Origin of the sequence: Paenibacillus sp. FSL R5-0341, assembly GCF_037975235.1 — a bacterium.
Taxonomy (GTDB): Bacteria; Bacillota; Bacilli; order Paenibacillales; family Paenibacillaceae; genus Paenibacillus; species Paenibacillus amylolyticus_A.
On the sequence record NZ_CP150241.1, the window covers coordinates 1268775 to 1326445 of the forward strand.

General features: G+C 47.7%; 47 protein-coding genes (2 of these 47 cut by a window edge). 23 read left to right on the plus strand and 24 right to left on the minus strand.

All coding sequences use genetic code 11. From position 1 onward, the window contains the following. Positions 1 to 786: the 5' portion of a Gfo/Idh/MocA family oxidoreductase gene (locus tag MKX75_RS05590; protein WP_339168817.1), read on the minus strand. 270 nt of this gene lie to the left of the window's left edge; 786 of the gene's 1056 nt are visible here — the first part of the coding sequence; the start codon lies at positions 784 to 786; its stop codon lies off the left edge, out of view. Between the two features lie 78 nt (positions 787 to 864). Further along, on the minus strand, positions 865 to 1752 hold the full coding sequence (locus MKX75_RS05595; protein ID WP_339168819.1) for a sugar phosphate isomerase/epimerase: 888 nt from the start codon (positions 1750 to 1752) through the stop codon (positions 865 to 867). Positions 1753 to 1879: 127 nt separating this feature from the next. Here MKX75_RS05595 and MKX75_RS05600 point away from each other — a divergent pair, with 127 nt between their 5' ends. Next, positions 1880 to 2791, plus strand: a complete 912-nt coding sequence (locus tag MKX75_RS05600) for an AraC family transcriptional regulator (protein ID WP_062832934.1) — start codon at positions 1880 to 1882, stop codon at positions 2789 to 2791. A 136-nt stretch (positions 2792 to 2927) separates the two neighbouring features. Here the strand turns inward: MKX75_RS05600 and MKX75_RS05605 are convergent, their stop codons facing one another. Further along, entirely contained in the window at positions 2928 to 3611 is a 684-nt protein-coding gene (locus MKX75_RS05605) for a serine/threonine protein kinase (protein ID WP_339168820.1), read from the minus strand. Between the two features lie 353 nt (positions 3612 to 3964). Here MKX75_RS05605 and MKX75_RS05610 point away from each other — a divergent pair, with 353 nt between their 5' ends. Further along, the gene (locus tag MKX75_RS05610; protein WP_339170358.1) at positions 3965 to 4882 is read left to right on the plus strand and encodes a PD-(D/E)XK nuclease family protein; all 918 of its coding nucleotides are present in this window, start codon (positions 3965 to 3967) and stop codon (positions 4880 to 4882) included. Between the two features lie 167 nt (positions 4883 to 5049). Here MKX75_RS05610 and ald read toward each other — a convergent pair whose 3' ends face one another. Further along, positions 5050 to 6183, minus strand: a complete 1134-nt coding sequence (gene ald / locus MKX75_RS05615; RefSeq protein ID WP_339168821.1) for an alanine dehydrogenase — start codon at positions 6181 to 6183, stop codon at positions 5050 to 5052. Positions 6184 to 6372: 189 nt separating this feature from the next. Here ald and MKX75_RS05620 point away from each other — a divergent pair, with 189 nt between their 5' ends. After that, positions 6373 to 8043: a PucR family transcriptional regulator ligand-binding domain-containing protein gene (locus MKX75_RS05620; protein ID WP_339168823.1), complete on the plus strand. Its 1671-nt coding sequence runs from the start codon at positions 6373 to 6375 to the stop codon at positions 8041 to 8043. 59 nt (positions 8044 to 8102) lie between these two features. Here MKX75_RS05620 and MKX75_RS05625 read toward each other — a convergent pair whose 3' ends face one another. Then, positions 8103 to 8393 (minus strand): hypothetical protein, encoded by a 291-nt coding sequence (locus MKX75_RS05625; RefSeq protein WP_339168824.1) that lies wholly within the window; start codon positions 8391 to 8393, stop codon positions 8103 to 8105. 317 nt (positions 8394 to 8710) lie between these two features. On the opposite strand from MKX75_RS05625, the gene MKX75_RS05630 reads away from it, so the two are divergent. After that, positions 8711 to 10780: an ATP-binding protein gene (locus tag MKX75_RS05630; RefSeq protein WP_339168825.1), complete on the plus strand. Its 2070-nt coding sequence runs from the start codon at positions 8711 to 8713 to the stop codon at positions 10778 to 10780. A 96-nt stretch (positions 10781 to 10876) separates the two neighbouring features. Here the strand turns inward: MKX75_RS05630 and MKX75_RS05635 are convergent, their stop codons facing one another. Next, positions 10877 to 12577: a sigma 54-interacting transcriptional regulator gene (locus MKX75_RS05635; protein ID WP_339168827.1), complete on the minus strand. Its 1701-nt coding sequence runs from the start codon at positions 12575 to 12577 to the stop codon at positions 10877 to 10879. A gap of 424 nt (positions 12578 to 13001) precedes the next feature. Between MKX75_RS05635 and MKX75_RS05640 the strand changes: the two genes are divergently transcribed. Further along, positions 13002 to 13790 carry a hypothetical protein gene (locus MKX75_RS05640; protein ID WP_339168828.1) on the plus strand — a complete coding sequence of 263 codons (789 nt, stop codon included), beginning with the start codon at positions 13002 to 13004 and terminating at the stop codon, positions 13788 to 13790. Positions 13791 to 14017: 227 nt separating this feature from the next. Here the strand turns inward: MKX75_RS05640 and MKX75_RS05645 are convergent, their stop codons facing one another. Beyond that, positions 14018 to 14941 carry a proline dehydrogenase family protein gene (locus MKX75_RS05645; protein WP_339168830.1) on the minus strand — a complete coding sequence of 308 codons (924 nt, stop codon included), beginning with the start codon at positions 14939 to 14941 and terminating at the stop codon, positions 14018 to 14020. A gap of 385 nt (positions 14942 to 15326) precedes the next feature. Here MKX75_RS05645 and pruA point away from each other — a divergent pair, with 385 nt between their 5' ends. Beyond that, positions 15327 to 16874, plus strand: coding sequence for an L-glutamate gamma-semialdehyde dehydrogenase (pruA, locus tag MKX75_RS05650; protein ID WP_339168832.1), 1548 nt, complete (start codon positions 15327 to 15329; stop codon positions 16872 to 16874). Positions 16875 to 16960: 86 nt separating this feature from the next. Continuing rightward, a complete protein-coding gene (gene rpoN / locus MKX75_RS05655) occupies positions 16961 to 18265 on the plus strand; it encodes an RNA polymerase factor sigma-54 (protein WP_339168834.1) in 1305 nt (434 codons plus the stop codon). Between the two features lie 88 nt (positions 18266 to 18353). On the opposite strand, the gene MKX75_RS05660 is transcribed toward rpoN, so the two are convergent. Next, positions 18354 to 19787, minus strand: a complete 1434-nt coding sequence (locus MKX75_RS05660; protein ID WP_145146329.1) for an aspartate ammonia-lyase — start codon at positions 19785 to 19787, stop codon at positions 18354 to 18356. Between the two features lie 324 nt (positions 19788 to 20111). Between MKX75_RS05660 and MKX75_RS05665 the strand changes: the two genes are divergently transcribed. From MKX75_RS05665 to MKX75_RS05675, 3 genes are all read left to right on the plus strand, one after another. Continuing rightward, complete coding sequence (locus MKX75_RS05665; protein ID WP_062832946.1) at positions 20112 to 21389, plus strand: methyl-accepting chemotaxis protein; 1278 nt, start codon at positions 20112 to 20114, stop codon at positions 21387 to 21389. Between the two features lie 197 nt (positions 21390 to 21586). Continuing rightward, positions 21587 to 22432: a hypothetical protein gene (locus tag MKX75_RS05670; RefSeq protein WP_339168835.1), complete on the plus strand. Its 846-nt coding sequence runs from the start codon at positions 21587 to 21589 to the stop codon at positions 22430 to 22432. A gap of 214 nt (positions 22433 to 22646) precedes the next feature. Further along, positions 22647 to 23354: a hypothetical protein gene (locus MKX75_RS05675; protein ID WP_339168836.1), complete on the plus strand. Its 708-nt coding sequence runs from the start codon at positions 22647 to 22649 to the stop codon at positions 23352 to 23354. A gap of 125 nt (positions 23355 to 23479) precedes the next feature. Here the strand turns inward: MKX75_RS05675 and MKX75_RS05680 are convergent, their stop codons facing one another. Further along, complete coding sequence (locus MKX75_RS05680; RefSeq protein ID WP_062832949.1) at positions 23480 to 24454, minus strand: ring-cleaving dioxygenase; 975 nt, start codon at positions 24452 to 24454, stop codon at positions 23480 to 23482. A gap of 417 nt (positions 24455 to 24871) precedes the next feature. Between MKX75_RS05680 and MKX75_RS05685 the strand changes: the two genes are divergently transcribed. Further along, entirely contained in the window at positions 24872 to 25633 is a 762-nt protein-coding gene (locus MKX75_RS05685) for a TIGR02206 family membrane protein (protein WP_339168837.1), read from the plus strand. Positions 25634 to 25772: 139 nt separating this feature from the next. Here MKX75_RS05685 and MKX75_RS05690 read toward each other — a convergent pair whose 3' ends face one another. The 3 genes from MKX75_RS05690 to MKX75_RS05700 all read right to left on the minus strand — a co-directional run bounded on the left by MKX75_RS05690 (position 25773) and on the right by MKX75_RS05700 (position 28176). Next, complete coding sequence (locus MKX75_RS05690; protein ID WP_036612094.1) at positions 25773 to 26567, minus strand: SDR family NAD(P)-dependent oxidoreductase; 795 nt, start codon at positions 26565 to 26567, stop codon at positions 25773 to 25775. A gap of 212 nt (positions 26568 to 26779) precedes the next feature. Beyond that, on the minus strand, positions 26780 to 27043 hold the full coding sequence (locus tag MKX75_RS05695) for a YqkE family protein (protein ID WP_211081827.1): 264 nt from the start codon (positions 27041 to 27043) through the stop codon (positions 26780 to 26782). A gap of 485 nt (positions 27044 to 27528) precedes the next feature. Further along, positions 27529 to 28176 (minus strand): peptidylprolyl isomerase, encoded by a 648-nt coding sequence (locus MKX75_RS05700; protein WP_145146333.1) that lies wholly within the window; start codon positions 28174 to 28176, stop codon positions 27529 to 27531. 255 nt (positions 28177 to 28431) lie between these two features. Between MKX75_RS05700 and MKX75_RS05705 the strand changes: the two genes are divergently transcribed. Next, positions 28432 to 29646 (plus strand): MFS transporter, encoded by a 1215-nt coding sequence (locus MKX75_RS05705; protein ID WP_339168839.1) that lies wholly within the window; start codon positions 28432 to 28434, stop codon positions 29644 to 29646. A 90-nt stretch (positions 29647 to 29736) separates the two neighbouring features. On the opposite strand, the gene MKX75_RS05710 is transcribed toward MKX75_RS05705, so the two are convergent. From MKX75_RS05710 to MKX75_RS05720, 3 genes are all read right to left on the minus strand, one after another. Then, on the minus strand, positions 29737 to 29937 hold the full coding sequence (locus tag MKX75_RS05710; protein ID WP_062832953.1) for a hypothetical protein: 201 nt from the start codon (positions 29935 to 29937) through the stop codon (positions 29737 to 29739). 39 nt (positions 29938 to 29976) lie between these two features. Continuing rightward, entirely contained in the window at positions 29977 to 30348 is a 372-nt protein-coding gene (locus MKX75_RS05715; protein ID WP_062832954.1) for a hypothetical protein, read from the minus strand. 121 nt (positions 30349 to 30469) lie between these two features. Beyond that, entirely contained in the window at positions 30470 to 30631 is a 162-nt protein-coding gene (locus MKX75_RS05720) for a hypothetical protein (RefSeq protein WP_017690239.1), read from the minus strand. 145 nt (positions 30632 to 30776) lie between these two features. On the opposite strand from MKX75_RS05720, the gene MKX75_RS05725 reads away from it, so the two are divergent. Beyond that, positions 30777 to 31058: a hypothetical protein gene (locus tag MKX75_RS05725; protein WP_017690238.1), complete on the plus strand. Its 282-nt coding sequence runs from the start codon at positions 30777 to 30779 to the stop codon at positions 31056 to 31058. A 153-nt stretch (positions 31059 to 31211) separates the two neighbouring features. After that, entirely contained in the window at positions 31212 to 33110 is a 1899-nt protein-coding gene (locus tag MKX75_RS05730; protein ID WP_339168841.1) for a HAMP domain-containing sensor histidine kinase, read from the plus strand. A gap of 74 nt (positions 33111 to 33184) precedes the next feature. Here MKX75_RS05730 and MKX75_RS05735 read toward each other — a convergent pair whose 3' ends face one another. After that, positions 33185 to 33445: an NHLP leader peptide family RiPP precursor gene (locus MKX75_RS05735; protein WP_235599343.1), complete on the minus strand. Its 261-nt coding sequence runs from the start codon at positions 33443 to 33445 to the stop codon at positions 33185 to 33187. 36 nt (positions 33446 to 33481) lie between these two features. Next, positions 33482 to 34429: a hypothetical protein gene (locus tag MKX75_RS05740; RefSeq protein WP_076331880.1), complete on the minus strand. Its 948-nt coding sequence runs from the start codon at positions 34427 to 34429 to the stop codon at positions 33482 to 33484. Between the two features lie 219 nt (positions 34430 to 34648). Here MKX75_RS05740 and MKX75_RS05745 point away from each other — a divergent pair, with 219 nt between their 5' ends. Then, positions 34649 to 35386 carry a hypothetical protein gene (locus MKX75_RS05745; protein ID WP_339168843.1) on the plus strand — a complete coding sequence of 246 codons (738 nt, stop codon included), beginning with the start codon at positions 34649 to 34651 and terminating at the stop codon, positions 35384 to 35386. 37 nt (positions 35387 to 35423) lie between these two features. Here the strand turns inward: MKX75_RS05745 and MKX75_RS05750 are convergent, their stop codons facing one another. Beyond that, positions 35424 to 36677, minus strand: a complete 1254-nt coding sequence (locus tag MKX75_RS05750) for an acyltransferase (RefSeq protein WP_339168844.1) — start codon at positions 36675 to 36677, stop codon at positions 35424 to 35426. Between the two features lie 138 nt (positions 36678 to 36815). Continuing rightward, positions 36816 to 37808 carry an LCP family protein gene (locus tag MKX75_RS05755; RefSeq protein ID WP_339168846.1) on the minus strand — a complete coding sequence of 331 codons (993 nt, stop codon included), beginning with the start codon at positions 37806 to 37808 and terminating at the stop codon, positions 36816 to 36818. Positions 37809 to 37992: 184 nt separating this feature from the next. Here MKX75_RS05755 and MKX75_RS05760 point away from each other — a divergent pair, with 184 nt between their 5' ends. From MKX75_RS05760 to MKX75_RS05785, 6 genes are all read left to right on the plus strand, one after another. Then, entirely contained in the window at positions 37993 to 38544 is a 552-nt protein-coding gene (locus MKX75_RS05760) for an undecaprenyl-diphosphatase (protein WP_076331884.1), read from the plus strand. Between the two features lie 206 nt (positions 38545 to 38750). Continuing rightward, positions 38751 to 40469: a methyl-accepting chemotaxis protein gene (locus MKX75_RS05765; protein ID WP_076331885.1), complete on the plus strand. Its 1719-nt coding sequence runs from the start codon at positions 38751 to 38753 to the stop codon at positions 40467 to 40469. Between the two features lie 343 nt (positions 40470 to 40812). Beyond that, positions 40813 to 43806: a glycoside hydrolase family 9 protein gene (locus tag MKX75_RS05770; RefSeq protein ID WP_339168848.1), complete on the plus strand. Its 2994-nt coding sequence runs from the start codon at positions 40813 to 40815 to the stop codon at positions 43804 to 43806. 94 nt (positions 43807 to 43900) lie between these two features. Further along, on the plus strand, positions 43901 to 47176 hold the full coding sequence (locus tag MKX75_RS05775) for a glycoside hydrolase family 48 protein (RefSeq protein ID WP_339168850.1): 3276 nt from the start codon (positions 43901 to 43903) through the stop codon (positions 47174 to 47176). Positions 47177 to 47349: 173 nt separating this feature from the next. Next, positions 47350 to 48549: a glycosyl hydrolase family 28-related protein gene (locus MKX75_RS05780; RefSeq protein WP_339168852.1), complete on the plus strand. Its 1200-nt coding sequence runs from the start codon at positions 47350 to 47352 to the stop codon at positions 48547 to 48549. A gap of 336 nt (positions 48550 to 48885) precedes the next feature. Then, positions 48886 to 49680: an SH3 domain-containing C40 family peptidase gene (locus MKX75_RS05785; protein ID WP_339168853.1), complete on the plus strand. Its 795-nt coding sequence runs from the start codon at positions 48886 to 48888 to the stop codon at positions 49678 to 49680. A 121-nt stretch (positions 49681 to 49801) separates the two neighbouring features. On the opposite strand, the gene MKX75_RS05790 is transcribed toward MKX75_RS05785, so the two are convergent. Further along, complete coding sequence (locus tag MKX75_RS05790) at positions 49802 to 50710, minus strand: ArsR family transcriptional regulator (RefSeq protein ID WP_082762671.1); 909 nt, start codon at positions 50708 to 50710, stop codon at positions 49802 to 49804. A gap of 178 nt (positions 50711 to 50888) precedes the next feature. Here MKX75_RS05790 and MKX75_RS05795 point away from each other — a divergent pair, with 178 nt between their 5' ends. Then, on the plus strand, positions 50889 to 52394 hold the full coding sequence (locus MKX75_RS05795) for an alpha-N-arabinofuranosidase (protein WP_339168854.1): 1506 nt from the start codon (positions 50889 to 50891) through the stop codon (positions 52392 to 52394). Between the two features lie 335 nt (positions 52395 to 52729). On the opposite strand, the gene MKX75_RS05800 is transcribed toward MKX75_RS05795, so the two are convergent. Next, positions 52730 to 53482 (minus strand): MBL fold metallo-hydrolase, encoded by a 753-nt coding sequence (locus MKX75_RS05800; RefSeq protein ID WP_339168855.1) that lies wholly within the window; start codon positions 53480 to 53482, stop codon positions 52730 to 52732. A gap of 131 nt (positions 53483 to 53613) precedes the next feature. On the opposite strand from MKX75_RS05800, the gene MKX75_RS05805 reads away from it, so the two are divergent. After that, entirely contained in the window at positions 53614 to 54045 is a 432-nt protein-coding gene (locus MKX75_RS05805; protein WP_339168857.1) for an Lrp/AsnC family transcriptional regulator, read from the plus strand. A 41-nt stretch (positions 54046 to 54086) separates the two neighbouring features. On the opposite strand, the gene MKX75_RS05810 is transcribed toward MKX75_RS05805, so the two are convergent. The 3 genes from MKX75_RS05810 to MKX75_RS05820 form a co-directional block, all read right to left on the minus strand. Continuing rightward, positions 54087 to 54587 carry a hypothetical protein gene (locus tag MKX75_RS05810; protein ID WP_076331893.1) on the minus strand — a complete coding sequence of 167 codons (501 nt, stop codon included), beginning with the start codon at positions 54585 to 54587 and terminating at the stop codon, positions 54087 to 54089. Positions 54588 to 54691: 104 nt separating this feature from the next. Continuing rightward, positions 54692 to 56509 carry an ABC transporter ATP-binding protein gene (locus MKX75_RS05815; protein WP_339168858.1) on the minus strand — a complete coding sequence of 606 codons (1818 nt, stop codon included), beginning with the start codon at positions 56507 to 56509 and terminating at the stop codon, positions 54692 to 54694. Next, positions 56502 to 57671: the 3' portion of an ABC transporter ATP-binding protein gene (locus MKX75_RS05820; protein ID WP_339168859.1), read on the minus strand. It continues 573 nt past the right edge of the window; 1170 of the gene's 1743 nt are visible here — the last part of the coding sequence; its start codon lies beyond the right edge, outside the window; it ends in the stop codon at positions 56502 to 56504. The genes MKX75_RS05815 and MKX75_RS05820 overlap by 8 nt, the downstream gene beginning before the upstream one ends.

The following is a 57671-nucleotide window of genomic DNA, read 5'->3' on the forward strand; positions in this document are numbered from 1 at the left end:
ATAGATGTCATCATGACCATCCCAGATGGCGGTTCCTTTTTCACCGATTACGCGCCAGCTTGCTTCCCATGATGTGGGTACACCTTCTGCGCACCAGGATCCGCGATAGTTGAATACGGACCCGTCAGACATCTCAAATATACATAACGCCATCGCATTGCCCTGATACCAGGAACCTGGAGGGTTGAACTCATGGCAGTACACCGATACCGGGTTGGCTCCGAGAATATACCTGGCCTGATCAAACGTATGTATCGCCATATCGAGCAGCAGCGGGCTATCCATGAGATCCCGGAATCCGCCGAAGTGTGGCCCGAGGAAGAAGTCGGCCCCTGCGTAACCTACCTGCCCTATAGCCCCGCCGGAAATGAGGTGCTGGTAGGCGCGGATACGCGGATCGAAACGGCGATTCTGCATCACGGCTTGAATGTGTCCTGTACTGCGAGAGGTTTGCACAATATCTGTGCAATCGGAGAAGGACTCTGCCAGTGGTTTTTCACCAAATACATGACATCCTTCCTTCAGCGCTGTCATGGCAATGCCGTAATGACTCGCCGGAATCGTGACATCGAATACAACATTCGCACCAGTCGCTTGAATGGCCTCACGGATATCGGTGAACGTGGGGCAGTTGAGGCCATATTTTGTAGCAAAAGCACTGGCTGTCTGTTCATACAGATCAACCAGCCCGACGATTTCTGTATCCGGCCTTTGCAAGGCGTAATCGGCCCATGTGTTCGCCATGGCACCGCAGCCAGCGATAATTACCCGATAAGGATGACTCATATTCTCATCTCCTTCGCATGGATTCTGTTATACAGTTCAAATGGTTTCTTCCTAGTAGTCTTCAAATGATGAGGTTTTCTATACCGGATTGGGCACAAAATCGCCACCGCGGCATTGTTTCAAATATCGTAATGCATGCACCTGTCCGGTCATTTCGAGTTCATCTTTGTACACCGGATCATGCCAGCCTTCAATATCAATCGTGCCCTTATAACCGTTCTGACGCAGAATGGTGATGATGTCTGCCCAGTTGCTATCTCCGAAGCCCGGGGTGCGGTGCCATACAAATTCACGTGGTCCATGCACGCCATATTCCTTGACAATATCCCAGGCAATCGTGGCATCTTTGCCATGCACGTGAAATACTTTGTGAGCCCATTTGCGCAGCTGTGGAATAGGATCGATCAGGCTGGACATTTGATGGCAAGGCTCCCATTCCAGGCCTACATTTTCATCCGGAACAGCGTTGAACATCATCTCCCAAGCTGTCGGATTATGGGCAATGTTCCAGTCGCCTGTCTGCCAGGTTCCACCCATATCACAGTTTTCAAAAGCAATCCGTACACCCCGGTCTGCTGCCCGGCGTGCCAGTTCACCAAATACTTCCTTGAACCGGGGGATGGACTCGTTAATGGGTTGATCGGTCAGACGTCCGGTGAACCCGGAGACGATATCTGCACCGAAGAGCTGTGCGTGATCGATTACTCGCTCCCAGCTTGCCAGCGTATCGGCGTTGTCTCCTGCTCCCGTGAGAGGGTTACCAAATACACTCACCGCGGAGATGACAATACCCTGTTCGTCCACGATTTCACGGACACGTTTGGCTGTCTCGGCCAAATCCAGATCGCCTGTCGTTTGCCAGAAGGTCAGGTTAAAAGATTCGAAACCGTGTTGCATGATCTGCGGGATAACGCGGACGGCGTCCTGCCCGCCTACAAGGGTACCGATGCGTAATGATTTATTCATGGTTGTAATTCACTCCAATATTGGCTTATAGTACTTCGTGACACTCATTATAGACGTGGATTAACGGGATGGCTCTAAACAATCTTGTGTAATATTAGTCGGATCTTGTGAAGAGGGGGAAGAAGTCGTGCTGGATCTGAAAGCGCTTCACGAAAACACCCGAATTGATCATAAATCACATCCATTTCAGTTGTTCCGAAATCGGTGTTTGGATATGAAAAAGGAAGAATGTATTCTGTATTTGCATTGGCATGAACATTTTGAACTGATTGTTATGCGTAAAGGAAGTGCGCTGTTCCATATCGATAGCAAACCTTATGTGGTTCAAGCGGGCGAGGTCATCATCATTCCCGGAGGCACGTTGCATGTCGGGTATGCTCTGGATGATGGGGATGTGGATTATGATTCCGTTGTAGTTAACCGTGCACTGTTTCATGATTTCACTCATGATCCCGTGCATGAGCAATATGTCGCGCCGTATCTGGAAGGCAGGGTGAGGTTTCCGGTCAAACCGGCAGAGGAAAATGCAGCCTGTTCAGGCTATTATTCTTTGCTGAATGAAGCCGTAGAGGAAATGGCTTTACAGCCCCCGGCTTATCAGCTCGTGGTGAAGTCCAAACTGCATGCTTTGTTCACCCTGCTTGCGCGTACCTTTATGCCACATCAGCTACCGGATAAATCAGTAGGATCGTATTTTCCCAACCGCGAACGCTTCAAACAGTTGATTGCACAGATTGAAGCGAACCCCACAGGAAAGATGTCTGTTACCGAAGCGGCAAGCCATGTGGGACTGAATGCGTATCACTTTTGTAAAATGTTCAAAAAGCTGACCGGACGTACCTTCGTGGAATACGTGAACGGGTGCAGGATGAGTGAGGCAGAACAATTATTGCAAGGCAGCAGTCTGACCATTACGGAGATCGCCGCCAGAGTAGGCTGCGACAATGCCAACTATTTTACGAAGTTATACAAACAGTATAAGGGCATGACCCCCTCGCAGGGGCGGGGGAGGAAAGAAGGTGGGGCACAGCAAGTATAGCCGTAGTTACGACTAAAATGTCCATAACGAAGGCTATGTCTACGGAGAATAACCCGGATAAAGGCCAATTCAAGGCGTTCATCCGGGTGGTTTGGATTCAATAATAACAATACAATCATCTATGTGTACAACGTGCTCATTTCATAAATCTGGAGAACAGACGATTGGCTTTCTTGGAGAGGTCGTCCATTTTGACATTGGCATGATCGAGCTGATTGTATCCCCATTTGATCGTTTGCAGCATGCGAGGTGATATGGGCGTCCCTTTGATCCGCGGATAGATGTTGTGATAGGCCCAGACAAGATGCTCCCAGCGATTGTCATTACCGTCCTGAATGTACTCGGATACGTCGATTACTTTGCCGCGTCCGTTCTGAAGAAGTACATTTTTCAGGTGAATGTCGCGGGGGTTCAGCCCACGGCTGCGAACGGCTTCTCGCGCTGCGTCCACATCGAGCATCACCTGCTCGGGGACGGGGATTCCTTTTTCCAAACATTCCAGCAGGGTATCCCCGGGTTCAAAACTAATCACAAGAACATTCCGGCCGCTGCCGTAATAGGTAGGGAAATATGGCAGGCCTTTGAGTTGTTCGTATACCTGGTTTTCGTTTTCTAGTTTGTCCAAGGCATGATCCGAGTACATCTTGAAGGCATACTGCGGCAAGCCGTCATACGTAAATACCGCCGCATCCGTACCTGTGCCAATGCAATTCAATCCTTCTACATCGCCGATGATGTTCACGAGCTCATTCCGGTCGCTTCCGATGACTTGGATCTGTTGTAATGCTTCTTCCGCCTGGAACCAATCCGGTCGATTCATGGGTGGTGCCTCCTTTTAGGATATGCCTGTACGATTTTTTTACATAAAATCATTGTCTATCGAACCGAGTACGTCTTATTTCACGTTCGTGTGTGAGATTCGTTAGTGTCGGGCCTGCGCTGGACCCGTACTAGCATCCCGAATTCGCTGCCCTCTATAGAGTATATTATGCGTTCTGCTCCGCCATTTCATCTTTTGGTGATGTTACTATATAAACGATACGGATCGAATCGGAAACGGTTGCGTCAGAAGAAAATAACGGAAGCGCGCTTGCGGCAATGTTACCCGGGCTTTATACTGTGAGCATTAAGGGATCTCATGCAGATCCGGCATACAGAAAGGCAGAAGTTCTTATGGCACAATACCCGCAATGGTCTTATTCGCAGTCGCGGGCGAGTATGTTCGATGAGTGCCTGCGCAAATATTATTATCATTATTACGGTGCCCATAACGGCTGGAAGACAGACTCTGCCGATGAGATGCAGGTTCGTCTGTATCGTCTGAAGCAGCTAAGCAATCTGTACCTTGTCTTCGGGGATCTCGCGCATCGGATGTGTGAGTCAGCGGTACGCAGCAGGGAAGAGGGCAAAGATAAACCGCGTGAATCTTTTCTGGAACAGACGATACGCAAGCTGCTGAATCAGGCGTATGTGGAATCGATGGACACGGATCAGTGGCGGTTGAACCCCAAGAATCGCACGATGCTGTCCGAGATCTATTACGGGGACGATACATTGAATGACCGGATCGCCACGATTAAGGAGCGGGCTTCGGCCTGTGTCAGTAACCTGTACCAGACGCTTACGTGGGAGGACTTGTCCCGGGCGAGTACGGACATTCTGGAGATCGAGAAATGGGATACCATGATGCTGCACGATACACGCGTGTATGTGAAGATGGACTTATTGTATCGGCGCAGTAACGGCAATATTGTCATTGTGGACTGGAAGACGGGCAAGGAAGATGACTTCTCGGATCAGTTAATGCTGTACGCATCTTATGTGAGAGAGCATTACCAGGTTCCCTTGGAGCAGATTGAGCTGCGAGTGGAGTACCTGTTAACCGGGAAGCATCGAGAGTTTACGGCCACGGAAGAGGATATCTGGAAGGTGGAAGAGAACGTGGGTCGTTACATCGAGGAGATGCGATCCTGCGTGGAGGATGAGTATTACAACCGTCCCAAGGACGTCAATTACTTCACGGCGATGCCATCGCACCGGTCCTGTCGGGATTGCAACTTCCGCGAAGTGTGCAGCGAACGGGCGGTCTAGAACGCCAAAACCTGAGGAGCATAAGGCCTTATACCAACTAACGAGCTATTTCTTATGCGAAAAAAATCAAGAAGCGCGAGCCGGGAACATTCATCTGCCCGACTCGCGCTTCTATTGCGTTCCACAGGCCTGGCGACAAGGCGCCGGGTGGAACGATCATATCAAGATCACTGGACAGCGGCGGTGTTCTCCAGCGCCTGTCCTGCAGGAACATAGGCGTGCCCGAGGTCTCGGGCAACCGCCTCATACGTGATGTGTCCGTTCAACGCGTTAACCGCGCTGCGAATGGACGAACTGCCGCGAATCGCGGCTGCTGCACCGTGGTTGGCCAGCTGCAGCGCATAAGGCATGGTGGCGTTGGTTAGCGCCACCGTGGACGTACGCGGCACGGCGCCTGGCATGTTCGCCACCGCGTAGTGCACGACGCCATGTTTCACATAGGTCGGTTCATCGTGGGTTGTGATATGATCAATGGTCTCAACGATCCCACCCTGATCAATCGCCACATCCACAATGACCGAACCCGGTGCCATCGTCTTCACCACCTGCTCGCTGACAAGCGTTGGCGCCTTGGCGCCCGGAATCAGCACCGCACAGATCAACAGATCTGCCGCCGCAACAGCTGCTGCAATGTTGGACGGGCTGGATACCAACGTGTGGATCTGATTGCCGAAGATATCATCCAATTGGCGCAGACGATTGAGATTCAGGTCAAGGATGGTTACATCTGCTCCGAGACCAATGGCAATTTTGGCTGCATTTGTTCCGACCGTACCGCCACCAATAATGGCTACTTTCCCCCGACTAACGCCTGGCACACCAGACAACAGAATACCCTTGCCACCTTCGGTCTTCTCCAGTAACTGTGCTCCAATCTGAGATGCCATGCGTCCTGCGACTTCACTCATGGGTGTGAGCAGCGGGAGGGTATTGTTGACCTCCAGCGTCTCATACGCGATGGCCGTTACCCGACTTGCAATAAGCGCTTTAGCAAGCTCAGGTTCCGCTGCGAGGTGCAGGTAGGTGAACAGAATCAGTCCCGGACGAAAATATCCATATTCACTGGCAAGCGGTTCTTTCACCTTGATGATCATTTCGGCCTCTGTCCAAACTGACTTGGCATCATTCCGAATATCAGCGCCCGCAACTTGATATTCATGATCCGTGAACCCGCTGCCGATTCCCGCACCTTGTTCAATTATCACCTGGTGACCGGCTCTGATGAAATCAGCAGCCCCGGCCGGAGTCATTGCTACACGATTCTCATTGTTTTTGATTTCTTTGGGAATTCCGATTCTCATCACCATGCACCTCGTCCATTTATTGGTTGTTAGCTTATACTACAAGTTTATGACTTGCATAATCGTTTTGCACCTTACCTCATGTCTAATTTTTAGGGGACCAACTCAACATATTGTCGAAAAAGACTGTTCAGGACATTTGTCCATGGATTATAATGTAAGAAAAAATAACACGAAGAGGGATCGCCATTGCAAAATGACCGCGTGTTTACGATCAAAGATATCCTTGCACGTCCGGTATTTGGCCGAGCAAGACTTGCGGCAGGGAAGGATGGGGTGAACCGTCAGGTTGGCTGGGTTCATGTATTGGAGATTACGAATGTGTCTCCATTTGTAAGCCCCCATGATCTTATTTTATCCACCGGACTGTGGCTTCAATCGGAAGAAGGGCGCGAAGAGTATCTGCTTCAGCTGATTGGCAGTGAGGCAGCGGGGCTGTGTGTGGAGTTTGGTACCAGCATAAATGGAATCCCGGAAGAACTGATTGAACTGGCCGATAGACACCAGTTCCCGCTGATCGTATTTGAACAACCGGTTCGTTTTGTCGAGATCACACAGGATATTCACTCTCTGCTCATTAATCATCAGCACCAGCTGCTGAAAAGTCTGGAGGCTTACTCCCGTCAGCTTCAACAGCGAACATTACAGAGTACGGATATGTCCGCTGTGCTGAACCTGCTGCATGAGTACGCTGCAAAACCGGTGGTGTACATCTCGTCCATGGAGCCGGGCAGTTTTGTCCCCGAACTTGCTCCAGAGATGGAACAGGCCATCTATACCTGGTATGAACAGGAGGTAGAGCACCTGGACCTGAATGATTCGGATACCGAATTATGGTTCCATATGGACGAAGAGAAGGTTCTGCTCTGCCATCCGGTCGTCTGTTTCGGTCAAGTATTCTCTGCTGTGGGCATGATTGTGCATCCGTCCGCTCCAGTGGAGTATCTCAAGCTGTTACTCGACTATACGGCTAAGGCGGCGGCAGCGCTCACGCTTCGTTCCCAGTTTCTTGAAGAGAAGATGGTCCGCAATCAGAACGAGCTGATCCAGGATTTAATGAATGGCAACATTCATCAGGAGGAACAAGCCCAGACCCGAATGGGACTTCGTTTGCTGGTGAAGGGACAGTACTGGTTTGCGGGAGGGGTTATAGAGATTGAGCATCGACTGAAGGGTACAGGCCGGGAGCGAATGGAAGCGAATCATCAGGATATTCTTGTCCTGCTTCGTTCCCTGCTCAAGAAGAACAATCTGCCCAGCCTAATCATGCTGAAGAACAATCAGGTGTATCTGTGCTGTGCGAAGGAAGCAGTTTCGGCTGCTACACGTCATCAGTTGCTACGATTGCTGGAGGGAATCGCTCTGGACGTAAAGCGGTTTGCGAGCCGTAACTTGAAGCAGGTCGCCATTCATGCCGGATTTGGCAAGTTACGCAGCCGTTTGACCAGCCTGCCAGACAGCCTTCAGGAGGCCTATCAGGTGATCGAAGTGTCCAGATCGGTAGATCAGATGGAACATGTTCATTTTTACGAACGTATGGGTATATATCAAATGTTAAAAGCTTTACCACAATCCTTCCTGCAACCTTTTGTCCAGGATCACCTGGGTGTACTGATTGAACATGACCAAACGCATCATCTGCGATTGGTAGAGACGCTGGATGCTTACCTGCAGAACTTTGGTTCCAAACGGGATGCAGCGGCACAGTTGTTTGTTCATCGGCAAACGCTGTACAACAGGCTGGAGAAGCTGGAAGAACTGATGGGGCCTGATTACATGAACCAAGGGAGAAGAATCTGTCTGGAGATGGCGCTGCTCGCGCACGCAATGATTGAGAATGGACAGTGGAAATCCTCTTGATGAGGTGAAGGCGATACGAGACAGACTGTGCATCTGTCTTACACGACCTCCTGCACAGTCTAACCCTTTTTACTGATTCGCCGAATATGTTGTAATGAAGCAGTCAGGTGTTGAAGGGTGGGAGTGGAGCGGCGCCCCCGATAAAGTTTCGTTTCACCGGAGGATGGTGCCAAAGATAAAGAGGTAGGAGCAGCCAGCCGATACGGGGGTGATGACCGGTCGGGACGTTCTTCCGGTTCTGCCTCATGAGCTGCCATTGAAATACCGCTTTGGTGCAGCCATTCATTAAGTCGCTTGGGATTGATTCCGAGTTGTCCGCTCAGATTACAGATATCGAGGTTTATTCTCACACAAATCCGCCTTTCCTGGAATATCGGGCTGGTAGTAGGGTTTGAAAGGGAAGCATGAATTCGAGATCGGTAAATGCTCATGTACATGTTGGCTGTGCTTGATCGGCGGAATGATTCATTATGTTAAGAAGTAGCGCGGAGTCGTCTATGTATATCGTGTAAAACGTTTCCATGTCCGCTGGTTTGAATATTTCCAATAAATTGGCTTTTAACAAGATTCTATCACTTCACATGCAATTGCGCGTCTCAATATAGTCTCAATTTTGTGAGAAAATAAAGTATATTAAAAGTACCAGTATCTAGTACGGAGGACATATATGGGAAATAGTAGTGAGGCTCAATACGACAAATATGTTAAGGATGGCAAACGTTTCGTTGGTCGAGCCAAGGAACTGACGACACTGGAGCAGTGGTTCGAACATCCGGAAGCCCCATTAACCATATTTTCAATTACGGGTATGGGAGGCATCGGTAAATCTTCCTTGCTTTCAGAAATGCTATCCATATCTCGGGATCAAGGTGCAACGGCAATATGGATGGACGGGCGATCATGCGGAGCGACCCCTTCCGTATTTATGGATTATTTATCCTCGACATTGGGATTGGAAACACTGGATAGTGAAGGGTACCCGCGACCACTGAGCTTGCTGAAAGACACTTCGGTCGATAAACGATTGGTCCTGGCAGTGGATAATTATGAAGAACTCGCACTGCTGGAAAGTTGGTTCATGGAAGTCTTCATATCCAAACTTCCGTTAAGAGGGATACTTGTCATTCTTGCATCACGCCCGGAAATGGCATCTGCCTGGCGAACACATCCGCGATTGCATAGGCGCTTTGTACAGATGCGGCTTCAACATTTTACAGTCGATGAGATTACAGAGTATATCACGGTCGCAGGCTCTCTGGATAAGGGTGTGTCAGGTACCATTACGAGGATGACCGATGGGCATCCGCTGGGTCTGGCCCTTGCTGTGGAAGCTGCGGATCAGAGACGTAATCTTCCGCATGCCGAATGGGCTGAGCTGTCGCATATGATTAGTGCCCGATTACTACTGGAACTTACAATTCCCCGTCTGCATCCCATGGTGGAGGTGCTTACACTGCTTGGGACAGCCAATCAGGAGTTGCTATCATCTGTACTGGATATGACCGTGACGACAGAAGAGTTTCATATGCTGAGACAGATGTCTTTTATCCGTTCCGGCCCGGATGGTCTTGCCCTGCATGATATAGCCAGGGTACACCTGCTGCGAGATTTTCGCCAACGGGAGCCACATCGGTTGCAGACGATGCGGATCAAAATCGCGAAGTTGTTGAAACCGCTGCATGAACAGGCGGGGTCTCATGAGCGTCGTCAGATCGCCCGAAAGATGTTGCTGCTCTGTCAGGAATCCATGCTTCAACACCGCAAGTACGCGGACGTATCTCGTGATTCCTTGTTCTCGCCTCTCGAAACGATGAGAAGAGAGGATCTGCCTGCTCTGCACATCTTGTTACAGCAATGGTGTGAGTACAGTGTGGAACCATGGCAGGCTGTATCCTATGGATGCTTCCTGGATGAATTGGCACAACGTTATCCTGAAGGGATCGTATTGATGCGTGACAGGCTTGGGGAGACGATCGCGATGTTCATTACCGTACTTGTACATAGGGATAGTAGCCAGCTTCTTCTGAAATATTTTCCAAATGAAATGCATGAATGCTTCACACCACAAGAGCTAGCGAATGACCCGGATCAGAGTGATACGCACTTTGCTTTGCTGGCTGCGGCAAGAGATGATGTGCCTGGTTATACACGAGAAGAACTGGTAGGATACATGGCACTGGACCGGCTGTCTCTGTTGGGTGATGGTGCGCGAGCGATGCTCGTTGCAACGAATCCTCACCTGAAACTATTTTTGCACAGCATTGGATTCCAGATGCGAAGAACCCGCACTCGTGTCTGTGACAGATTTGAGGATCAGGCGGACGTACTTGATTTGGATTTGCGTAGCGGGCAATTCGGAGAGTGGGTCATGTCTCTGCTTGATCCAAAATCAATAGAGGATCGTATACAGCCGGAAACAACGGAAGTGGATGGTGTAATCTGGACTGAACAGGATGTTCGCAAGATGTTGGGGGATCTTCGTTCCCCGGGAGAATTGCATGAATATGCTGACAGGGTTAGAGGAGTAAAGGATGGGATCCAGTTACATCTGTATGTCATGGATCTGTTGGAAGGCAGAGTACATGGTCTATCTCCACAGGATCAGATGCTGTTATACGCGGCCTACTGGACGCATGCTGGCAATCCAACTGCCGCAGCCCAGAAGTGTTCCATGAGTCGGGCGACATTCTATCGCCATCTTCGAACAGCGCTGACTCGCTTGGCACGGATATTGTAGTGAGAAGAACGTCATTCGCCCAGTCCGTTCAGAACAATATGTGTCATCGAATGCATAGCTCGTTGATTCAATATAGCGACGACAAGAAGAGGCTGGTCATAGACCAAGCCTCTTCATGCGGTTATAGAGCGTTGCCCTGGAGATACCGAGCTGCTTCGCGAGTGTTCGTTTGTTGCCGCCTGCCGCTTCCAGATATTGAAGTAGAAGTTCAGCCTCATAGGTGTCCATTTTCTGCTGGTAGGTGTCATTGGAGACGAGCTTGGAATCAATGGAATTATCCACATTCGCAGCAGTTCGAGCTTCTTGTTCCGTTCCCGCCAAATGCTGACGCTGCTCGTGTTCACTGTTGACATGTGGATGAATTCCCGATGTCAGCTGCATTTCGGACTGTTCTTGTGCGGTCAGGGAGATAAGGGTATCGGGTAGGTATTCCGGCTTGACCTCACCATCTGTCGTCAGAATGGTCAAACGTTCTATCACATTTCTTAATTCACGAATATTGCCTGGCCAATCATACTGGAAAAGCAACTTAAACACTTCAGGCGGAACCAGCTCAATATGACGGTTGTAGAGCAAGGAGAACTCTTGCAGGAACGTCTGGGTTAATTCATATATATCTTCCTTGCGCATGCGCAGGGGAGGGATGACAAGGTTAATGACGTTAAGTCGATAATACAGATCTTCCCGGAATTCATTGCGGGCAATCATGCTGAGCAGATTCTGGTTGGTTGCTGCGATAATCCGGCAATCGGCCTGTTTCATACGCGTTCCCCCCACAGGAAAGTAACTCTTTTCCTGCAATACCCGAAGCAGCTTCACTTGCAGTTCCAATGGCATCTCACCGATCTCATCCAGAAAAAGAGTCCCCCCCTCGGCAAGCTCGATCTTGCCTTTTTTGCCTTTGGGATCAGCTCCGGAGAATGCACCCTTCTCATAGCCGAATAACTCACTTTCGAACAAGGAAGCGGGGATTGCCCCACAGTTAATGGCGATAAATGGTGCAGTCTGCAATTCACGAAGATCATGAATGGCTTTGGCGAATAACTCCTTGCCTGTGCCACTCTCTCCGAGGATGAGCACGGTCGCTGAGGTGGTGCTGATCTTGCCGATGGTATCCAGACACTGGCGAATAACCGGGCTACTTCCTTTGATACGAGCAAATGGATCTGTGTCAGGACGCAGTCTGGCGACGGCTTTCTCCAGATGTTGGACTTTAGATGTCATATGTAATAGTTCCTGATGTAATCGAATTTCGGTTGTGATATCTACTTCCGCAGCTACTGCGCCCACAATGCGTCCATCCAGCTGAACCGGCCGGGCGTTAATCAGAGCGAACAGATCTGGTCTCGGCTGATGCTGTTTGCGGTAGACGGTTTCTCCGGTATATAACGTCTTGAGGGACTGGAGGCGATCAGGCGGAAAAAAGTCTGCGGCAGGCTGTCCGATAATATCATTTTTGCTAATTGAAAATACATGCTCCGCACCAGATGTCCAGTAGGCCACCTTAGCTTCTTCATTGATTAAGGTCAAGGCAGAACCGGCTGTTTCCAATGTGGTCTCAAAGTAGGCCTCCATCAGCCGATGTGCATGCATCATCGCATACAGGACATCGGATACGGCGATATAACCCAATATGGGCCCATCATCCTGAATGAACAAATAAGAAGATGTGTCAAATAAGGAGATGGTATCTACCAGAGATGTTGTTGATGGAATGGTGGGCTTGGAGAGACCTGTATCCAGATTGCCCGTATCCGTACGCAATAAAGACATTAAATCAGGAAGTAAATGTTTCATCGGTATCACCTCAGTTGGGGTATAACGTTCAGAACTATACCTGTTACAAGGAATTATTTCCATTTGAGTAAATGGAAAAATTTGAGTGGAGATATTTATTCATATTATAGCTTTCAAAATGAACTGTGTATAGATTTTTTGACATGAAGCATACATAACGCGATCGAAAATAGTAGTTGAGTTTGCTTTGTATATTTATAATACGCTTTCAATTTTGTTATTTGGGTTTGGTTGCTGAAAAATAATAAGAAAATGGAATTTAGAGTTAGGTAAGAGTCATTAAATATGACATTTAATTTTAAATGAACGGTTACTTTTAAAGGTTAAGTGATTCTATGTACTGCCCTTCAATTTGTCCACACCATTAAGAAACTTCTGAATAATACTATAAGAAGGACTGAATGAATCAAAGGAGGGTGATGAAATGGCTATTCTATCAACTGGCCCCATAGAGAATAATATTTCAGGGATAACGGGTATCCGACCTACTCAATCCGTCACGGTCAAAATTGATAACCGGAATGAGACAGAAATGTTCACGGTGCTTCTTCGGGGCTATTACCTTAATGGAGTCAGAACATTATATGTAGAAGAACTGCTCAATGTATCTCCTAATCAGGTCATAACCAAAGATTATGATGGGAATTTTGACGCTTTCGAGTTTGTATTTTCAACCTCAGACACGGCTGCTGAGGAAGCGCAAATATCCGTATGGGGCAAAGGTACTGAAGACGAGTTAGTCGCGGCTCACCGATTGGTATCCGAGGAGTTGTTGGGTGAGACTCAGAGTACAACGGGAAAAGGTTTATCCTCGTACGCCTATATTTTTAATACATCAGCTCAGACTGTAGCTACAGAAGCAGACCTAACCTTTGACAGTAACCAAAATCTTACGAATATTACTCATACACCTAATACCGCTGAGATTATTATTGGCAATGCCGGGGACTACGCGGTATTTTTCATCGTTGCAGGTGTACAGGTGAACCAATTCACCCTTTATCAAAACGGAGCCCCTGTAGGGGGCAGTGTCTATGGTAGCGGTGCTGGTACCCAACCCAATCTGGCAATGGTCATTATCACTGCTGCATCAAGTGATGTACTGACATTACGGAATCATTCCAGTGCATCAGAAGTTGATCTGCAAACCCTGGCAGGCGGAACACAGATCAATGCCAATGCCTCTATACTAATTCAACAATTAAGTGGTTAAACTTTTCGTGCTTGTAATTGTAATTAATAAATGGAAGTGTCCAGAAAAATAGACATTTAAAATTGAGGATGCTAATTTTTTAGACATTAAGAGATGAATCGGAGCGAAGAAAAATAGGATGCTCTGGTACGGTGTTCGTCCAGAAAAAACCATGTGCCCTGAAAGAGAGTGGCAGCATGGTTTTTATTTTGTCTTTGTTCATTTATATATTGATTCAGCTGAGGTAACTAGCGAAACATATTCTTAACGACCATCCAGAGATTAGCCGGTTTTTCGGCCAAACGGCGGGTATAGTACGGATACCACATGGTGCCATATGGCACGTAACAGCGAATCCGATAGCCTTCTTTAGCGAGACGTTCCTGTTCGCTCATGCGCAGACCATATAACATCTGAAATTCAAAGGCATCCGGCGAGATTCCACGGTCTTTGGCGTATTGTTTGGTCCAGTTAATAATGTGATCGTCATGCGAGGCAACCGCGGTGTACACACCCTGATCGAGATGATGACGAATCATTGTTTTGAATTGATGAATGACTTCAGAAGCATTCTGATAGGCAACAGATCCGGGTTCTTTGTAAGCTCCTTTGACCAGACGAAGCCGGATACCTTCCCGAATCATATCGCGCGTATCTTCCTCGGTGCGATGCAGGTAGGCCTGCAATACTGTACCTGTATTCTGTAGTCCTTCGGAGTGCAGTCTTCTCACAATATCCAGCGTCGCTTGTGTAAATGGACTATCCTCCATATCAATTCGGACAAATAAATCATGCAGCTTGGCTTGTGCAGCAACGGTACGGATATTTCGATAACCCTCTTCCGGGTCGAGTGCGAGGCCCATCTGGGTTGGTTTCAACGAGACATTGGAATCTGCCTTCTCACGTGCAATGCCTTCTACCAGGCGTACATACTCATCCCTGTATAATGCTGCTTCGCTCAGGCGGGTGATACCTTCGCCCAGATGATCGAGCGTAGCCATGATGCCTTTGTTGTTGAGGATGCGGATCTCTTCGAGAGCTTCCTCCAGGGTATTGCCTGCAATGAACTTGCCAGCCAGCTTTTTGCCGTATTTGATGGACAGGTTCTCTACGGATTTGTTGCCTGCCACGGTCAACAACGTTTTGCGATATAGTTCCGTTCCCACACTCATTTTCGTTTCCTCCTTCAGCATTGTGCTAACTTAATTCAAGCAAGAAACGTGCCAGATTTGGCGATGGTCTACTATTTTTCAATGAAGAAGCGGAGCGCTCGCCTAAAAGCTTTCTGAAAGAAAGCTACATCGGAAGCATATGCTATCCCCGGATTTTCCCTCTATAAAAAGGATTCGAAAAATCTGGGGATAACAGCGATCGGAAGGTTGTTCTGTCATCGGAGTGGCCCGTGTAAATTTTCAGTAGTTGAATTTAACGAGAAAAATATTTCGATCCCAACCGGAGTTGGCACGGATTTTGCTACATATATTGGGTGTTGAGTACCATGCAAATCAATTCAGGCGAGCAGCCAGTGAATCCCACATCCTGAAGGAGGAATCATTTATGAATATCCCTTTTGTTAACGAACCATTCACACCCTTTACGGTCCCGGCGAACCAGGAAGCATTTGAAGACGCACTTCGTCAGGTAGAAGCTGAACTGGGGCGGGAATACCCGATTATTATTGGTGGTCAAAAAATAACAAGTAACCGCACGTTAACTTCCGTGAACCCCGCAGCCAAAAATCAGGTTGTCGGAACGATTCATCAGGCAGATCAGGAATTGGCCGAAAAGGCCATTCAGACAGCAGCGGAGACATTCCACACCTGGAAACATACTGACCCGAATGAACGGGCCCGTTATCTGTACAAAGCAGCGGCCATTATGCGCCGTCGCAAGCATGAGTTCTCCGCATGGATGGTATATGAAGCTGGCAAGACCTGGCCTGAAGCCGATGCGGATACAGCGGAAGCCATTGATTTTATGGAATTCTATGCACGGGATATGCAGCGACTGAGTGAACCACAGCCTCTCGTGCGGATTGCAGGGGAAGATAATGAACTGAGTTATATTCCACTGGGCGTTGGCATTGTCATTCCACCTTGGAATTTCCCGCTGGCGATTATGGCTGGCATGACTTCGGCTGCACTGGTATCAGGCAACACAGTGGTCTTGAAGCCTGCCAGCACAACGCCGGTGATTGCGGCTAAATTCATGGAGCTGCTCGCAGAAGTTGGCTTGCCAGATGGCGTCGTGAACTTTTTACCAGGACCAGGTAGTGAAGTTGGCGATTATCTCGTGGATCATGCGCTTACCCGTTTTATCAGCTTCACCGGTTCCAGAGATGTAGGACTGCGGATTAATGAACGTGCAGCCCGTACTGCTCCGGGTCAGAAGTGGATCAAGCGGGTTATTGCAGAGATGGGTGGCAAGGATTCCATCGTTGTAGATAGTGACAGTGATTTGGAACTGGCGGCAGAGTCCATTACCGCTTCGGCATTTGGTTTCTCAGGACAGAAATGTTCGGCGTGTTCCCGTGCTATTATTCATAAGGATGTATATGATGAAGTATTACAAAAAGTGATTGAACGGACACAGAAACTGACGATGGGAAGTCCGCTTGAAGTGGGAAGTCAGGTTGGGCCGGTTATTGATGACAAGGCTTATGAGAAGATTACGGAATATATTGAAATTGGCAAGACTGAGGGACGTCTTGTGCATGGTGGGGGTACCGGGAATGTCGAGGGTTATTTCATTGAACCAACCATTATTGCGGATGTGGACCCGAAAGCCCGGATTGCTCAGGATGAGATTTTTGGACCCGTGCTTGCGTTTATCAAAGCAGAATCCTTCCAGGACGCATTGGATATCGCCAACAATACCGACTATGGTCTGACTGGAGCAGTGATCTCACGTAATCGTGAACATCTGGAACAGGCAAGACGCGAGTACTTCGCGGGTAATCTGTACTTCAACCGGAAATGTACCGGGGCATTGGTAGGCACGCATCCATTTGGCGGGTTTAACATGTCAGGCACGGATTCCAAGGCAGGTGGAAGAGACTATCTGCTGCTGTTTACACAGGCGAAGCTGGTATCGGAGAAATACTAACAGATTAACCATGATCCAACTAAAATCTGCTTACAATCGTTTGAATAGTATGCTATTATCCCAGCAACGCATAAGGAGGGAAACGGATGTTAGGTGTTCAGTTGGTGCAGGAACAACGTATTCGGCTGTCCATCACGCCGGAGATGAAACAATCCTTTCATTTGCTAACCATGTCTGGTCAGGATCTGACTCGTTACTTGCAAGATGTAGCGGAGGAAAATCCCGTGCTTGAGTTGGAAGAACAAGCTGCGCCCCTCGCCCGGATTCCGCGGCGAGGGGATCAGCGCAGATATGCTTCCTACGATCCGCTGCTTCAGGCAAAAGGTGCCGAACCTACATTGGAACAATTGCTGATTGCGCAAATTCGAGTGATGATACTTCCAGACATATTGGAAAATATGGCAGTATATTTGGCAGGGTGCGTTAATGATGATGGATATCTGACGGTTGAACTGGCAGAGGTACAAACAGTGCTAAAGGTGTCCATGAATGAGATTGCAACAGGACTGGAACTTCTCCAGTCTCTAGACCCCGCTGGTGTAGGTGCTCGGAATCTGCAGGAATGTCTGTTGCTCCAGATCAGACGCGATCCAGCGGCTGTTTTGTACGCTGAACGCATGGTGGAAGCGGGATTGGAAGCACTGGTTCCTTTTCATCCAGGAAGAACAGGGAGTCGATTAGGTATGACTTCGCGGGAAGCTCAGACTGCCTATGACTATATTGCACGTCTGGACCCCAAGCCTTGCCGATCCATCGGATGTACGGAACGACCGCATTACATTATCTCCGATGCCATTGTCGGGTTGCATAACGGTGAGGCCCATTTAAGTCTGCATGCGGCAGGTAACCCTCGTGTATCCATGAATGAAGCATGTTTCCGCTGGATCAGGGATGAGGCTCCGGACGAAATCTGGTCTAACCGAGCGGCAGAGGCGAGGGCTATTATTCGCAGTCTGCACCTGCGGCGCAGAACGTTAATGCGTGTGCTGGCGGCCGTGATGGAAGAGCAGAAGCCCTTTTTGGTTAAAGGACCATCCGCGCTAAAACCGCTTAATCTCGCTATTATTGCAGAGAAGATTGGCATGCATGAATCAACCATAAGTCGTGCCGTGAACGGTAAATATATAGAAACCCCGCATGGTGTATATGAACTCAGAGCTTTTTTTGCCTCGGGAATCGGTACAACGTCAGGGGATAAAACATCTGCATCAGTAGTGAAACGGAGATTAAAAGAAATCGTTCGCACGGAACAGAGCCATCGGCCACACTCGGACAGTCAATTGGTGACACTGCTCGCCGAGGACGGGATTATCATCTCCCGGAGAACGGTCGCCAAGTACCGGGAGGAGCTTCACATTCTGTCTTCCCTTGAGCGTAAACGGTGGGCTTAACGGATTATCAGGCATATTATCATCTCCGAATAGAAGAACCCCCGCGAACCGGATGAACGGTCTGCGGGGGTTCTTTGTGATCTCAGTCCTACAAACGTTCCATATTACGCAGGAAGTGTTCTCCGGCAATACCTGGCGTGGTCATCTGCTCCGGATGAAGAATCTCTTCCAGTTCTTCCGGTGTCAGCAGTCCGCGTTCCAGAATGATCTCCTGCAAGGTAAGTCCAGTCTTGAGCGCTTCCTTCACGATGGAAGCTGCCACATTATAACCTAAGTGCGGGTTCAACGCCGTAACCACACTGAAACTTTGCTTCATGATTAATTCGCAGCGCTCACGGTTGGCTTCCATCTCTTCCACCGCATAACGCGTGAAGACATCAATACCGTTATTCATGATCTTCAGCGATTGCAGCAAGTTGAACGCAATAACTGGGCCCATAACATTCAGCTCGAATTGACCGGCTTCACACGCCATACAGATCGTATGGTCGTTCCCCATCACCTGGAAGGATACCTGGTTAATGACTTCTGCCATAACGGGGTTTACTTTACCTGGCATGATAGAGGAACCTGGCTGACGCGGTGGCAAGCGTAATTCATTGAATCCAGCACGCGGACCTGAAGCCATCATGCGAATATCATTACAGATTTTGGACAGGCTGACCGCACATACCTTGAGCGCTGCTGAAAGTTCCAGATAGGCATCCGTGTTCTGCGTCGCATCCACAAGATCTTCTGCTGTCTGTAGTGGTAGTCCAGTAACATCAGACAGGTGCTCCGTAACCTTGACGATATATTCGGGTTTCGCATTGAGCCCTGTACCTACCGCAGTTGCACCCATGTTAATCGTAAGCAGGCGACGATTGGCGAATTCAAGACGCTCAATATCCCGTCCGATGACGCGGGCATATGCTCCGAATTCTTGTCCAAGGCGAATAGGCACGGCATCCTGAAGATGGGTACGGCCTACTTTGACCACATCGTTGAATTCCTCTTCTTTTTTACGGAACGCATCCTGTAGCCTTTTCATGGTAGCCAGTAACGTCTCGGACAGTCGATACGCGGCAATACGCAGTGCTGTAGGCACCACGTCATTGGTGGATTGGGACATGTTCACATGATTATTGGGATTGCAGTGGAAGTAATCTCCCTTGCTTTGCAATAACAGTTCAAGTCCGCGATTGGCGAGAATTTCGTTCATATTCATATTCATGGAGGTGCCTGCACCGCCCTGAATGGAGTCCACAATAAAATGATCCAGATGATGGCCTTTCATCATTTCTTCAGCAGCCATGACGATGACATCGCCAATTTTGCTTGGTAGCATTTTCAGCTCCATATTCGTAACTGCCGCAGCTTTTTTCACCGCAGCCAGAGCTGTGATCAGCTCCCGGTGTACCGGAACGCCGGTAATCGGGAAGTTCTCCACGGCCCGCACCGTCTGAATGCCGTAATAGGCATAAGCAGGTATTTCTTTTTCACCGATAAAATCTTTCTCCGTCCTTGTGGACATAGTAGACATTTCGTTCGCCTCCAGTGGCATCCAATAAATAGGTCAGCTCCGGCATTGCCGAAGCGCACTCAGTATATCATTTAAGCAAAATGGATGCCAAGCTAAATCATTTCGCCTGATTTGCCGATAATAATTTAAATTAGGGATTTGTTTTACACGTAGTTAATCATTAAAGGGGGCTGAAAGCTTGTCTTATTCATTATGCACTACATGATAGAGAAGTCATGCATGAACCATAAACATGGAGTGGACAGAACGTTTTCAGTGATGTATGTCACATGATATTTAGTACATGATTGGTAAAATAGGAAAAAAGGACTACGGGGTGTGAATATGAAATGGACTTTAGGCGCAAAGACAGTCGCGGGTTTGGTACTGATTTCTATTATTACGTACGGAACTAGCGGCTTTTTTATATTTTTCCTCCAGGACTGGCTCTCATTTAACATGCCAAGCTGGTTGTATATCTCCATCATCCTTGTTATGGGTGTGTGTTGGAACGGGATTTTGGGGTGGTTCGCCTCTCGCTGGCTGACTCGTCCTATTGTTCAGCTTTCTCGTGCGGCACAACAAGTTTCATCCGGGGATCTGACAACGGAGATTCCACAGCGACGTGCGCAGGATGAACTTACAGTATTATATGATGCTTTTCGTGTAATGGTTTCTAATCTCAGAAGTATTGTAAACGATATCGCGGATAGTACACGGACCACATCACAGAACGCCCAGTCGCTTAGTGAAGCGATTACGCAAGCCGCGGAGCAGATCGAGATGATGTCGGAAGCGGTGGATCATATTGCGGTGGGAGTAGAAGAACAGAAAGTTACTTCTCATCAGTCTCTGATTACTGCGGATGAGATGTTGAACGACTTCCAGCGTATGCATAGCCAGTCGATGGGCATGACAGAGATGTCTGGTCAGATGGAACGATCGGTGGATCATACGAAACAGACCTTCTCATCCCTGATGAAAGGAATGGACGAGCTGGCCGAGTCTCACAATCGTTCTCGTGACATTATGCTGTTGCTGGAGAAGGAAGCCTCCGATATCGAGGTAATTACCCAGTCTGTCAAAAATATTGCTGAGGAAACAGGGCTGCTTGCCCTGAATGCTTCCATTGAGGCAGCACGAGCTGGCGAAGAAGGTTCTGGTTTTGCTGTCGTGGCACAGCAGATCCGCAAGCTGGCAGACGAGAGTAAGGAATCGGTTCATCGTATTAATGAGCTGATCAGTCGCGTGCAGCAGCGGATAAGGGAGACGGCACAGCTGTCTCATGAGCAGCATGGTCTGGTGGTTAATGAATCCGAACGGACCATCTCTGTGGATCAGACGTTGCATGAACTGACAGGCACGGTGGAAGTATTTATGAAGGGTGCACATGATATCGGTTCCAAGATTGCAGAACAGACAGGCCGCGTGGAGCAAACGCACGGTCATGTGAAGAAGATCCAGGGGAAAGCCGGATCGTTCTCTGATGAGGCAAGACGAATCATGGATGCCGCACACGAAGAGACAGCCATTATGGAGGAGATTTCCTCCTCGGCTGAAGAACTGAGACAGTTAACGGATCGATTAATGGACAAAACCAAAGCATTCCGGATGCAGCCTTGAGCTGTGTTCGGATTTTTTTTTGCTATTTGAGAATAATTTGCCCTTGGAAATTTGCTTATTCTGGTTAAAGCCGAACGTTCTTTCGTGAAAAGAGAAATATGTAAAGAATTTTTTTGAAAGATTAACAAATTCGCAACTTGCAGGCGATAAATGAAGATATAATAGGATTATCACAACAGAAGAAGGAGCCCGGTATATTGAAAACTTGGACAGGTATCCTGCTGATGATTATTTTGGCGGTAGCTACGATTAGTACAACTTCAGCTGCCAGAACCATGAATGAATCGCAAAAACAGCTTAACATAGATGATCAATCCAGCCAGACCGAAGCGGTTGAGGCTTCCAATATAGATAAAATGCATGACACAGCGAATACAATGCAAGAATCGATTCCCGTTAAAGAGCAGTACGTTTCGGTTGCACCAGAGAATGAAAACATCAGATTATACCCTATGAAAGTCGAGGGTTCAGGATATATATATAATGGAATGATTTTGGAAGTGGACGGCAAGACGCAAGAATTTAGTGATTGGCAGGGAGAAGGCGGGTCTTACAAGCCCGAAGTACACGAGCTGGATCTAAATGGAGACGGCCAGAAAGAGATTGTTGTTTTGTACACTGAAGGACATGGAACAGGTATTTATTTGGGACAAGCCCGTATTATTGATCCGGTGACGCTGGAAGAGATGAAGATGCAGTCTCTGGATGAGATCGTGAAGCAACATGTGCAGTCGAAGGTTACGGTTAGATCAGACCGTGTGGATGTTGATGTTGCCGTTGATGGCGTTCAAGCAGAGCCTGCACAGATCGAGGAAGACACGAGTGGTGGCGTATATAACGAAGAATTGGGATTCGGCGGAGTGACGTATTACAGCGTGGAGGATGGTCAACTTGTCGTATCAGCGGCAGGATCTTACGGTGTGGCTTTATATGCTGGTGATCTGACATTTGCTTATGAATATGTGGATGGCGAGTGGAAGGCTACGGATTTGAAATACAGCATGGAAATATATGAAGAAGAATATTACGAATCCTTTGATTGATATTTAGTGAACAGTTGAACAAAATATCTCCCTTTCTGCCTTTACGGACAGTGGGGAAAAGGGCGAGGCTGAAAAAAATCGTGACATACAGCCTCGTTTTGTGCTGCCCAAAGATAGGAAATGTGTACTAAAAATGCAGGAAACAATTGACATGATTACTTTAGTCGTTTAATTGTATAAAGGATAACTCATTTAACGTTCAGGAGGGATTTTGATGAAGAAGAAGGTTGTACTGGGTTTAATGGTAGGCACATTAACGCTTGGGATCGGAACAGGTGCACTTGCAGCAACAGGGCTAGAACCAATTAAAGCTTATTTGAACAGCAAGATTACGCTGAAAATGAATGGTGCTACGGTGACAGCCAAAGATGCAAATGGTAAAACGGTGTTGCCCATTACGTACGATGGAACAACTTATTTGCCTGTGCGTGCCGTGGGTTCATTACTCGGGACAGAGATTACTTATGACAGTGCAACCTCTTCGGTGTTGATCGGCGGTACTAACGGATCAGCACCATCTGAAACGAATAAACTGACACTCAGTTCACTCGGAACATCCGTACTGGGGACATCCGCATGGCATACCAAAGATCCTGCGGAGACCACTTATAAAGGCAAGGATTACAAAGATGTATATCTGCATACGGATTCCGTGAAGCAAGGAGATGACTTCCAGATCATGACGGGTAAAACGTACTCTTCCCTGCATCTGGAACTGGCCGCTCTTCAAGGTAATCAGGAGATACAGGTAATCAACCAGGACAATACGGTTCTCAAAAAGCTGAGTATTTCGCCAGGAAGCGGCTTGGTAAGCCTGGACGTGGATGTATCAGGCACTGAAGCTGTTTTTGTGGAGATTGTTTCAGAAGATCCAGGTTCATCGCTGTTTGTGCCGCTTACAACATCGTATTTGGTTAAATAAAATAGATGTAATCAAAAACGATTATCAACGATGATGTCGCTGGATCAAATCCATTACACACATTGTGATAATCGTTTTTATGTTTATTCAGTCATACTCAGTCATACCATGTTGATCATGCGAAATTAGCGGATGACGGTGTCCAGCGGTTTAAGATTGGCTTCAATCTCGGCTCGACGACCTTCGAGGAATGGCGGCAAGGCAAGGGATTCTCCCAGATGTGCCAATTCTTCGTCTGTATCAAATCCCGGACCATCGGTTGCCAGCTCGAACAGAATACCGTTCGCTTCACGGAAATACAGGGAGCGGAAGTAGAAGCGGTCTACAAAACCGGAATTCGGGAATTGGAAATTATGAACCCGTTCCACCCATTGTCTCAGCTCTTCTTCATTATCCACACGGAACGCAACATGGTGCACGCTGCCACGTCCAGGACGTTCTTGGGCAAGATCATTTCGCTCTTCAACATGCACCTCGGAGCCGCTACCACCTTCGCCTGACTCAAAGACCAGTACATCAGGTTGACCTGGAGTAAAGGCAGGGTAGCTTCCTTTTGCTCTGAAACCAAGCAGTTGGGTAAGAACTGGAGCAGTAAGAGAGGCGTCTTTTACCGTAAGATGGATGGGGCCGAGACCTACAATGCCATACTCGGCAGGTACAGGGCTCTGATCCCATGGTTTACCACCAGCGACACCTGTATTGTTTTCATCCGAAACCAGAATCAGACGTTGTCCTTCAAAGTCCGTGAATGAGAGCGTGGCGCGACCGCCCCGTTCAACAATCTCTCCATGATCAACTTCGAATTCGTCAAAACGCTGCTGCCAGTACGTAAGTGCCGCATCACTTGGCACACGCAGTGACGTTGCTGAGATGCTGTTCACGCCTTCACGAGTCTGTCCTGCCATCGGAATTTCGAAGAAGGTAAGCTCGGTACCCGGATTGCCTTTCTCATCGCCATAGAAGAGATGGTACACGGATACGTCATCCTGGTTGACTGTTTTCTTAATCAAGCGCAGACCCATGATATTGGTGTAGAAACGATAGTTCTGATCGGCATGGGCTGTTAGGGCGGATACGTGGTGAAGTCCTTTGATTTGCATAATAATTCCTCCTAGTTAGGTTATACGTTCAACAAAGGATTATTTACACTGGCACTTCGATGACAGAACAACCTTCCGATCGCTGTTATCCCCAGATTTTTTGATTCCTTTTTTAAAGGGGAAATCCGGGGATAAAGGCGAACGCTCTGCTTCTTCAGGTTATTTCTGTCCTCTCCGTTATCGTGTAAAAGTTCAGTTGAACATTTTTTGAGTTTATTTTAATTTATTCCTTATTAAGAAAGTTACTAACTTTTAGTTTGTTTTGGTTCTGAATTTATCTTAACATAAAGATATTTAAATTACAATCCTTATTTAGAATTCCAACTGGACAGCTCTTTCATTCAATGGCAAAATGAAAAAGTTAACATTAAAGAGAGATAATGTTGGTGAGATGATCGCAAAGGAGAGAAGAGAGGTATGGCGTATCCACCATGGCTGGACCCTTATGATGCAGAGCCGTTTATCCTGTTCTCCACTTCACATATCGTTTCCATTTGCTTAATTACAGCAATGATTCTCCTGATGTTTTTGCTTCGACACCATCTTCAATCATGGTCAGAGAGGGCACGCCGCACATTGCGGATTGTTCTAGCCTGTATCATGTTCGCTTGTGAGATCGTGTTGCAACTCTGGTATGTGTATGGAGAGATATGGAGCCTGCAAACGTCACTGCCACTTGAACTGTGTAGCCTGTCTCTACTATTATCGGCGTTGTTACTACTGACACGCAGTCGACTGTTACATTCTGCACTGTTATTCGCAGGCATCGCAGGAGCCCTTATGGCGATTCTGACGCCTAATCTGGGCTATGGTTATGCACATTTTCGATTCATTCAATTTTTCGTCGCTCATGCCTGTATCATTCTGGCTTTGCTCTACATGACCTGGGTGGAGCAGCTGCGACCTAGCTGGAGATCTGTAGCAGGTTCGATGATATTTGTGAATGTAGCGGCACTAATTGTATACGTTGTAGATGTCATGCTTGATGCGAATTACATGTTCTTGAGATACAAACCGAGTACACCCTCGGTGCTGGATATGCTAGGTCCTTATCCCATGTACATCCTTGGGGAAGAGATACTGGCGCTAGTCTTGTTTTCGCTGATGTACGTTTTGCTCTTTGCCATTCCAGACTGGTTGAACCATCGTGTGAAAAAAGGTAAAAGCTCCGCGGTATAGTGATAATCCTTGTACTTGCGCCTGCGTCGTATCATAAGCTTTTTATAAATAAAACATCCCGCAGTAATCTGACCGGATCAGATCGCTTGCGGGATGTTTGGGCGTTGTCCCTGAACTGGGGCCAACTTATATTATAAGTTTATCCACGGAGCAGAGATTCCGCACCATCCACGTAGATTCGTGTACCTGTAACATGAGAGGCTTCATCGGAAGCGAGGAATAGAACGAGGTTGGCCACTTGCTTCGACGTTCCAGGTTCACCCTTGAGCGGATGTTCATGACCCTCAGGGAATTCAACAGGGATCTGTACTTCTTTCAGATCATCCGAAGGGTAGGTGTTATCATCAATGTTGGTATCGATGGCTCCTGGGCAGACGGCGTTAACACGGATCTTGTAACGAGCCAGCTCCAGTGCAGCCATCTTGGTAAACGCGGTTTGTCCCGCTTTGCTGGAAGCGTATGCAGAGAACCCGATACCTGAGAAGACCCGGTTACCGTTGATGGAACTGGTGATAATGATGCTGCCGCCATGTTCTTTCAGATGGGGGATGGCATATTTGACGGTTGCGAAGGTTCCGCGCATATTGATCTCCATCGTCTGATCCCAGTCCTCGATTTCCATCGTTTCAATGGGAGCCATCGTTCCGTTGATGCCAGCATTCGCAAATATGATATCCAGTTTACCGGCTTCAGCCGCGGCCTGATTAATCGCCTTCTGCACATTGTCTGGTTTGGAGATATCACATTCGATCACATACGCTTCTCCGCCAGCCTTTTCAATCGTCTGCTTGGTTTCCTCTGCATTTTCGGGTGTACGATCCAGCATGTATACTTTGGCTCCATGCTCGGCGAAACGAATAGCAGTAGCCTGACCAATACCCGATCCACCTCCAGTTACAATCGCCACTTTACCTTCCAAACGTTGTTCAGTCATCTCTGATCCCTCCGTATGGTTATAGATTATCGTTGTACGCTCTACTTCTACATACCCGGCTCAAGACTGGTGAATCATATGTGTCTATATCAAAAAAACAGGACCGCAACGCGGCCCTGTTCTGGGAGCAGATCATCTTCATGATCTGTCTGCTGTAATATTATTTTGGCATGTGGATGGTCAGAAATTCCCTCAGGTCATGCCCCCGATACTTACTTATGTTTCTTCCAGTCCATTGCGCTGTTATTGAGCAAATATTCGAAGTCGTTATCCCGGCGCTTTTGCTCCGCTTGGCGAGCTTCTTCTGCTTGCTGACGTTCCTGCTCTTTAAGTGCCGCCTCGGCAGCTTTTGCCTCATCTGCCTGAGCTTTCAGCTTCTCCAGCACATCGCTGCTAAGCAGATCTTTCAGTGTTGTGGGTTTATCCTGTGCTACTGCTGTTTTGGGAGCAGGAGTGCGTTTTTTGGATTTTGCCATAGGAAAATCTCCTTTCCAAACATGAATCAGGTTCCATTTATCATACAGTAGTCATAGTATATCAGGTTCCCGGAATTCATTCCATGAATCTGCGGAACAAAAGCAGGAAAACGGGGCATGCGTGACGAATGAAAACGGGTATAAAATCATATACTATTACCGATACTGCGACTATTCCCTGGAGAAAGGAGTCGTTGTTCGTGGAAGTAAACCGTGGTTTACTGAAAGGGCTTGCATGGGGCGTTGCCTTTAGCTGCCCGTTATGGATTGCGATTATCGGCTGGTTACGTTTGATGGGATGGATGTATTGAGGATGATGCCGGAAGAGGTCCTTTTTTATAAAGTCAGTTATGTAACCGTTATCATTAAATTCAATAAATAAAGCTCTGCCTTGCGAATTTCGCATAGGACAGAGCTTTTGTTTGTTTAGCAGTTCATTAACGAACCATGACTATCAATTATTATCTGTTTGGGTAAGCCGCTGGTTAAGGCATTTTTACCGGTTCTGGATATTCCAAACCATGGGTATCTACCGTAACTTTTTTCATGACTTGATCGGTAACCGGTTTGTCAGCTTCACCTATTTTCTGAGCTGCAATACCATCAACAACTTCCATACCTTCTGTGACCTTGCCAAAGGTGGCATATGCGTTATCCAGGTAATCTGCGTCAGCTAGCATGATGAAGAATTGGGAGCCAGCAGAATCCAAATCATTTGTACGCGCCATGGAGATAACCCCACGCGTATGATTCAGGTGGTTTTTGTGACCATTGGATGTAAATTCACCCTTAATCGTGTATCCAGGGCCTCCTGAACCGTTGCCATCCGGATCACCACCCTGAATCATGAATCCAGGAATGACCCGGTGAAAGATCAGACCGTCATAGAAACCCTGGTTGGCCAGTGAAATAAAATTGTTCACCGTATTGGGTGCAATTTCAGGATAGAGCTCAATGACGATTTTCTGTCCATCTGCCATCTCAATGGTAGCTACCGGATTAGGGCCTGTTGGTTCAACTGGAGCTGGTGTTTCCGTAGCGCCACTGGAAGGGCGTCCGCAACCACTAATGACGATAAGCAGCATCGCGAGAACCAGCGAAACTACTGTGTTTTTTTTCCATCGTAAAGACATGAAAATGTTCCTCCTTGCATCTCTGCATTATATATTTTCTCCAAATCTTATTTGGATATTTACCCAACTATCATACCGTTTTTGTGGACAGGATGGCAATGCAATACATGTGTTTGTGGTGAACAAGGGATGGCCTATATGGAATCATGGGTGTAAAATAAGGAAAATGCTTCCGCATAGGGACGTACGGGTCTGTTCCGTCCGCTCTAATACACGGCAGTCCCGGCGTCAGTAACGGAAAGGGCGTGCGGGTATATGAACTTCTCGTGGAAGCGTAATTTAGTGATATTGTGGATTGGTGTATTTTTTTGCAGCACCGCATATTCGATCTCAATTCCATTTCTACCCCTGTTTCTAAGTGCTGATCTGGGGGTTCGTGATCATCTGGAGTTATGGGCGGGACTGGCCTTCGGCATTACATTTCTTGCGAGTGCGCTTGTATCACCGTTCTGGGGCTCATTGGCTGACAAATACGGGCGTAAGCCCATGCTCATCCGGTCAGGATACAGCCTTGCCGTTTTATATTTAATCAATTATTTCGTGCAGGACCCATATTCGCTGATTGTTGTTCGATTGTTCCAAGGCTTGCTTGCAGGGTTCGTTCCAGCCGCGATTGCTCTTGTGGGCACGAATACACCTGAAGAGAAGACAGGATATGCACTGGGCATTATGTCTACTGCGGGAGCCACAGGTGGGATTATCGGGCCGTTAATCGGTGGTGTGGTGAGCCACTATTATGGGAACCGGAATGCATTTTTGTTTTCGGCTATTGTAGTGCTAGTCTCCGCGATCATCGCAACCTTCTGGGTAAAAGAAGAGAACTTCAACCGGAACAAAGCGCGTTCTCATGTCATGGATGACATTCGTGAAGCGAGAGCGAATCGTTTGTTTATGACGGTGCTTGGCATGATGGGAATATGTACGTTCTCTGTCATGATTCTGGAGCCACTATTGACGGTCTATGTGATGGAAATGGGCGTTCAGCCTGATCGCGCCTCACTTAGCTCGGGTATTATTTTCTCGGCGGTGGGTGTAGCAACAGTTATTATGGCACCGCGTTGGGGCAAGATTGGTTCAAGGATTGGATACGGTAAAGTGTTGATCATTGGACTGGTTGGTGGGGCTGTAGGCAATCTTCTACAGTTCTTTACAACAGGTTATATCGGATTTGGCATATTGCGATTTGTATATGGTTTATTCTTTGCGGCTGTATTTCCGGCGATTAACGCCATGATTGTACAGGCTACTGCATCTAGTTTTAGAGGAAGAGCCTTTAGTTTGAATCAGTCCGCTGCCCAGATCGGGACGATGGCGGGGCCAATCATTGGTGGTGTTCTTGGTGGCTGGCTGCCGATTCGCTGGATTTTTATCATTAACGGAGTTGCGCTGTTAATCACTGCGATTGTAGCCAAGTGGTCGGGCTTGGATCACAAGTTGCCCGTGGCAAGTAAGGTTTCCGCTAAGCGGTGAAGCTGGATTGCGAGTAGAAAGTGAACTAAAAAGAACGAAAAAGATGACGCTGTTGTTACAGACGTCATCTTTTTTATGTCTACTACGGATCTATTTAAGTTGATCATCCAAAGAGTGCTTGCGAGAAGCCTTCTCTTTAGGAATGGCATGCTCCACCGCATCACGTTGATCCTCATCCTCAAGCGCTTCGGGGAAGGAGTCCTCAGTGAACAGTCCGAAGTCCGGGTCAATATCCCGTTCCGTCACGAGATTATCTGGTTCATGCACATGCTTTTGGTGATCTTCCTTCATCGTATATGCACCTCCTCATTCAGGATGACATCACGGCCGTTAGCGTCGCGGTGGAATGTCGTTCTCCGGCTTGGCACCCGCACCAGCACCATTGAGCAGATCGGTACCATGCAATGCATCCGGATCGGGTGCAGCAGGATCAACCGGACTGTTGGGTTGCAGAAGATCTGCATCCGGTACGGATTCGAGCGGTGTCTCAGCCAAACGTGAATCCAATTCCGGCTCGTCTACAGCGGTTGCGGCTACGGGTGCAAGATCCGAATCTTCCGTTACAATCCGTCTGCCGGAAACTTCGTCAAAGGTATCCATATCGCCTTCCGGAACTTCCGTCTCTGGTGGAATATCGCGGGACCTCTGATAACGGTCATAATAGCGGTCGCTCTCTTCGTTACTGATCGGTTTGTCAGACATGAGTAGCACTTCCTTTCATCTCGGTTTCTCAAAAGCTTCTTACCCCGTAGTTACCCAAAGCGCTAACGTTGTAATCTTGCACAGGTTATTATCTCCGGGTGTTCACTACGATATGAATGCCTTAGAATTTGGGGAATACATATTTAACCAAGAAGTATAAGAATCCGAAAAAGATAATGATATATGCGGCATATTTAATAAATGTGGAAGCGACCATACTTGAATCCGATTTATGCTGAACATCCTTATGTTCCACCTCAACCGTACGATGTGGCTCATTCATTGGAATCATCTCCTTAGCGTGTTTGTTTGCTTTGAGAAACCATTACACCCGGAACAAAGGATTGAATCGCAGCCACCGTTTTTACAGCTTTTCCTGTTTTGCCTATGTTATGATGAAGCTTGAATATGTAAGGGAGGAATTTCATGTGGACTGGTTTACACTGGGCAATATGATCACACGCATCCGTATCGGACAAAAGGCGTCCACACCCGGGTTCTCCCGTACCGTCATCCGTCGTCCGGATGGTTTGTTTTGGGTAGGCGGTATATGGTCCGGGCAAGTTGTACAGTTACGGGATTTCCTTTTCTCAGACATATGGACCATCTATGATGATGAGGAGACAGAGCAGTGGCTTGAATTTCGCAGTCAAGTTGAACAGAAAGAACGGGAAATGATAGTGAACCAGTTCGAAGACTTGCGTGATTAATCGGGTAACTTTAACAATAAAATGGAAATAAGACTATAAATCGACTTAAATGTGAAATTTCATTTTATCTCAAGAAGGTGACGTGACAAACGGTGGCGAATGATAAATGAGAGAATTTAAGATAGGGAAAATTAGAACTTTGAGGTGCTGTGAATGAAAAATGTGCCCAAAGCTATCGTCATCTTATGGATGAGTGTATTGATTATTCTAAGTATGCCGCACGGGATAGTCTTTGCAACTACAGGAGAGGTTCAAAAGCCTGTATCCATTGCAGGATGGGAAGTAAAATGGGGGAACGTTGACGATCAGGGGTTCATCAGTGAAGTTAAGGGAGCAGATGAGATATGGGAAAGACAGGGTGTCGATAAGTTAGAGTATAGCAATACAGATCGATCGAGTTCCTTATGGACTCGCCTGACCATCCCTGAATTGACTGAGGAAAGTTCAGCCATTCGATTTGAGAACATCAAAGGCAATCATATTGTGATCTATCTGGAGGACCGCAAGGTCTACGAGAACTACCATTACAATTATGATAATAATGCTGTCTTGCTGCCCTTATCCAGTGAGAATTCAGGTGACACGCTCTATGTATGGTCGCAAAATGAGAAAGGCCGTCTGGGCATACAAGGTACCGTTCAGGTTGGACCGTATGCCGCTTTACAGGAGAAATATATTCATAACGGGCTTATTGATGTAATCTTGGGCGCAACGTTTGTCTTCACAGCGATTACGATGCTGAGTTGTACGTTTTTCCTGGGCAAATTCCACAAGGGATTATGGATCTCGCTATGCATCGTGATGGGCTCCATCGGCACGATGATCATCACGTACTCGCAATTTTTGTATACATTCTATCAAGTATATGGTGACCTGTATTCGGTAATATTTGATCTGGCGATGCTGCTGGGTATGCCAGCGCTCTGTTATTTCTTTGAGCAGATTATCGGGCCAGGACTGCATGGAATCTTCACCAAACTACGAAAAATACAATTCATATATTCAGTTATCGCGGTATTCTCTCTATTTATCTATGTTACATCAGGCGGGCAATGGGAGTTCCTCTACAATCTGCTCGTACAGCGTGTAATTGGCATGGTGCTGGTCATCCTGCTTACAATCCTCTTGGTGGGTACCATCGCCAAAGCGCTGCAACGAAACCGGGAAGCAATGCTGCTTGCTACAGGATTCGGTACATTTGCCTTGATCAGTGTGGCTGAATTGTTGTGGTACTATCAGCGGAGTGGTTCGTATCATTTGTTATGGTGGAAATGGTCAATGGTTGCATTTGTGATCTCGTTGATTGCCATTCTCGGTAGTCGTTTTGCTGAAAAACATACCAAAGTGTTAGAGTACTCCAAAGAACTGGAGTTGTTCAACAATGAGTTGCAGCGATCTGAAAAGATGGAGATTATTAGCGAACTGGCTGCATCCGTTGCCCATGAGGTACGTAATCCGCTTCAGGTGACAAGAGGGTTCCTGCAACTAATGACAGAACAGGAAGACAACAAAAATAAGGGGTATGTTCGAATTGCATTGGAGGAACTTGATCGGGCTTCCGGCATCATTACGGACTTTCTTACCTTTGCCAAACCTGAGTTTGACCATATTATCTCGCTCAATATCTCGGATGAATTCAATCATATCGAAGGTATTCTTGTACCGATGGCTAATCTCGAAGGTGGCAAAATCACCACCGACATCCCGCCGGATCTATATATTCGGGGCAATTCCTCGAAGTTCAAGCAGGCTTTTATCAATATTATCAAGAACAGTATTGAAGCTTTGCAGGGACAAGGCCAGATTGATATCTGGGCGTATAAGCAGGATGGCATGATTAAGGTGCATGTCAGGGATAATGGAGAAGGAATGGACGAGGAAGCACTCTCCCGGTTGGGCGAGCCTTATTTCTCCAATAAAATCAAAGGCACAGGCCTGGGCATGATGGTGACTTTCCGCATTGTTGAAGCGATGCAAGGACAGATTAGCTTTACAAGCACCAAAGGGGTAGGAACAGAAGCGGTTGTATCTTTTACCGAGTTCGTCGAATGACGAACTCAGAAGGATACAGCGGCTTTTTTGTTCCTACCCCTGATTTCTTACACTACAAGATTAGCTCGCCCGACTTAACTTCTCCAAGGTCCGCAATTCACATCATAATTTACTTTGGAAGGGTTGGGAGGTATGACAAGAACATAGTCATTCTGCTGCTCCTCAACGGTACGTACCTGAATGTGCTCCGGGATTATGATACCGAAAGCTTCACGAAGCGCCTGCTTCGGATTGGAGTGCAATTGTTGTCTGAAGTGCTCATCACTCCAAGCCTTTTCAATAATATCCTCATGCAACGTTTTCTCTGATACCATCATCGTCAACATTCCCTTCATATTTAAAATTAAACTGAACCAGCTTCATCCTTATGTTCAGGATTGCAACTGTTGCTCGCTGATCCAGTGATGAAACCCGCCTTGGAGGAGCCGTTTCTTCCGTTGTGTAATGTCCTGAACAGCTTGTACCAACGTGCTGCATAAATAAGCATTAAACGTCTCAAGATGCGATATACCTAAGTTAGACGATGTTAATGTACGATTATATTGATAAGCAATGTCTACGTAAGAGTTCATGAGTTGTGTATTATATACATTGTCATGTATACGTTCGCTAAGAGGGTGAGCGGGATAGTTGTGATTCAGTGCTGCGGATATGTGGGAGAGGTAGCTGTTGTAGTTTCCATGCACAGCATCTTGTTGCGTGTCTGTGAAGTCATCGGTCATCTGGAGTGTCATGAGTGTGATGTTGATGCCAGAACACACCGGGATGATCCGGTCGGACTCTTTCTGCATAAGCAGTGCACCTGTAGCTCCAATGAGCAGAGGGGCTGCCTTTTGCGCAATCAACAAGGGACTCTTTTGAAAATAATCAATGGAATGCTCACCCGTAACACTCACGGCCCAATCCACTACATATTGTCTGAAATAGATCCAGAATATGGAGGGAGGATCGAATAATTCCGAGTAAGATTGAAGTGCATCCATGTAATATAGATTCCCCAGGGATAACTTCCATGTGGTATCCTCAGGTTGTTCATCCATCACGTCGTCCTGATTCAAAAAATATAACATGTGAATGAGACAGGCTGTACTTAATTGGAGTGCTTTCTCTTGGGGTAGTTTGTCTGAGTGTTGCATCCAAAGTGGAATGATGTACCCGATGTAACTATGTCCCGAATCTCGTAGCAGCGGATTAACCGAATGAAGTTGTTCCAATGCATATCCTGACAAGGGTTCGGGATATTTCCGTACGAGTTGTTCCGCTGAAGCAAACACGATCTCCAGATCGGATCTAAACGGATCTAACCAATCTTTCCGCATTATTACATATCGTCCTTCCTGCGATAAGGTAATCCAGGACTGTTCAACTAGATCATGAAGTTACACTCAGTATAGCGGAAATAAACTGAAAAAAATAGGATTTTTTGTGATCAATTGTGAGAAAAATGATGACTTTTTGTATTTTATGGCATAAAAAAGTGGATTTTAGGCTCAAACTAGGGAGGTACAGGATTTCGACATCGGAAAGGCGGCAGAAAAATGAACATGAAATGGAAAACATGGATGGCAGCCGGATTGGCAGCCATAGTCATAACAGCAGGAACTGGGCATGTGGCATTCGCTGATCCAGCACTACGGGTTGAGGAACATAACGATGCATCTAGAGCTTCTTCCTCCGGCAAACAAACGAAGCCATGCATGCAGGCAGGACACGGTTTGTTTATGATCGGTGAAACGGCAGACTTGCTTGGTATCGGCCTGCGGGATCTGAAAGCACAGATGGAGCTGGGCAAGACGTTGTCCCAGATTGCCAAAGAGCGCAAGGGTCTTAGTGAGGAACAGTTATTGCAGAAGTTGAAGCCTACATTGGCGCAGCGTGTGGATCAAGCTGTAGAAGAAGGTTGTCTCACCAAGGAACAAGCAGCAGCCACGAAGGCGGACATGGATACCAAATTGAAAAAGGTCATCAATACCCCGCTTCGTGATTTGCGGCGTGAGTTTGCCCACCATGGCAAACGTTCCATGGTAGATAAGGGCGAAATCGCCCGTTTTATTGGAGTCACACCGGCTCAACTGCACGAGCAGCTTCAGGGAGGGAAATCCCTGGCTGAGATTGCTCAGGCAAAAGGTATTAGCGAAACGCAGCTGGTGGACAAGCTGAAGGAACAATTGACGGGTGATCTGAAGAGGTTTGTGAATCAGAAGGGCAATGCGCACCCAGCCCCAGGTCACCAAGAGCCTGTTCCCGGACGATCAACTTCAACCGAAGTGAACTAAAGAAGAGCGTCTCCACATCGGGGACGCTCTTCTTGGTTCATAATGTCTCACTCGTCCCCGGACTACGAGTAGGGCCGGGTGACGGAGTTCGCTCAGGTGAATTTCTTTTGCCCATAGAAACAGTGTGATTAGCGCTTAAACGTGGTTTACGCGTTAATCCTACCGTAAAGCGGGAGCCAGGAAGCTTGGATAGTGTCCAACTTATTGCTAGGGATACACCAGCCGTTACTAGGAACGAGAGTAACGTTACAGGCAGATGCCATCCACTGAGCTGAAGCGGTCTGGTGACGTAAGCGATCGCGTAGATCACCAGTGCATGAACCAGATAACCACCAAATGAATAGCGGCCAATCCAGGATAACAGGCGCTGAAACCGTGTGTCTTTGCCCCGCATCAGTACAAGAAAACCATACAACATGAGTATCTGCGCCATAATGATGAGGAATGTGGTTGGTTTCAAATAAGTAGAGATATTCAAATTAACAACATCCCCCGACCCACGCAGCACATCGTATCCAAGCCAAATGTACATCCCTATAAACAGACAGATCGTCCATGGCAGTATCTTCGTGCTCCAACTCCTCCAGCTATCCACTGACCATGCACATACGGCACCCAGCAAAAAGTAGAACCAGTACATGATCCATGAATAGGATCGATATTGCAGCAACGTGGACCAAGGCTCAGACAGTGTTTCTGTCCAGCTACCCATATTATAGTAGGACCATTTCATTAGCAGAGCGTAGAATGCGGCTGCAAAGAGAATTAGCCCCATAATGAATTGCAAGGGCGTGAAACGCTTGGCGTTCCGGATACGTCTCTGAATGGCTTTCGCTCCCGCCAGAAACAAGGGAAACAGAATATAGAACTGAAACACCATAATGACAAACCAGAGATGATATCCCGTCTGAGGGACAAACAGTTCTCGAACAAGACTGCGGAAGTCCGGTATGCCTGCAAGCCAGAACTCGGGGGTGAAGATACGGACAGCAAGCCAATAGATAAGTGTCCATACGACAAACGGCATATAGATATCGCCAAATCGCTTTCGAATGAAGCGAGGATATTCCGGTTTGGTATTACGATGATGGTAAAACAGCATGACACCCGATAGAAATACAAACGTTGGCGTACCAAATCGGGTCAGATGATAAATCATGGTCAGCATAATGGAATCCGGTTGCTCAATATCGGCGCGATAGATATACTCAGCGATATTATGCTGCATGACGATCGCCAGAAAGGCAATGCCCCGCAGCTCGGTCCATTCCGCTATTCTCGGTTTTTTCACATGTAATCCTCCCTCCAGGAACCGGAGTTCATCATATAAGGGTACCTGTTAAACATTAAGGCTGCATTAAATGGAGAAAATAGGTACAAAAAAAGACGGCTGCGGCCGTCTTTTCTGTTGATATAATTCATGCTTGTTTTAGTTCTGCTCCTCTGATGATGTAGTCTCCGAGGACGCGGCATCTTCTTCAAAGAGTTTCTGAATATAAGACTGGAGTTTGGTTACATCGACACCGAGTACCTGAGCAGAGCCGACCAGTTCATTGGTGAGCAGCTTGTTCGGTGGAATCTGCTGCTGATCGATATCGTTCACATGGATATCGAAGCCGAGTGATGCGAGTTTTAACATCTGGGTTGGACTAAGGTCTGTCTCAATATAGGGAGCGATCGCTTCCAGGATATCCGGGATTTTGAAGAGCGACGTGGTGCTTTGCATTTTCTTGGCCAGCTCGGTCATGAAGATTCGCTGCCGTTCGGTACGGGTGAAATCCGAGGTGGCATCATGCCGGAACCGAACATATTGCAGGGCGGTTTTACCGTCCATATGCTGCAATCCTTTTTTCAAGTCAATGTCGTACATATGTTTATCTGCTTTACTGGTGTAATACATGTCTTTCTCCACATCAATCTCAATACCGCCTACCGCATCAACGAGTGCCATGAAACCTGTGAAGTCCGTGTAGACATAATGCTGAATGGGAATACCGAGCAGATCACTGACGGTTTGTTTGGTCAGCTCTGCACCTCCGTAAGAAAAGGCTGCATTGAGCCTGCTCTTGCCATGCCCGGGAATGGCTACATAGGTATCTCGCAGTACGGAGAATAGATGGGCTTTCTTCGTGACCGGATCAATGGAAGCGACCATGACCGAGTCCGAGCGTCCTGCATCGTCGCCTCTTGAGTCTCCGCCAAGGAGCAAAATGTTCACCCGTTCCTGGCCCTCCCATCTGGGAATCGTTGTCGTTGGTGTGTCTGAATCGCTGTCTGTGCCGGAAGAGGACGAGTTTGAAGTCCCGGAAGCCGTGGAGATGCTATTGGCAAAATGAACAATCGAATATCCGTAATATACAACGACACCTGTAATCGCAAGTGCCAGGGTCAGGGCTGTACCCCATAACCATTTTTTAAGCATAATCTTCACCTTTCTATGATTGAACTGATATGTAACCCAAACTAGTTTAACAAAAAGAAAGCAAAATGTCCTCTTTGATTTCGTAACTTCGGTCAAGATGGGGATTGTTTGACAAATAGTTAGTGTATATTTATTATGTAAAAAATAATCTTGTTTTGTGTAATGGAGGTATTAAAAGCTAGTTATGAATCAATCCGTATTTAACTGGATTAATCAGTTTGCAGACCGAATTCCGTTTCTGGACTGGTTTATGATTACATCATCCGAGTATGCGGTCTGGGTTATGATCGCACTGCTCGTTATCGTATGGTTTCTCGGCAATCCTTTGAAGCAGCGAGTTGTCTTCTATGCCTGTGTAGCGTCCATTGTGGCGCTAGTTCTGGCGAAATGGGGGATATCACCCGCAGTGGGCCATCCAAGGCCTTTTGTGGAAGGACCAGTCCATCAGCTGGTAGCCCATGTACCTGACCCTTCTTTTCCAAGTAAACATGCTTCCTTTGTATTTGCCCTTGCGGCTGCTTCATTCTTCATTGGACGTCGCTTCGGATTATGGATGCTATTACTTGCTGTGTTGACAGGGGTGTCTCGTGTATATGTAGGTGTGCATTATCCAGGAGATATTCTGGGTGGCTTCCTTCTGGGCAGTCTGATCAGTGTGATTCTGATTACGACCCGCAATTATACCAAGTCGATTCCCGACTTTTTCATTAACATACACCGACGTGTTTTTCGTTAGCGTCTGACCGCAGTGTACTGCGAAGTCGGGATGGTTTTGTTCAATAAAGAAGTCTCTTATCTCTGGTTCTGCCAAAGATGGGAGACTTCTTTTGCGTTATGTTCGAAGTTACATGAAATGTATAGAAATCGAATTCTAACATCTACAATTCATGACGATAGGTGACGATATACTATTAATATGTATTATTTTGAGGAGTGGGGAACATGTTGGGGAAATTAAAGTTAACGATTCGAGGCAAGTTACTGACTGGTTTTCTGATAGTTGTAGCTATGCTGGTTTTTGTAAGCGTCTATGCGTTAGTCCAGATCCATAATATGTCTGGTAAAGCGAATGAAGTGGATCAAACCTGGATGCCGAGTGTAAGCCTGCTTGGGATGATGAATGGTGATGTCTCCGATGTAGAGCGGTTGGCGCTGGCAATTATCGTTGAACAGGACGAAGACGAATTAACCAAGATGAATGAAGCGTTGCAGCTTCTTCTCACCAAGATCGAGGATGAGCGCAAACAGTTGCTTACATACATTGGAGGCAATGAAGCAGCACTTAAGCTATATAATGAGAGTTTCAGTAACAACTATGATGCCTATCTGGCAAAAATGCCTGCATTCATCGAATTGGGCGTGGACAACGATTATGAGGGAGCAAGCAGACTTCATACCGAGGCCTATCCAATGTGGTACACAGCTAACGACACACTTGCCCAGTTAATTAACTTGAGCAATGAAGGATCGGAAGCGGCAACGAATGAATCGGTTGTGTTGGCAGAGAATGCATTTAACGTGATTTTGGCAGTGACTATTTTTGCATTCTTAGTTGCAGTATTCATTGCATTCTTCATTGCAAGTATCATCTCACGTCCAATTAAAAAGATGAACACAGCAGCTATGGCGATCGCCAATGGTGATCTGACGGGTGAGACGATTGTACTGAAGAACAAGGATGAACTGGGGACACTGGCAGCTTCCTTCAATACCATGAGTGGCAATCTGCGCGCGATGATTGAATCGGTATCCCTCACTTCTGAACAGGTAGCTGCTTCATCGGAAGAGCTTCTTGCAAGTGCAGAGCAGAATACCCAGGCTTCGGAACAGATCTCCGAAACGGTCGAGGAATTGGCTGTAGGTACGTCTGACCAGGTTGATATTGTGAAGCGTTCTTCACAAGCAATGAATGAGATGGCTCTTGGATCGGAACAGATTGCCGAGCTTGCTCAAAGTGTATCGGTATCTGCTGTGGATGCGGCAAACCAATCTTCCGAAGGTAATATGATCATTCAACAAGCGGTTGAACAGATGGGTTCTGTTCGTAACTCCATTGCTTCACTGACAGAGCTGGTAACAGGGCTGGGGGAACGTTCAGCAGAGATTGGAACCATTACCGAGGTAATCAACAATATTGCCCGGCAGACCAATCTGCTTGCACTGAATGCAGCCATTGAAGCCGCACGAGCAGGAGAGCATGGACGTGGTTTCGCTGTAGTCGCGGGAGAAGTGCGGAAGCTGGCTGAGGAATCTTCCACATCTGCACAAAGAATTACGGATCTGGTTCAATTGATTCAGAAAGATACAGACCATGCTGTTCAGGCTGTCAAAGTGAACAGCAGTGAGACGGAAGCCGGAATCGAGATGGTTACTGCGGCAGGACAAGCGTTCGAGCAGATCTCGGATGCGGTCAACAAAGTAGCGGGCGAGATTCAGGAAGTATCTGCAGGCTCAGAAGAAATGTCGGCGAGTACGACTGAGGTTGTAGGATATGTGAGTCAGATCTCTAATATTGCCGGAGAAGCAGCAGGCGGGGTGCATAATGTATCTGCGGCAACTCAGCAGCAACTGGCTTCGATGGAAGAGATTGCATCATCCGCAGGTTCGTTATCCAAGATGGCTGAAGAACTGCAGGAGCAAATTAACAAATTCAAAGTGTAACCACTGAGTTATTCTGACACATGGTGATGTGCAGGGATGCACAGTCTGGATGGTCAGAAATGCCATTTGGTTTGTAGTGCTGGTTGTAGCAATAATAAAAAGCTGTTTCTCTAACACGCATATGCGTCAGAGAAGCAGCTTTTTTTGTCGCATGATGCCGAGCAGGTCACAACAATGTTATTTTAGAAGTCACCAACGCTTATATTGCAAGTTAAACAAAAGACTATAATGGTAATTAATGGTGGAAGTTACACGGAGTTACACCATGGGGAGGAGCGGATACCATTCGCAGTCCAGAGTAATGCATACGGAACATTCATGAAGAGGAGATGAATAGTTGAACATGAAGGGGAGCTGGTGGAGACGAGTCGCCATGATTGCGTTATCGGCAGGACTACTGGCAGGAAGTTTATCGATGGGTACAGGACTTCGTAAGGCGGATGCGGCCGCCGGAAACCAGAATTATGCTGAAGTACTGCAAAAGGCCATCTATTTCTATGAAGCACAGCGTTCAGGTCCATTACCAGCGAATAATCGGGTCGAATGGCGTGGCAATTCGGGCATGCAGGATGGGGCTGATGTAGGCGTTGATCTGACCGGAGGATGGTATGATGCCGGAGATCATGTGAAATTCGGATTACCGATGGCGTATTCTGCTACCATGCTGGCCTGGTCCGTCGTGGAATACCGCGAAGGATATGAGCAGGCAGGGCAACTGGAGGAGATTAAGGATAATATCAAGTGGGCCACAGACTATTTTATGAAAGCGCATACGAAACCAAATGAATTATGGGGACAAGTCGGAGCCGGGAATACGGATCACGCCTGGTGGGGCCCTGCTGAAGTGATGCAGATGAACCGGCCTGCCTTTAAGATTGATGCTTCCTGTCCAGGCAGTGACCTGGCGGGAGAAACAGCGGCATCACTGGCAGCTGCATCAATTGTATTTGCCGATGATGATCCTGTGTATGCTGCGAAGCTGCTTCAACATGCGAAGGAGCTGTATCACTTTGCAGATACTTACCGGGGGAAATACTCCGATTGTATTACCGATGCACAATCGTTCTATAACTCATGGTCTGGATATTATGATGAGCTGGCATGGGGTGGAGCATGGCTTTATTTAGCCACTAATGATAGCGCTTACTTGTCCAAAGCGATTGCGGCAACCAATCAGTGGTCTTCCAGTGGAGGTGCTGCCAATTGGCCATATACCTGGACACAAGGCTGGGACAATAAAAACTACGGTGCCCAGATTTTGCTGGCTCGTATTACGTCCAGTCTGAACATGCCGGAGGCCGCAAGGTTTATTCAATCTACTGAGCGTAACCTGGATTATTGGTCTGTCGGGACCAATGGACAGAGAGTCAGATACACACCGGGAGGTCTGGCGTGGCTGGATCAGTGGGGCTCGCTCCGGTATGCAGCGAATGCATCCTTTATCTCGTTTGTCTATTCCGACTGGGTCAGTGATCCTGTGAAGAAATCCAGATATCAGGATTTCGCCGTTTCACAAATGAACTACATTCTGGGAGATAATCCACGTCAGAGCAGTTATGTGGTCGGGTACGGACAAAATGCACCCCAGCATCCGCATCACCGGACCGCTCACGGTTCTTGGTTGAACAATGAGGATGTCCCGGCGAATCACCGCCATATTCTGTATGGTGCCATGGTCGGTGGCCCGGATGCATCGGATGGGTATACTGATGATATCGGGGATTATGTGAGCAATGAGGTGGCAACGGATTATAACGCGGGATTCACTGGTGCGCTAGCTAAAATGAATCTGCTATTTGGTCAGAATCATCAGCCCCTTTCGAACTTCCCTGCACCTGAGGTGAAGGGTGATGAGTTCTTTGTAGAGGCTGCTGTTAAATCATCCGGTTCCAATTATACGGAAATCAGGGCACAGCTTAATAATCGGTCTGCTTGGCCTGCCCGTATGGGAGATCAACTGTCCTTTAAGTATTTCCTTGATCTGAGCGAGGTGTATGCTGCCGGACGTACCGTCTCGGATGTGCAAGTGACAACATCCTATACGGAGGGGGCGACGGTATCCCAACCGGTTGTGGTCAATGCAGCCCAGCATATCTATGCCATTACAGCGAACTTCGGTAATACGAAGATCTATCCCGGCGGGGAAGGAAATTATCGTAAAGAAGTTCAGTTCCGCATTACAGGCCCACAGGGCGCATGGAATGCAAGCAATGATCATTCGTTCCAGACGCTGACTACAGGTAATCCTGTGAAGAGCGTATACCTTCCTGTCTACGATGCAGGGGTAAAGGTGTATGGACAGGAGCCGGGCGTTACACCGGTCACGGTTCCGAGCGCACCTGCTGGCGTGCAGGCTGTGGCGGGCAGCAATCAGGTTAGCTTGACCTGGGCAGCTGCACCCGGGGCTGAATCATACACGGTGAAGCGTTCCGAGGTGAGTGGAGGACCGTATACATCTGTCGTGACGGGTGTTAATGGATTGACCTATACGAACACGGGACTGACGAACGGGAAGGCTTATTATTATGTGGTAACCGCTGTAAATTCGGCAGGGGAATCTTCGAATTCTATACAGGTGTCGGCTACACCGCAAGCAGCAACGACTTTGCCGGGAGCGCTGACTTTAAGTGGGACAGCTGGCAATGCGCAGTCGATCCTGACCTGGACAGCAGCCTCGGGCGCTATTAGCTATAAGGTGCAACGTTCGGTAGCGGGCGGGACATATGCGGATGTGGCAACGGGATTGTCCGTGCTGACTTACACCGATACGACAGCCGTGAATGGCACCACGTACAATTACCGGATTGCAGCAGTGAATGCGAACGGACAGACGCTGTCCAATGTCCTGGCACTGACGCCTTCTGCACCTCCGGTGACGACCGGTACACTCGAAGTGCAGTACCGCAGCGGAGGGTCCGGGAATTCGAGCAATGCGGTAACCCCGCAGTTCAATGTGAAAAATACCGGAACACAGGCGATTGATCTCAGTACCGTGAAGATCCGATATTATTTCACCAAGGATGGTACGGAGAATATGACCTTCTGGTGTGACTATGCCCAGATGGGCACGGCCAATATCGAAGGGACATTCGTCGCAGTGAATCCGGCAAAGGGTACAGCAGACACGTATCTGGAGATCAGCTTCAAGTCCGGAGCGGGCAGTTTGGCCGCTGGAGCAGAGACCGGCGTGATTCAGGCACGCTTTTCCAAAAATAATTGGAGCAATTTCGATCAAAGTAATGACTATTCCTTTGACGCCACCAAGACGGCTTTTACTGCTTGGAACAAGGTAACCGGGTATCAGGGAAGCACCAAAGTATGGGGCTTGGAGCCGTAACTGGCGCACAATCAGAAGCCGAAGAACAGCATGGGCAGACCAACAGCAACAGCGTTTATATTTAATTTCCACTATTCCAGGGAGGTATATATTCATGTTGAAATCAGCTGCGAAAAAAAGTTTAACAGCCATGCTGGCGGGAACCGTCATGTTGACCGGATACACCGGACTCTGGGCAGGGCCACAAACGGCACATGCCGCCAATCAGGCCATCGAGATTCAGTCAGACAGCATTAATGAAGCCCGGTTTTTGCAATTGTATGATCAGTTAAAAGATCCGGCGAACGGATATTTTTCTCCAGAGGGCATTCCGTATCACTCCATTGAAACGCTGCTCAGCGAGGCACCGGATTATGGGCACATGACGACATCAGAGGCGTACAGTTACTGGCTATGGCTAGAGACGATGTACGGTCACTATACGGGGGATTGGTCCAAACTGGAAGCGGCATGGGATAGCATGGAAAAATACATTATTCCGGTCAATGAAGGCGATGGCAAGGAAGAGCAGCCTACCATGAGTTCTTACAATCCGAATAGCCCTGCCACGTATGCAGCGGAAAAACCATTCCCGGATCAATATCCATCGGCGATTAATGGACAATATGCAGCAGGAAAGGACCCGCTGGATGCGGAATTCAAAGCAGCTTACGGGAACAATCAGACCTATCTGATGCACTGGTTGCTGGACGTGGATAATTGGTACGGATATGGAAACCTGTTGAATCCATCTCATACGGCTGCCTATGTGAATACGTTCCAGCGTGGAGAGCAGGAGTCGGTGTGGGAAGCCATTCCGCATCCGTCTCAGGATAATAAAACATTTGGTAAGCCGAACGAGGGCTTCATGAGCCTGTTCACGAAAGAAACGCAAGCACCATCAGCGCAGTGGCGTTATACAAATGCAACCGATGCCGATGCACGTGCAGTACAGGTGTTGTACTGGGCGAAGGAGATGGGATACACCAATACGGCGTATCTGGATAAGGCCAAGAAGATGGGTGACTATCTGCGATATGGTATGCACGACAAGTACTTCCAGAAGATCGGCAGTGCGAAGAATGGTACACCAACCCCGGGTACAGGTAAGGATTCCAACATGTATCTCATGGCCTGGTATACGTCATGGGGCGGTGGCTTGGGTCAAGGTGGGGATTGGGCTTGGCGGATTGGTGCGAGCCATACGCATCAGGCCTATCAGAATCCGGTCGCGGCATACGCCTTGTCTGATCCGGCAGGTGGCTTGATTCCGAAATCAGCTACAGCCAAGGCAGACTGGAATGCATCCTTGAAGCGCCAGCTGGAGTTCTACACATGGTTACAATCCTATGAAGGAGCGATCGGCGGGGGCGCAACGAACAGTCTGGACGGTTCATACAAAGCCTATCCGGCTGGGGTGAGCACATTCTATGACATGGCATATCAGGAGGCTCCTGTATATCGTGATCCTGATTCGAACACATGGTTTGGATTCCAAGCATGGTCGCTGGAACGTGTAGCCGAGATGTATTATATTCTTGCCGAGAGCGGGGATCTGAGTTCCGAGAACTTCCAGATGGCCAAAAAAGTCATTACCAAGTGGATCGACTGGTCCAAGGATTATGTATTTGTGGATGAGCGTCCAGTGACGGATGCCCAAGGGTACTATCTGAACGCAGCAGGCGGGCGGATTCTTGGTGGTCTGAATGCACAGGTAGCGACAACACCAGCCCCAGGAGAGTTCTGGATTCCAGGCAGTCAGGAGTGGCAAGGTCAACCGGATAAATGGAATGGCTTCAGTTCCTTCACGGAAAATCCGAACTTCCGTGTGGTCACCAAAGATCCTGCACAGGACACAGGGGTACTGGGAAGTTACATTAAGGCGCTGACCTTCTTTGCCGCAGGAACCCAGGCAGAGAATGGAACGCTCAGTGCCAAAGGTCAGGAAGCGAAGGATCTGGCTGAGACACTGCTGGATACGGCGTGGGATTACAATGATGGCGTGGGGATTGTAACGGAAGAAGTGCGTAAAGACTACTTCCGCTTCTTCGCAAAAGAGATCTACATTCCTGCGAACTGGTCAGGAACGTTCGGTCAGGGCAATACGATTCCTGGTACAGCAGGTGTACCTTCCGATCCGGCAAAAGGCGGCAATGGCGTATACATTGGATACTCCGATCTGCGTCCAGCGATCAAGCAAGATCCGGCATGGGCTTACCTGGATAATCTGTACAAAACGTCGTATAATCCGACAACGAAAACATGGGAAAATGGCGCACCAACCTTTACGTATCACCGTTTCTGGTCACAGGTGGATATAGCTACAGCTTACGGCGAGTATGATCGTCTTCTCGGAGATTCCGACAGTCCTGAAGTGGAAGTGCCCGCTGCTCCTGCTGGCGTAACAGCAACTGGAGGAAGTGAGAAAGTGGTTCTGAATTGGAATGCAGCTGCTGGTGCAGCCACGTATACCGTGAAACGTGCAGAAGTGAACGGTGGTCCTTATACGCCTGTAGCGACAGGGGTCACAGGATCAACATTCACGGACACAGGCTTGACCAATGGCACAACATATTATTATGTGATTACTGCGGTGAATGCCGTAGGTGAGTCCACACCGTCAACACAGGCATCTGCAACACCGCTGGCAGGTGTTGTTGTGCCAGGCGTATTCAACCTTACTGGAACGGCTGGTAATGCCCAGGCGGTACTGACATGGACAGCATCGACTGGAGCAGCAAGTTATAAGGTACAACGTTCGGTAGGCAGCGGAGCATATGCGGATCTGGCGACAGGGTTGACCGCACTGACGTATACCGATGCTACAGCGGTGAATGGTACAGCTTACAATTACAGAGTCGTTGCCATCAATACGAGTGGTCAGACGAATTCGAATGTATTGGTGTTGACACCATTGGCACCTCCAGTTACAACGGGAACGCTTGAAGTACAATACCGTAATGGTAGTTCAGGAACTTCGGGCAATGCGATTACTCCACAGTTCAATGTGAAGAACACGGGTACAACTGCTGTGGACTTGAGCAAAGTGAAGGTCCGGTATTATTTCACGAAGGACAGTGCCGCTGATCTGAGTTTCTGGTGTGATTATGCACAGATTGGTAGCGGTAACGTGGAAGGGCATTTTGTTTCCGTAGATCCGGCCAAGGGCACGGCAGATGCGTATCTGGAGATTAGTTTCAAACCGGGTGCTGGCAGCTTGGCTGCGGGTGCCGAGACCGGAGTTATCCAGGGACGTTTTTCGAAAAACAACTGGACGAATTTTGATCAAACCAATGATTATTCCTTTGATTCCACCAAAACGGCCTTCAGTGCCTGGACGAAAGTGACAGCTTACCAGGATGGCGCCAAAGTATGGGGAATTGAACCTTAAGCGAGCTGTTCGACCAGTCGTAGGAATGATATGAACGATACAGGTTAAGCCGGGGAGAAATCCCTGGCTTTTTTTTTTATGAAAATACTTAAAATTTGAACGATCTTGACCGAAGAATATAAAGGGTAATTATGTAATTAATTCAACTATTTTAAATGAGAGGAAGGTTGAGTATGTTTAATGTTTTTGGGAAAAAGATACGAATCAGCTTGTTGCTTGCCATGGTTATTACGTTTGTTCTTCAAGATTTTACAGGGGGGATCCACGTCGTCGAAGCAGCGGGTAACGTCATTAAGGCCACGGACTTAGGTGTGAAGGTCAACTCCAAATCTTCACAAACGAAGGAAATTCAAAATGCATTGAAGTATTTCTATGACCGGGGCGTAGAGGGAACGATTCATTTTCCAAAAGGAACCTATCTGGTAGACGAATCCATTCGTCTATATGCAGGAGTAAGTCTGTCCGGTGACGGAATAGGCCAAACGATATTTAAGAAAACCGGATCGGCAGGCCAATATGTGATTGGTAACCCGATTCTGCGCAACAATGATCCACGCCTCAACATCAAATTATCGGATATCACGATCGATGCAGATCGTACGAATCGCGAGGCCCGTGGTGAGAGTCAGGTAGGCGGCATCATTATGGATATGGCTGTATCTCACCTCACATTGGACCGCATGGAGATTCGGGATACAACGATTGGTGCACTGCTTCGCAGAACGAAGGATTCGGAGATTATCAATAGCCGTTTTGACCGGAATAATGGACATGCCATTGCGACAGGACACGAGAGTTATCCGGCAGGTGAGTTCACGAATGTCAAAATTATGAATAACCAAATTACCAACTCAGGCGGGGGCAGTGGCATCAATCTGTCACGTGCAACCTTCACAACGGTATCCGGGAATCAGATTATTAATAAAACTCATCAAACGGATGGATACGCAGGTATTCGCATTCCCAATGAAGGCGCCAACAACACGATTAATAACAATGTGATTGAGAATTATCCGCGTGGAATCTTTGTACTAACGGGTGCGACAGGCAACCAGGTATACGAAAACACGATTATTAATGCATCCTTGCAGGCTATTCTGGTTGAATCGAACAACAATACATTCACCAGCAATACCATTTTCCAACGAAACGCAGCACTGAAACCCGATGCAATCATTCGACTGGCTAATGCCAACAACAACAAGCTCATTGGTAACGAGATGACGACGAACGCTGGGTTTTCCGGGATTGGCATCCGTACCACTGCATCAAGCAACAATGAGATCCGAAATAATGTGACCGACACTGCTGGCAAATCAATCAGTATCGAGGGTGGAAGCAAAAATGTGAACACGGGGAACCGTAATCGGTAAATGAACCATAGTAATGTTTACCATATTTGCGATTTTAAACATTAAAACCTAGTTCTTATGACGCATGTCCTGGATGAGAATTTACCTAGCTCTTATACCGCAGAAAAATGAAGTACATCAAATAGTTACAATAATTTAACCTTTGAAAAAGAAGGAATCGGCAGTGTTTTTTACCAGCAGATGAAGGACAGACCCTGATACTTAGTGCTCAAGTGTGCCTATATCAATACAGGACTTTCGACTGATGAACGTTATGGATAGCCCGTTTACAATGGGGCAAGCCCGGGAGAACCAAGCCAGGTTAAAATTCTGTAACATCAGGGGGAACTCGACATCATGAACTGGAAGAAAACCATTATTACGGCAAGTGTCACAGCAACGATGCTGATGGGAAGTCTGACGACAGGAGCACTAACGGCACAGATATCGGCAGCTGCTGTTGACAATTCACAAGTAAAAGTAATCTGGGGTGTAAACCTACGCACATCACCTACTTCTTCTGCGAAGGTTGTTCGCATGGTCGCTAAAGGGGAAACGGTAACGGTACTTCAGAAATCCGGTTCGGATTGGTACAAGATTAAGGATTCTGCTAACCGGACAGGCTACATATCTTCTTCATCCAAATACACACAAGCTGTTAGTGGCAGCACAAGCGGCTCAGGTTCAGATAGTGGTACATCGGTTACTGGCAATGCGGCTGTGGAAAAAGTGATTGCGGCGGGGATGAAATATTGGGGTACACCGTACGAATTCGGAGCTAGTCGTAGCAGCACAGCTACTTTTGACTGTTCCAGCTTTGTACGTCAGGCCTTTATCGATGCACTTGGCATCAAACTTCCAGCGGATTCCCGCAAACAGGGAGCCTATGTGAAAGAAAAGGGTGCGGTTCAGACCAACTGGAAAAACCTGAAACGCGGCGATCTGATGTATTTCATGTCTTATAAAGGCAGTTCTGCATCATCGTATTCGGGCGTGAATAAATCCACTGCAACCATTACGCACACAGGGATTTATCTGGGCGACGGCAAAGTATTACACACATATTCCAACGCTGGCGGTGGTGTAACGACTAGTGATATCTCAGGCAAACATTGGGAGTATCGCTTCCTGTTCGGTGGTAGTGCACTGTAGGTTAGTACAAGTACCCTCTTCGTTATTCTGCAAATGTTCATAATTTATACAAAACACCTTCCATTCTGCCTTTGACAGGCAAGTGGAAGGTGTTTTTGTGATATTTATTATTCCGATCAACTCAATCCTGATAATACAGTCGGAACAGGATATCCTGGTTGTAGTTACCGAATCCCTCACCATACAAGGTAAGACCGCCTACATGCTGGGCATCTTCTTCCACGGAGAGACGCAAGGTCCACTGGTTTCGTTCCACCGGAATATCCGCGAGTGTGATCTCGGACAAGTGCTGTCCATCAATAAACGTACCTTCATTCGTAATTCGCAGCACCTTGAGCATGCCGTATTGATTGACACTGTCACTCCACCATTCCGGGGTGAACATGCCGCGTCCGTTGCCTGAATCTCCGGGGCTTGTCCATTCCCCCAATCGGATGCCATTAAGCATGAATGTAATATCCGAGGGCCAATTCGGATTAACCGAAGGGGCTTCTGACCCTATTTCGAGTGATAATTCAATGGCATTGATCTGTTGTCCGGATAAGATATAGTTTGGAATTTTGTACTCCACGAATCCGCGGCCAAACCATAGAATATGGGCGTGCATGCGCTCGGGGTCGAGGAAATAACGAGGGTCGTCGTATTGTCCAATGACCTGAGTAGATGTAGCCAGACCACATGTGGGATAGACATCAAAATGAGTGTAGTGCCCCACTGGTACAGAAACCTCATGGAGCTTGCGGGATGTGCCGGTTTCCTGAGGCATGGAGATGCCAATCCAGTCTACAGCAAGGCTGTTCATTTTATGTGTGCCGCCGTCTTTGCGTATCATTTTGGACTGAATAATGCCAACATCCTGAAGTTTGCGGACATGCATGGTTACGATAGCACTACTCAAACCGAGTGAAGCAGCGAGGTCTTTCACATTCATCGGAGTCTCTGCAACGAGGCGGATGATCTGTAGACGGACTTCACTGGCAAGTGCTTCATATAGGGGTAGCCATTCGGCATCGGTATTTGCTCTAATCACAAGTGTTCCTCCATTTTCGTGTATAGAATTAAGTTAAACATAAATTCAGTGAAAAGAATAACATTTAGCAAAATTCCTGTTGAAATTAACGCTATAATCGATTTTAATATAAATATGAACGTTGATCCATAGAATATCAATTAATTTTTATATTAATCTTAGGGAGTTGAAATTCATTATGGAAAAAGCAAAAATGACGGTAGACAAAGATTTTACAATTGGAGTAGTTGATAAGCGTTTATACGGTTCATTCATTGAGCATCTCGGACGTGCCGTGTACGGTGGAATATATGAGCCTGGACACCCATCTGCGAACGAACAGGGTTTTCGCAAGGATGTGCTGGAGATGGTTAAGGAGCTGCAAGTACCGATTGTACGTTATCCTGGGGGTAACTTTGTATCCGGTTACAATTGGGAAGATTCGGTTGGACCGGTGTCTGAACGCAAACGCAGATTGGAACTCGCCTGGAGAACGATTGAGACCAATGAATTTGGCTTCAACGAATTCGTGGATTGGGCGAAACAAGCCAATTCCGAAGTGATGATGGCGGTCAATCTGGGAACACGCGGCACGGATGCAGCACGCAACATTGTAGAGTACAGCAACCATCCGGAAGGTTCGTATTATAGTGATCTTCGCATCAAGCACGGATACAAGCAGCCTCATGCGATCAAAACATGGTGTCTGGGCAACGAGATGGATGGTCCGTGGCAGATTGGTCACAAAACGGCAGATGAGTATGGACGGTTAGCTGTTGAAGCGGCAAAAGTCATGAAGTGGACGGACCCGACGATTGAGCTGGTAGCCTGCGGAAGTTCGAACCTGAATATGCCGTCGTTCCCGGAATGGGAAGCAACGGTGCTGGATCATACGTATGATCACGTGGAGTATCTGTCTCTGCATCAGTACTACGGCAACCAGGAGCAAGATACGCCAACCTTCCTGGCGCGCTCGCTTGAAATGGATCGTTTTATCGACACCGTGAAGGCGACCTGTGATTACATCAAAGCGAAGAAGCGCAGTAAGAAGACGATGTATCTTTCCTTTGACGAGTGGAATGTATGGTATCACTCCAATGAAAATGATTCGAAGATGGACCCGTGGCAGATTGCTCCACCACAGCTGGAGGATATCTACAACCACGAGGATGCACTTCTTGTCGGCTGTATGTTGATCAGTATGCTGAAACATGCGGATCGGGTTAAAATGGCATGTCTGGCACAACTCGTTAACGTAATTGCACCAATCATGACAGATACGGGCGGCGGCTCATGGAGACAGACGATCTTCTATCCATTCATGCATACGTCCCTCTTTGGACGTGGAACAGCATTGGTGCCATTGATCCAGTCTCCAAAATACGATACCAAACAAATCACAGATGTTCCTTATCTGGAAGCTATTGCGGTTCATAACGAAGAGCAAGGTGAAGTGACCGTATTTGCAGTCAACCGCCATCTGGAAGAATCCCTTCCGCTCGAAGTGGACCTGCGGAGCTTCGGGAAGTGTACCGTGATCGAGCATATCGTGCTGGAAAGTGATGATCTCAAAGCAACGAATACCGCCGCACAACCGAACCGCGTCGCACCTCATAATCGTGGGGGTGCAGTTGTATCTGATACCCTGATTACGGCGAGCTTGGCGAAAGCATCATGGAACGTAATTCGATTGAAAGTGCAGTAATGGATTAAGAAAAAAGGATGGGATACGTGGGAGGGCAATGGCAGGCATGATGCCCGAGAGGGAAGCCTGCGGCTCAGCGTGTTCCTTCAATTAAAAAAGCTGGGTGCGAGTTGATCGCATCCAGCTTTTTTTCGTAACGAATCTAGGACACCTTATTGTGCCGATTATCGTTATATTCGAAATTTAAGGAATCGGAGACACGTTATCCTAGCAAATAGAGGGATAAATCTCCGGAAAAGCGTGCCCAGTGAGAAAATAACGTGTGCTGAGTTCGTTACAATCCACCCACCTGTGTGAAAGGTTATTTATCTTCCGCTTTGCTTCCGCATCAAAAATTAAAATTCAAAACTTTCGCCGTCGCGTGGAATGAGCACCTGACCATCTAACTGCTCGGATGCCAGATAAGTAGCGAGATCCGTGCGAGACACCACACAATGGTTAATCACATCCATGTGCACAGCGATGACATGAGCAGACGGTGCATGGCGCTTCACGGCGACAACATCAGGCCCGTCCATCGTAATGGGATCACCCTCCACGAAGCGTGCACCGCCGGCATTCACGACAATGACTTCAGGCGAATATTGGCGGATGGCCTCAGCAGGTTCTTCACACCAGACGGTATCCCCAGCAATATAGGTGACAGGTTCTGCATCTGCTTCAAGTACGAAACCGGATACGTTGCCCATACGTTCGCCGATCTCTCCTGTGCCGTGCTGTCCCGATGTACGGGCAAATCGGACAGAGTGATGCTCATGCTTCTCATTTACAGGCGTTACATCCGTGAATCCGGCTGCCAGAAATACGTTCTCGTCCCCAGGCTGGCAGATTAGAGGAATGTCCTTGCCAAGTTGTTTAGCAGCTGCTTCATCCCAATGGTCCAGATGGGTATGTGTGACAATTAACAGATCCGGATGCAGATAATCCGTTTCGGTTTCAGGCAGACCGATGCTTGGATTACGTAACTCATTCGGTGTGTTTGGAAATGCAGGCATGACATCAGCGTCCATCAACATGGGATCAACGAGGATGTTCAGCCCTCCGTATTCAAGCCAGAGTGTAGCATGGCGAATCAATTGAATTTTCATTATATTTGCACTCCTTCGGGTTGTTGAATAGTATTACCCTATATGGTATACAACCCGTTTAATGTCGTACATAACATGATGAATGGAATTAGGCCACACTAATTTCACCGTGAAAGGATTGCTGATTCAAGATGAATGAAATGATAGATGATACAGATATACGCATTTTACAGATCCTGATTCAGGATGCCAAACGTTCTCACAAAGAGATCGGTGAAGAGGTTCACCTCACAGGACAGGCCGTTGGTGCAAGAGTGCGCAAGCTGCAAGATCTGGGTGTAATTGAAGGGTATACGGTAAAATGGAACCCGGAACGCCTTGGGCTTGGCCTTCAGGCCTTTGTTACGGTTTTCTTGAACTCCGGCGACAGACATGCTGCCTTTCGTACATTCATTGCTGAACGTAAGGACATCGTTGAAGTCCACCGCGTCAGCGGAGAAGGCTGCTATCTGATGCGGGTGCAAACTGGCACCACAGAGCAGCTTGGTCAACTGCTGGAAGCATTGCTGCCTTACGGAAATTACAAAGTTAGCCTGTCCATAGGTGTAGAGAAATCACAATGATGTGTGGGAAGCTTGAAGCTTGTCCTCATCCATCCCGATACTCAACCATTTTGCTGTTGTTCCTGCAAAGTCTCCTGAAGCAAAGTCACTGCTTGGTTCAGCTCTTTTTTGCTCAGCAGATGATCCGTCTGAATATGAGACCGTGTGCCGTCCTTTAGGAACAGAACGATCATGGGAGAAGCGGATAGGAGCCACTTGCTGCGGGCAGGTGAGGCGTGTTCGATTTTGCGAATCCGGCTCCATGGAATCCTCCGTTTGCCAGTACTTATAGACTCATCATCCCAAGACAACAAAACAGCGGGGGTTCTGGTTAGTCGAGACAGGAACATGAAGAACAACGGCCCGATCAACCACATACCCAGTACGGCTGCGATAGAATAATATATGGTCTCCAGTCTTTCGGCTTGTCCATCCACGATGATCCACAATAAGCTCACGCACAAGAGAAGGAACAGGAAGCATAAACTTCCTTTCCATAGAGCCGTGCTGCGTCGGTAACGAATGTGTTGGTCATCATGCTCGGGTGTTTCGGGTTGTTGCATAGATCCTCCTCCTAATCAACATTGCTGCTCGCTATGCCAAACGTGCCGCCTGCATAAGCAGAGCGGCATGTTCAACGTTCTTTGTTTACTATAACTCAGGTTCATTACCCTGATATAGCTGAATTTTTACCTGCATCACGCGCATGGGTATACAAGTCGGCATACACGCCTTTGGCTGCGATTAATTCCTGGTGCGGACCTTCCTCCACAATCTCACCATTCTCCATTACGAGAATTCGATCAGCATGCATCACCGTAGACAGGCGATGGGCAATGACGATGGTTGTGCGTCCCTGGGATACTGATTCCAGCGCCTGCTGCACAAGTTGTTCGGTGTGTGAGTCCAGATTGGCCGTTGCTTCATCCAGAATGAGCACTCGGGGCTGGAACACCACGATCCGGGCAAATGAGATCAACTGCCGCTCCCCGGCAGATAGTCCGCTTCCGCGTTCGGATAGATGCGTATCATATCCTTGAGGCAAACGTGAAATCATCGTATGTGCTCCGACAAACCGGCAGGCCTCAATCGCCTGCTCTCGCGTAATATCCTCACGAAACATTCTCACATTATCAATGATGGAGCCGGAGAAGAGAAAGGGTTCCTGTTGAATCAGACCCACGATCCGATGAAGCTTAGCCTGCGGCAGATGCCGGATATCGGTACCATCAATCTCAATACTGCCCTTGTCTACATCATAGAAGCGATTGAGCAGGGAGATCAGTGTACTTTTGCCAGCGCCTGTTGTGCCCACGATACCTACCATTTCACCCGGATAGAGGTGCAGGTTCATCTGCTGGATCAACGGCCGATCTGCCTGATAACCGAACGACACATCATTAAAATCAATCTGGCCCATCACACGCTGAGGTTCCATTGATGACGCCCGTTCGGGTGTGGGATCGGCAACCTCAGGCCGCGTATTCAGAATGTTCCAGATGCGATCCATTGAAACGGTAGTCGACTGGAACGTATTCCACTGCATCGTAATCTGGTTAATCGGTTGAAAAAATTGGCGAATATAGCTTATAAACGCGTACAGTACCCCAACTTGCAGGGACTCACCCAGTACAGCGCGACCTCCAAGCCAGACCATCATGACCAGTGCCGCATTGCCAAGGATATCAAATGTTCGGTTGAATATGACATTGGAGCGGGCTTGAGCGATGTTGGCTTTCAGATGGAGCGCATTCTGTTCCGAGAAACGTTTCTTCTGTTCTTCTTCCTGGTGAAAAGCTTGAATTAAGAACATACCGGACAGGTTTTCCGCCGTAAAAGCAATCAAGCGGGAAAGACGCGTACGAGCATTTTGATATGCTTTTCGCAGTCGACTACGGAATAATACGGCAACAACCGCAATAACAGGAAGAACGATTAGAGAGTAACTCGCCAGAACAGGATCAAGCTGGAACATAAAGACGATAATGAGCACCAGCATCATGCCATCCCGAATCAGACTGAGTAGCACCTGAGTGAAGAAGCTACTGATGGTCTCCGTATCACTGGATACGTTCGTGACCAGACTTCCGATATGAAAACGGTCAAAGAAGGACATGGACATTTTGGAGATATGCTTGAACAGGTCCTTTCGGATCCGGGATACAATGTTCTGTCCCACGTGCTGCAACAGATTATTCTGGATATAGGTAAAAATAAAACTGATGACAGCCAGCCCGAGAAAGATGGCTGCGAGCTGAACGAGAAAGCCGACACTGGTCTGGCCTACGGCCAGATGATCATCGATGGCGATCTTCACCAGATAGGGTTGCAGCAGATCTGCCGATATGCCAAGCAGTGAACAGAAGAAGATACCGGCAAAAGCCCATTTATGTGGTTTGGCGTATGCCATCATGGCCTTAAACGAAGTTCGTTTACTCTGATCGGCCTCTTCATCTGGGCGAAGTTCAGCGTTAGCGTTAGACATGATGTAATCCCTCCTCCTGCAAACGGTAGGTTGCTGCATATAACCCCTTGGCAGCCATCAGCTGAGCATGTGTTCCCTGTTCAGCGACTCGCCCTTCATCCAGAACGATAATATGGTCCGCATGACGGACCGCGCTGATGCGGTGAGAAATGATTAATGTGGTCTTGCCTTTGCCGATCTCACGCAGGCTGCGCAGAATCCCACTTTCTGTGACGGCATCAACCGCGCTCATGCTGTCATCGAGGATGAGAAGCTGCGCCTGTTTGATCAATCCCCTCGCCAGACTTGTACGTTGCCGTTGTCCTCCAGATAGCGTAAGTCCTCGTTCGCCAAGTAGGGTATTGAAGCGGTCGGGAAAACGGACAATATTGTCATAGATCATAGCTTGGCGCGCACTATGCTCGACTGTCTCCAGCGATGCTTCCCGGTCGCTAAATGCGATGTTATCCCGGATGGTGGTGCTAAACAGGAATCCATCCTGAGGGACATAGGCGATACGTGACCTCAGGCTTTCAAGGGACAACTGCCGAATGTCTGTACCATTGATGCGGATTGTTCCTTCAGGTGCTTCATATGTACGCAGCAATAGCTTAACGAGGGTGCTTTTCCCTGAGCCGGTCTTGCCTACAATCCCAACCGTTCGCCCGGCACGGATATTCAGTTGAATGTTTTTGAGAGCAGGAGATGAACTGCCAGGATAGGAGAAGGTTAGATTCTCCATGGTGATCTCTTGTACGGTTTGAAGCGCTGTAGCTTTAGGAAGCTCACGCACATCTGCTACTTCGCTCAGCAGGTCATTCACTCGCTCCAGGGATGCACCCGAGCGCTGAACGGTATTAATGACATTACCGATCTGCTGAAGTGGTCCCATGATGATGCGCAGATATAAGGTTAAGGCGACAAAACTTCCGAGTGTGATGGAATTCTGCATGGTCATAATACCTCCGACAAGCAGAGAAACGACCAATGAGATGGCTCCCAGCAGCGGGAGTAAGGCTTGAAACAAGGAAGACAGACGAACGAGCCGAAGCTGTTTGCTCTTGATTGCATCGACGGTGGTTCCAAAGCGTGCGCGGGCACTGTCTTCAATAGCAAACGTCTTGGTTACGCGAATGCCACCCAACTGTTCTTCTGCGGATTCCGTCATGGTTGCAAGAGCTTC

What these genes read in the sequence shown, in the direction of transcription:
- MKX75_RS05595 (WP_339168819.1), bottom strand. Translation starts at nt 1,752, where the DNA reads ATGAATAAATCATTACGCATCGGTACCCTTGTAGGCGGGCAGGACGCC.
- MKX75_RS05605 (WP_339168820.1), bottom strand. Translation starts at nt 3,611, where the DNA reads ATGAATCGACCGGATTGGTTCCAGGCGGAAGAAGCATTACAACAGATC.
- MKX75_RS05610 (WP_339170358.1), top strand. Translation starts at nt 3,965, where the DNA reads ATGGCACAATACCCGCAATGGTCTTATTCGCAGTCGCGGGCGAGTATG.
- ald (WP_339168821.1), bottom strand. Translation starts at nt 6,183, where the DNA reads ATGAGAATCGGAATTCCCAAAGAAATCAAAAACAATGAGAATCGTGTA.
- MKX75_RS05630 (WP_339168825.1), top strand. Translation starts at nt 8,711, where the DNA reads ATGGGAAATAGTAGTGAGGCTCAATACGACAAATATGTTAAGGATGGC.
- MKX75_RS05635 (WP_339168827.1), bottom strand. Translation starts at nt 12,577, where the DNA reads ATGAAACATTTACTTCCTGATTTAATGTCTTTATTGCGTACGGATACG.
- MKX75_RS05640 (WP_339168828.1), top strand. Translation starts at nt 13,002, where the DNA reads ATGGCTATTCTATCAACTGGCCCCATAGAGAATAATATTTCAGGGATA.
- MKX75_RS05645 (WP_339168830.1), bottom strand. Translation starts at nt 14,941, where the DNA reads ATGAGTGTGGGAACGGAACTATATCGCAAAACGTTGTTGACCGTGGCA.
- pruA (WP_339168832.1), top strand. Translation starts at nt 15,327, where the DNA reads ATGAATATCCCTTTTGTTAACGAACCATTCACACCCTTTACGGTCCCG.
- rpoN (WP_339168834.1), top strand. Translation starts at nt 16,961, where the DNA reads ATGTTAGGTGTTCAGTTGGTGCAGGAACAACGTATTCGGCTGTCCATC.
- MKX75_RS05660 (WP_145146329.1), bottom strand. Translation starts at nt 19,787, where the DNA reads ATGTCTACTATGTCCACAAGGACGGAGAAAGATTTTATCGGTGAAAAA.
- MKX75_RS05665 (WP_062832946.1), top strand. Translation starts at nt 20,112, where the DNA reads ATGAAATGGACTTTAGGCGCAAAGACAGTCGCGGGTTTGGTACTGATT.
- MKX75_RS05675 (WP_339168836.1), top strand. Translation starts at nt 22,647, where the DNA reads ATGAAGAAGAAGGTTGTACTGGGTTTAATGGTAGGCACATTAACGCTT.
- MKX75_RS05680 (WP_062832949.1), bottom strand. Translation starts at nt 24,454, where the DNA reads ATGCAAATCAAAGGACTTCACCACGTATCCGCCCTAACAGCCCATGCC.
- MKX75_RS05685 (WP_339168837.1), top strand. Translation starts at nt 24,872, where the DNA reads ATGGCGTATCCACCATGGCTGGACCCTTATGATGCAGAGCCGTTTATC.
- MKX75_RS05690 (WP_036612094.1), bottom strand. Translation starts at nt 26,567, where the DNA reads ATGACTGAACAACGTTTGGAAGGTAAAGTGGCGATTGTAACTGGAGGT.
- MKX75_RS05695 (WP_211081827.1), bottom strand. Translation starts at nt 27,043, where the DNA reads ATGGCAAAATCCAAAAAACGCACTCCTGCTCCCAAAACAGCAGTAGCA.
- MKX75_RS05700 (WP_145146333.1), bottom strand. Translation starts at nt 28,176, where the DNA reads ATGTCTTTACGATGGAAAAAAAACACAGTAGTTTCGCTGGTTCTCGCG.
- MKX75_RS05705 (WP_339168839.1), top strand. Translation starts at nt 28,432, where the DNA reads ATGAACTTCTCGTGGAAGCGTAATTTAGTGATATTGTGGATTGGTGTA.
- MKX75_RS05710 (WP_062832953.1), bottom strand. Translation starts at nt 29,937, where the DNA reads ATGAAGGAAGATCACCAAAAGCATGTGCATGAACCAGATAATCTCGTG.
- MKX75_RS05715 (WP_062832954.1), bottom strand. Translation starts at nt 30,348, where the DNA reads ATGTCTGACAAACCGATCAGTAACGAAGAGAGCGACCGCTATTATGAC.
- MKX75_RS05720 (WP_017690239.1), bottom strand. Translation starts at nt 30,631, where the DNA reads ATGAATGAGCCACATCGTACGGTTGAGGTGGAACATAAGGATGTTCAG.
- MKX75_RS05730 (WP_339168841.1), top strand. Translation starts at nt 31,212, where the DNA reads ATGAAAAATGTGCCCAAAGCTATCGTCATCTTATGGATGAGTGTATTG.
- MKX75_RS05735 (WP_235599343.1), bottom strand. Translation starts at nt 33,445, where the DNA reads ATGAAGGGAATGTTGACGATGATGGTATCAGAGAAAACGTTGCATGAG.
- MKX75_RS05740 (WP_076331880.1), bottom strand. Translation starts at nt 34,429, where the DNA reads ATGCGGAAAGATTGGTTAGATCCGTTTAGATCCGATCTGGAGATCGTG.
- MKX75_RS05745 (WP_339168843.1), top strand. Translation starts at nt 34,649, where the DNA reads ATGAACATGAAATGGAAAACATGGATGGCAGCCGGATTGGCAGCCATA.
- MKX75_RS05755 (WP_339168846.1), bottom strand. Translation starts at nt 37,808, where the DNA reads ATGCTTAAAAAATGGTTATGGGGTACAGCCCTGACCCTGGCACTTGCG.
- MKX75_RS05760 (WP_076331884.1), top strand. Translation starts at nt 37,993, where the DNA reads ATGAATCAATCCGTATTTAACTGGATTAATCAGTTTGCAGACCGAATT.
- MKX75_RS05765 (WP_076331885.1), top strand. Translation starts at nt 38,751, where the DNA reads ATGTTGGGGAAATTAAAGTTAACGATTCGAGGCAAGTTACTGACTGGT.
- MKX75_RS05770 (WP_339168848.1), top strand. Translation starts at nt 40,813, where the DNA reads ATGAAGGGGAGCTGGTGGAGACGAGTCGCCATGATTGCGTTATCGGCA.
- MKX75_RS05775 (WP_339168850.1), top strand. Translation starts at nt 43,901, where the DNA reads ATGTTGAAATCAGCTGCGAAAAAAAGTTTAACAGCCATGCTGGCGGGA.
- MKX75_RS05780 (WP_339168852.1), top strand. Translation starts at nt 47,350, where the DNA reads ATGTTTAATGTTTTTGGGAAAAAGATACGAATCAGCTTGTTGCTTGCC.
- MKX75_RS05785 (WP_339168853.1), top strand. Translation starts at nt 48,886, where the DNA reads ATGAACTGGAAGAAAACCATTATTACGGCAAGTGTCACAGCAACGATG.
- MKX75_RS05795 (WP_339168854.1), top strand. Translation starts at nt 50,889, where the DNA reads ATGGAAAAAGCAAAAATGACGGTAGACAAAGATTTTACAATTGGAGTA.
- MKX75_RS05800 (WP_339168855.1), bottom strand. Translation starts at nt 53,482, where the DNA reads ATGAAAATTCAATTGATTCGCCATGCTACACTCTGGCTTGAATACGGA.
- MKX75_RS05805 (WP_339168857.1), top strand. Translation starts at nt 53,614, where the DNA reads ATGAATGAAATGATAGATGATACAGATATACGCATTTTACAGATCCTG.
- MKX75_RS05810 (WP_076331893.1), bottom strand. Translation starts at nt 54,587, where the DNA reads ATGCAACAACCCGAAACACCCGAGCATGATGACCAACACATTCGTTAC.
- MKX75_RS05815 (WP_339168858.1), bottom strand. Translation starts at nt 56,509, where the DNA reads ATGTCTAACGCTAACGCTGAACTTCGCCCAGATGAAGAGGCCGATCAG.